Raw genomic sequence first — 57,671 nt, forward strand, 5'->3', positions numbered from 1 at the left:
GCCCTTGAGCACTTCCAGCAGGCCGTTGGGCATGATGCTGTCGAGGCCGACAAGCTGCGAATTATTGCTGCCGCTGCGCAGCAGCTTCAGGCTTTCCACCGCGCAGTTGTTGGACAGGAAGAAGTAGTTGCCGTCGTAGCTCCAGTGCATTTCGGCGGCGTGTTCGACCACGTCTTCGATCTCGCTGCGCGACAGGTTCAGCGGCACCGAGGCGAGGCTGCGCAGCTCGGTCTTGGTGTACTCGTCGATCACCTGAGCCAACGGCAGAACAAACAGGCGCGACGGGTATTTGCCGACCAGTCCGTCCCAGCTCGACAGCTGCACATCGCCGACGAATGCGCGGTAGGACAGCACCAGATGCTGGTCCAGATCCAGTCGGCAGTCCGGCCCGCGTGGCCGGCCCGGTGCGCAGATCACCAGGCGCAACATGCTGTGTCCCCAGCGGCTGACCCAGTTCTGATTCGCTTCGGCCAGCAGGTAGTCGATGGCGTAGACACGTTCCGGATCGACCTGCCCCAGTGGTTGCTTGGCAAAGTCATTGCCGGCATTCAGGAACGCGAAGGATTTGGCGCAGGTGTCTTTTTCCGGCGGCGCCCAGCCGAAGTGTTCCTTGTAATAGCGGTACAGCGCCGGGCGGCGGCAGGCGTAGCTCGGGTCGAGGAGGAAGTACTCCATGTTGACCGCGACGAACTCCTTCGGACTGGAGATTTCGTACAGGTCCGGGCTGCGGGCGATCTGCCGGTTGTGCTGTTCACGTTCACCACGGCGGCCGACGTATTGCTGCCAGCCAGCGAGGTCGAGCAGGCGCGGGTCATCGCTGAGGGTGAAGCGCCGGTCGTTCTGGCCACGGCACTCGTCCGGGAGGCCGATCAGTCCGGCACTGTTGTTGCGGCGGGTGCAGCGCTGGATCAGCGTGCGCTCGGCGGCTGGCCACAGGCGTGCGCGATCATAAATGTGGGTGATTTCGTGCAGCACCGTAGCGAGCAATTCCTGCCGCACAGTGCCGTGGGGGCGACTGGTCTTTTGTTTGGCTGCGCTGCCGTCGGTGAGACTGGCGAGCAGTTTGCGGTTCAGGTCCAGCTCGGAAACAAGAGCCGCCTCACCGTAGGCATTGTCGGGCATCTCGTCGGTCCAGCCGACATCGATACGTCGATCCAGACGTTCGATGAAGCTGGGCGGCAGTTTCTGCATTGCTTCATCGAGCAGCGCCTGACTGGCCTGTTGTTGGGCGGGGCTCAGACCCTCGGTCTTGAGCCGCAGTTGCAGGCTGGCGTGGGCGTTGCTGCCGATCAGCAGCAGCGCCCCGGCCAGCAGCCAGGCGCTGAGAGACTTCACAATGCGAGGATGGCTTCGGCGAGTACCTGGTCGCTGGCGTCGCGGGCTTCCGGCACGCGGGTGCGCAAGGTATTGAGGGCGGCTTCCAGGTGCGCGCCACGGATATCACCGTTGCTGGCAACGAAGCTGGCGGCGTCGTCGTGGGCTTCGCGGATGATTTTCGAATCGCGGATCGACGTGGTGGTGTCGGACGTGAAATCGATGGTGCGCTGGGAGGCACGAACGATGATGTTACTGGTGGCTACCAGGGTGTGCGCCTGGGCCATATCGGCCAACAACAGCAGGCCAAGGGCGGCAGCAATCAGCGGGCTACGCATGGAACGACTCCGGAGGGGGCAAGAATAACTATTGGACGAGAATTGCCTGTGCCAGTTCAAGGTCGCTTACATGAAGTTTTGGCCGGGATTTACGCAGGTAATGCAGTGCGGATTCCAGCTGGGCGCCTCGCAATTGGCCGTCACTGGCAACGAATGCCGCGGCATCGTCGTGGGCGGCGAACAACAGTTTACGGTCGAAAGGCGCGGAAGACACCATGCTGGTGGCGTAACCGCTGACGACGGTGTTTTGCGTCGAGACGTCAAAGGCATCGACCGAGGTCGCCCAGCAGGCAGTGAGCAGAACAGAAGGGATAAGCAGATTTTGATAAAAACGCATGAGTCTCAGGAGCTGTTAGCGAGTCCCAAGGCTAGCGCAATGCCCGATCCAGAGCCAGCGGCGAAACATCGGGACACGGCTGGCGTGTCCCTTCCAGCAACGTCGGATCAGATCGCCAGGATGGCTTGTGCCAGTTGTGCGTCGGTCGCATTCAGCTGCGGGGCCTGATGACGAATGAGGTCCAGGGCACTTTCCAGTTTTACGCCGCGGATCTGGCCTTTGCTGGCTACGAAGCTGGCAGCGTCGTCACGGGCAGCGATCACGACTTTGTTGTCACGCAGCGAAGAGCTGACGTCGGAAGTCGCGTCCGAAGAGGACTTCAGTGCGCCAACAACGGCGTCGGTGGTCACGATGAAGCTGGTAGCGCTGGCATTGGCAGCCACAGCCAGCAGGGCGGCAGCGCTGAGCAGGCGAAGACGGGACATGGTGTAACTCCTCTGGAAATTTCGTATTGAGAGGTGGCTTGGTGTCTGGGGAGTCAGACGCCAGTCGCACGGCATTCGCCACGTTCTGCCCGGATATTAGGCCTGTGTGGGAGGTTTCGCACAGAGGGCAAAATGCTAGCGCCAGAAGGGTTTCTCCAGCTCGTTCAGTCGATCCGCGTGGCTGAGGCCGAGATCGGCGAGATCCCGCCCATCGAGTTGAGCCAGCAGGCGCCGTGTCCTGGTGCGTTCCAGGCCTTGCCAGAAGCTTTTGAATAGCCGCCGTACAAGACCGCAGTGGGGAGAGCGTTCGACTGTAACAGCTGAAACATCCTGTAAGTGATTCATGACGTCTTCCTTAAGTCAGTGGGGGCGGAAGGTCATGTTGAGCTGAATGCAGTGAGCACGGCAGATACACTGCGGCAAAATTGTACTGGTCCAGTTTTGGTTGTGATGGAACTGTACCTGTCTGCGATACGGGCACCTGTATCGCATGTTTTCCGACCCCAAAACGACAAGACCCGTCGCGGTTTCCCGCGACGGGTCTTGTTTGTTCAATTCGGGTTGCTGGCGGTGGGTCTGGCGACCAGAGCCAGCGACGCTACTTAGCGCCAGAACGGCTTGCTGAGCTCTTCGTAGCGTTGTGCTTCGCTGATACCGGCGTCAGCCAGCAGACGCGAATCCAGACGAGCCAGTTGATGGCGGCTGGAGATGCGGCGCTGCCACAACATCAGGTTGGCGATAACGCGCAGAGGCAGGGAAGCCTGGGTTTTTGCAGCTTTGTCTTCGAAGAACAGTTCGGAACTGAGTGTACGTTCCATGGTTGACATCCTTCCGCTTGTGGCGGGATCAGGTAGTGGTTTAACTGGTGCCCATGATCCTCTCGTTTGGCCAGACTCTCTAGATACAGTTCACTTGTATTGTGAGTGACCAGTTAACTGTTTATAGGGGGTGTACGGGTCAAAATCGCGCAAACTGTACCTGTCTGCGCCTATTTGGTGCATTTTTGCTCGATTCGATGAATCGAGTAGGTAAAAGCTGTAGGAAAAGACCAGTACAGCAGTACAGTTTTTGACGGGATTGGAGGTTTTCAAATTTCCGCTGACGAAACTGTGTTTGCGCCAGCGGAATATCTGTGCGGATCAAGCCTTCAGCATGCGTCCGGTTTCTTCCAGATTGATGTGCCAGCTCAGGGCCTCACGCAGGATGTGCGGGGTGTGGCCGCCGATGGTGCAGGCTTTGTCGAAGTAGTCATTCAGCGCCTGGCGGTAGTCCGGGTGCACACAGTTGTCGATGATGACCCGGGCGCGTTCCCGTGGCGCCAGGCCGCGCAGGTCGGCCAGACCCACCTCGGTCACCAGGATGTCGACGTCATGCTCGGTATGGTCGACATGGCTGACCATCGGCACCACGCTGGAAATCGCGCCACCCTTGGCGATCGACTTGGTCACGAACACCGCCAGGTGCGCGTTGCGCGCGAAGTCGCCGGAACCGCCAATGCCGTTCATCATCCGCGTACCGCAGACGTGGGTAGAGTTGACGTTGCCGTAGATGTCGAACTCCAGGGCCGTGTTGATGCCGATGATGCCCAGGCGCCGAACTACTTCCGGATGGTTCGAGATCTCCTGCGGGCGCAGCACCAGTTTGTCCTTGTACTTCTCCAGGTTGCCGAACACGTCGCTGTTGCGCCGTTCCGACAGGGTGATCGAACTGCCCGAGGCGAAGCTCAGCTTGCCGGCGTCGATCAGGTCGAAGGTCGAGTCCTGCAGCACTTCGGAGTACATGGTCAGGTCTTCGAACGGCGAATCGATCAGCCCGCACATCACCGCGTTGGCAATGTTGCCGATCCCGGCCTGCAGCGGGCCGAGTTTGTTGGTCATGCGTCCGGCATCGACTTCCTGCTTGAGGAAGGTGATCAAGTGATCGGCGATGGCTTTGGTGTCGACATCCGGCGACGACACTGTAGACGGCGAATCCGACTGCTGGGTGATGACGATGGCGACGATCTTCTCCGGCGGAATCGGGATCGCGGTGCTGCCGATGCGGTCGTCGACCTTTACCAGCGGGATGGGCGTGCGGGTCGGGCGATAGGTCGGGATATAGATGTCATGCAGACCTTCGAGGTTGGCGTTGTGCGCCAGGTTGATTTCGACGATCACGTGTTTGGCGAAGATCGCGAAGCTCGCCGAGTTGCCCACCGAGGTGGTCGGCACGATGTGGCCTTGCTCGGTGATGGCGACGGCCTCGATCACCGCGATGTCCGGCAGCTTCAATTGCTGGTTGCGCAGTTGTTCGACGGTTTCCGACAGATGCTGGTCGATGAACATCACTTCGCCGGCGTTGATCGCCTTGCGCAAGGTGCTGTCGACCTGGAACGGCATGCGTCGGGACAGGACGCCGGCCTCGGTCAGTTGCTTGTCGAGGTCGTTGCCCAGGCTGGCACCGGTCATCAGGCTGATCTTCAGCGGCGTGACCTTGGCTCGCTCGGCCAGTGCATGGGGAACGGCCTTGGCTTCGCCGGCGCGGGTGAAGCCGCTCATGCCGACGGTCATGCCGTCCTCAATCAGCGCAGCGGCGTCGGCGGCGCTCATCACTTTTTCCAACAACGAAGGCAGGCGAATACGGTCACGGTACATGGATTATTTTCTCGGGCAGCGAGTAGCAGGATGCGCAGTCTAGTGAATTTCGCGGGCGCCTGTCCCGCTACCAAGGTCGCAAACGAGGCGTCTATTTAGCGGGTTTCAAGTAAAACACCGTTACCGGATCTGCAACAACGCGGCAAATTGTCCGACGGTTTTTGCAAACAAAAACGCCCCGACAAGTCGGGGCGTCCGGTACAGCAGCGAGCGATTTACTCGACCGCTTTGACCATGTCTTCGATGACTTTTTTCGCGTCGCCGAACACCATCATTGTCTTGTCCAGGTAGAACAGTTCGTTGTCCAGACCGGCATAGCCGCTGGCCATCGAGCGCTTGTTGACGATGATGGTCTTGGCCTTGAACGCTTCGAGGATCGGCATGCCGGCAATCGGCGATTTCGGATCGTTCTTGGCGGCCGGGTTGACCACGTCGTTGGCGCCGAGCACCAGTACCACGTCGGCCTGACCGAATTCGGAGTTGATGTCTTCCATCTCGAACACCTGGTCGTACGGCACTTCGGCCTCGGCCAGCAGCACGTTCATGTGGCCAGGCATCCGACCGGCCACCGGGTGGATCGCGTACTTCACGGTCACGCCGTGGTGGGTCAGCTTCTCGGTCAGCTCTTTCAAGGCGTGCTGTGCACGGGCTACCGCCAGACCGTAACCCGGAACGATGATCACGGTGTCGGCGTTGGTCAGCAGGAAGGTCGCGTCGTCAGCCGAACCGGATTTCACCGGACGGGCTTCCTTCTCACCGGCAGGACCGGCGTCCGCCGTATTGCCGAAACCGCCGAGCAGTACATTAAAGAAGGAACGGTTCATCGCCTTGCACATGATGTACGAGAGGATCGCACCGGACGAACCCACCAGGGAGCCGGCAATGATCAGCATCGAGTTGTTCAGCGAGAAACCGATACCTGCCGCCGCCCAGCCGGAATAGCTGTTGAGCATCGACACCACCACCGGCATGTCGGCGCCGCCGATCGGGATGATGATCAGCACGCCCATGACGAACGCCAGGGCCAGCATCAGTGCGAACGCGGCGAGGTTGCCGGTGAGCATGAAGGTGATGCCGAGGATCAGCGTCGCCAGACCCAGCACGGCGTTCAGCTTGTGCTGACCACTGAACTGTACCGGTGCACCCTGGAACAGGCGGAACTTGTACTTGCCCGACAGCTTGCCGAATGCGATCACCGAACCGGAGAAGGTAATGGCACCAATGGCCGCGCCGAGGAACAGCTCCAGACGGTTGCCCGCCGGGATCGAGTCGCCCAGTTGCTTGACGATGCCCAGCGACTGAGGCTCAACCACAGCGGCGATAGCGATGAACACTGCTGCCAGGCCGATCATGCTGTGCATGAACGCAACCAGTTCCGGCATCTTGGTCATTTCAACGCGCTTGGCCATGATCGAACCGGCGGTGCCGCCGATCAGCAGACCGACAATCACGTAGCCGATGCCGGCAGTCGCCAATTCAGCCCCGAGCTTATAGATGAGGCCGATGGTGGTCAGGATCGCCAACGCCATGCCGAGCATGCCGAACAGGTTGCCGCGGCGCGACGTGGTCGGGTGCGACAGGCCTTTGAGGGCCTGGATGAAGCAGATCGACGCGATCAGGTAGAGCGTCGTGACGAGGTTCATGCTCATTACTTAGGCGCCTCTTCTTTTGCTTTCGGGGCTTTCTTCTTGAACATCTCAAGCATGCGGCGGGTGACCAGGAAGCCACCGAACACGTTGACCGCGGCCAGCGCCACGGCGAGGGTGCCCATGGTCTTGCCCAGCGGGGTGACGGTCAGGGCGGCCGCGAGCATGGCGCCGACGATCACGATCGCCGAAATGGCGTTGGTCACCGCCATCAGCGGCGTGTGCAGCGCGGGTGTAACGTTCCAGACCACGTGGTAACCGACATAAATCGCCAGCACGAAGATGATCAGGTTGTAGATACCGGGGGAGATAAGCTCTTCCATCGTCTGAATCCCTGCTTAGGCGTTTTTGCGGATGACTTGGCCGTCGCGGCACATCAGGCACGCGGCGACGATGTCGTCTTCGAGGTTCACTTCGAACTGGCCTTCTTTGGTGAAGACCAGCTTCAGGAAGTCCAGCAGGTTGCGTGCGTACAGCGCCGAAGCGTCTGCGGCGACTTCACCGGCGAGGTTGGTCGGGCCGACGATGGTCACGCCGTTCTCGATCACGACCTGATCGGCCACAGTCAGCGGGCAGTTGCCACCCTGGGCAGCAGCGAGGTCGATGACCACCGAACCGGGTTTCATCTGCGCCACAGTGTCCGCGCTCAACAGCACCGGTGCCTTGCGGCCCGGGATCAGTGCGGTGGTGATGACGATGTCAGCCTGCTTGGCGCGCTCGTGCACGGCCTGGGCCTGACGCTGCATCCAGCTCGCCGGCATCGGGCGTGCATAACCGCCGACGCCGACCGCGCATTCGCGTTCTTCATCGGTCTCGTAAGGCACGTCGACGAACTTGGCGCCGAGGGATTCGATCTGTTCCTTCACGGCCGGACGTACGTCGGACGCTTCGATGACGGCACCCAGACGTTTCGCCGTGGCAATCGCCTGCAACCCGGCCACGCCTGCCCCCAGAATCAGCACGCGTGCCGCTTTCACGGTGCCCGCAGCGGTCATCAGCATCGGCATGAAGCGCGGGTAGTAGTGGGCGGCCAGCAACACGGCCTTGTAGCCGGCAATGTTCGCCTGGGACGACAGTACGTCGAGGCTCTGGGCCCGGGACGTACGTGGCGCCGCTTCCAGGGCGAACGCGGTAATCCCGCACTCGGCCATCTTCGCGATTGTGTCGTTGTTGAACGGGTTGAGCATGCCCACCAGCACCGTTCCGCGCTTGATCAGCGTCAGTTCGGCATCGCTTGGCGCGACCACTTTGAGAATCAGCTCGGCGCCAAACGCGTCATTGGCACTGCCAATGGTTGCGCCTGCCGCTTCATAGGCACTGTCCACAACACTGGCTTTTACGCCGGCGCCGGTTTGCACAGTGACCTTATGACCTTGGCTGATCAGCTTTTTAATGGTTTCCGGGGTTGCAGCAACCCGTGTTTCACCGGTCTGGGTTTCGAGAGGAACACCAATGTGCACGTCAAATCTCCTGCGTGATCTTATTGAGTAAACCCATGCACTACGGATGGTGCGACTGGGGCGGCCGATCAGCACGATCCCGCCAAATCAGGGCGGGGCGCGGCATTTTGCAGGCGAAGTTTATGCCCTTCAAGGGATTATGACGGGTGACGGAAAATTAACTACAAGTCATCCCGTGACCGAATGTCGCAGATAGCCAGCTGAATCCCTTACAGGCCGTGCCTTTCAAGGAGTCTGGATGAATTTGAAGAATTTTCTCATCGGTGACGTGAATAGGCCGCAATGAGTCGCGAATGAGGGCTCAAAGCCACGTCGGCAGGCGCTTGTGGGACGTCTGTACGACTTTCGGATACAGTCTGTCGATTTGCGACAAATAGTTATATCTGTAGGGCTTTGAATATCCTGACTACGGGGTTAGCAATCGCTGAAAGCCTTTATCCTTCTAGGTTGTAGCTGTGTGCCTGATTTACCAGCCAGTCGCGAAATGCCTTGAGTGACGCGGATTCGACCTTTCGCTCCGGAATCATCAGGTAATACGCCTTGATGCTGGAGAGTGCGTTCGGGTTGGCTATCACCAAGCGTTTCTCGGCCAATTCGCGCTGGATCAGGAACGGTGGGATCAGCGCGATGCCCATGTCGTGCATGGCTGCCTGGGCCAGCATGGAGAATAGCTCGTAGCGCGGACCTGTCATGTCGCGGGGGATATTCAGGTGTTGCGAGTTGAACCACTGTCGCCAGGCGTAGGGGCGGGTGGTTTGCTGGAGGAGAGGGAGATCGGCGATTTCATCGGGTGTCAGGTGCGCCTTGTTGCCGAGCAGGGCGGGACTGCACACCGGCATCGGATTCTCACCCATCAGCCTGTGGGATTCGGTACCCGACCAATCGGCATCGCCGAAATAGATGGCGGCATCGAAGTCGGTGTCGGCAAACAGGAAGGGGCGGGTTCGGTTGGTCAGGTTGACCGTCACTTCCGGGTGCTTGAGCTGGAAGTCCTTCAGTCTTGGCAGCAGCCATTGCGTGCCGAAGGTGGGCACCACAGCGAGCTCGATCACGTTGGTGCCCTGCTGACCCATCACCGACAGGGTGTCGCGCTCCACGGCATCGAGTTGGGTGGCAACCCGGCGGCTGTAGGAAAGACCCGCTTCGGTCAGCTTCACTCCGCGTCGCGAGCGTCGGAAGAGTTCGACACTGAGGAAGTCCTCAAGGCTGGCGATCTGTCGGCAGATGGCGCCCTGGGTGAGGGAAAGTTCTTCGGCGGCCTTGGTAAAGCTCTCGTGACGAGCGGCTGCCTCGAAGCTGATCAGGGCGGTGGTGCTGGGTATCTTGCGGCGCATGTACGTCAACCTCACTAATACGTCGCATATAAGGCACTTGGCGACGTTTCGGAGTGAGAAATTAGCACAACAGGATGCGAAATCCTCGTTTGCCGGGAGGGCGAAGCGCGCCTAGGATCAATGCCACGTTAATTCACCCGATTTGCGAGGACTCACTCATGGGCGGTAAAGCTAGCTTCAACTGGATCGATCCACTGCTGCTGGATCAACAGCTGACTGAAGAAGAACGCATGATCCGCGACACTGCCGAGCAATTCGCCCAGCAGAGCCTCGCGCCACGCGTTCTTGAAGCCTTCCGCCATGAGAAGACTGACCCGGCGATCTTTCGTGAGATGGGTGAAGTCGGCCTGTTGGGCGCGACCATCCCCGAGCAGTACGGTGGCAGCGGTCTCAACTACGTCAGCTACGGCCTGATTGCCCGTGAAGTCGAGCGCGTGGACTCCGGCTACCGTTCGATGATGAGTGTGCAGTCCTCGCTGGTGATGGTGCCGATCAACGAATTCGGTACTGAAGCACAGAAACAGAAGTATCTGCCGAAACTGGCTTCCGGCGAGTGGATCGGCTGCTTCGGTCTGACCGAGCCGAACCACGGTTCCGACCCGGGCGCGATGATTACGCGTGCACGCAAAGTCGAAGGCGGCTACAGCCTGACCGGCGCCAAGATGTGGATCACCAACAGTCCGATCGCCGATGTGTTCGTGGTCTGGGCCAAGGACGACGCCGGCGATATTCGCGGCTTTGTATTGGAGAAGGGCTGGAAAGGCCTGAGCGCTCCGGCGATTCACGGCAAGGTCGGCCTGCGGGCATCGATCACCGGCGAAATCGTCATGGACAACGTGTTCGTACCGGAAGAAAACATCTTCCCGGACGTGCGTGGTCTGAAAGGTCCGTTCACCTGTCTCAACTCTGCACGTTATGGCATCTCCTGGGGTGCACTGGGTGCGGCTGAATTCTGCTGGCATACCGCTCGTCAGTACACCCTGGATCGCCAACAGTTCGGTCGTCCGCTGGCCGCTACTCAGTTGATCCAGAAGAAGCTGGCTGACATGCAGACCGAAATCACTCTGGCACTGCAAGGCTGCCTGCGTCTGGGTCGCATGAAAGATGAAGGCACTGCTGCGGTTGAAATCACTTCGATCATGAAGCGCAACTCCTGCGGCAAATCGCTGGATATCGCTCGCATGGCCCGTGACATGCTGGGCGGCAACGGGATCTCTGATGAATTTGGGGTGGCACGTCATCTGGTTAACCTGGAAGTGGTGAATACCTATGAAGGTACTCACGACGTTCACGCGCTGATTCTTGGTCGTGCGCAGACCGGCCTGCAGGCGTTCTATTAACAGGAGAGCGACCATGGGCGCGCTGTCGCATCTGCGGGTACTGGATTTATCGCGAGTGCTGGCTGGCCCATGGGCCGGGCAGATTCTTGCCGACCTTGGGGCGGAAGTGATCAAGGTCGAGCGCCCGGGCAATGGTGACGACACTCGCGCCTGGGGGCCGCCCTTCCTGAAAGACGCTTATGGTGAGAACACCAGCGAGGCGGCTTATTACCTGTCGGCCAACCGCAACAAGCAATCGGTGACGATTGATTTCACGCGTCCCGAAGGTCAGAAACTGGTGCGGGAGCTGGCAGCCAAGTCGGACATCCTGATCGAGAACTTCAAGGTCGGTGGGTTGGCGGCTTATGGTCTGGACTATGAGTCGCTGAAGGCGATCAATCCGGATCTGATCTACTGCTCAATCACCGGTTTCGGTCAGACCGGGCCGTATGCCAAACGCGCGGGTTATGACTTCATGATCCAGGGGCTCGGCGGGCTGATGAGCCTTACTGGGCGCCCCGAAGGTGATGAGGGTGCCGGGCCGGTGAAAGTGGGTGTGGCGCTCACAGATATCTTGACGGGGCTTTATTCGACCGTGGCGATCCTGGCAGCGCTGGCTCACCGTGATCACGATGGTGGCGGTCAGCATATTGATATGGCGCTGCTGGATGTGCAGGTGGCGTGCCTGGCTAACCAGGCAATGAACTACCTGACGACGGGCAATGCGCCAAAGCGGCTGGGCAATGCGCATCCTAATATCGTGCCGTACCAGGACTTTCCTACGGCTGATGGTGACTTCATTCTCACAGTGGGTAATGACGGGCAGTTCCGCAAATTTGCCGAGGTGGCGGGGCAGCCGCAGTGGGCGGACGATCCGCGTTTCGCGACCAATAAACTGCGTGTGGCGAACCGGGCGGTGCTGATTCCGTTGATCCGTCAGGCGACAGTCTTCAAGACGACCGCCGAGTGGGTCGCTCAGCTGGAGCAGGCGGGTGTGCCGTGTGGGCCGATCAATGATCTGTCGCAGGTGTTCGAGGATCCGCAGGTGAAGTCTCGCGGGTTGGCGATTGAGTTGCCTCATGCGTTGGCAGGGATGGTGCCGCAGGTGGCCAGCCCGATTCGGTTGTCTCGGACGCCTGTCGAGTATCGTCGTGCGCCTCCTTTGTTGGGCGAGCATACGCTGGAGGTTTTGCAGCGGGTGCTGGGGCTGGGAGCGGGTACGGTGGCTGCGATGAAGGAGGATGGGGTGCTCTGAAGGTTCTCTCTATATAGAAGGGGTATTGAGTCCTTCTTCTATAATAGAGGGTATTGAGCGTTTTTTGGCCTATCTGCAAGTTATTGAAAGAAAACCAAATTAAGGGTTGACGGCAGATTCTGAGTCTCTATAATTCGCCCCACTTCCGGCGCAGTCGAAACGGAAAACTCCTTGAGATTCAATGAGTTAAGTAGGTTTCGATAGCGGATAGCTTCAGATCATCGAAGTCTGGAAGGAGTTGGAAATGCCGGTTTGTCTGGCGCTTTCAACGGTTCGGTCTTCTCGATCGAAAGCGGAGAAAAAGAGGTGTTGACAGCAGCGTGTAACGCTGTAGAATTCGCCTCCCGCCAACGAGAGATCGGAAGCGCAAGTGGTTGAAGTTGTTGAAGAAATCTTCGAAAACTTCTGAAAATAATCACTTGACAGCAAATGAGGCTGCTGTAGAATGCGCGCCTCGGTTGAGATGAAAGATCTTAACCAACCGCTCTTTAACAACTGAATCAAGCAATTCGTGTGGGTGCTTGTGGAGTCAGACTGATAGTCAACAAGATTATCAGCATCACAAGTTACTCCGCGAGAAATCAAAGATGTAACCAACGATTGCTGAGCCAAGTTTAGGGTTTCTTAAAAACCCAAAGATGTTTGAACTGAAGAGTTTGATCATGGCTCAGATTGAACGCTGGCGGCAGGCCTAACACATGCAAGTCGAGCGGATGAAGGGAGCTTGCTCCTGGATTCAGCGGCGGACGGGTGAGTAATGCCTAGGAATCTGCCTGGTAGTGGGGGACAACGTTTCGAAAGGAACGCTAATACCGCATACGTCCTACGGGAGAAAGCAGGGGACCTTCGGGCCTTGCGCTATCAGATGAGCCTAGGTCGGATTAGCTAGTTGGTGAGGTAATGGCTCACCAAGGCGACGATCCGTAACTGGTCTGAGAGGATGATCAGTCACACTGGAACTGAGACACGGTCCAGACTCCTACGGGAGGCAGCAGTGGGGAATATTGGACAATGGGCGAAAGCCTGATCCAGCCATGCCGCGTGTGTGAAGAAGGTCTTCGGATTGTAAAGCACTTTAAGTTGGGAGGAAGGGTTGTAGATTAATACTCTGCAATTTTGACGTTACCGACAGAATAAGCACCGGCTAACTCTGTGCCAGCAGCCGCGGTAATACAGAGGGTGCAAGCGTTAATCGGAATTACTGGGCGTAAAGCGCGCGTAGGTGGTTCGTTAAGTTGGATGTGAAATCCCCGGGCTCAACCTGGGAACTGCATCCAAAACTGGCGAGCTAGAGTATGGTAGAGGGTGGTGGAATTTCCTGTGTAGCGGTGAAATGCGTAGATATAGGAAGGAACACCAGTGGCGAAGGCGACCACCTGGACTGATACTGACACTGAGGTGCGAAAGCGTGGGGAGCAAACAGGATTAGATACCCTGGTAGTCCACGCCGTAAACGATGTCAACTAGCCGTTGGGAGCCTTGAGCTCTTAGTGGCGCAGCTAACGCATTAAGTTGACCGCCTGGGGAGTACGGCCGCAAGGTTAAAACTCAAATGAATTGACGGGGGCCCGCACAAGCGGTGGAGCATGTGGTTTAATTCGAAGCAACGCGAAGAACCTTACCAGGCCTTGACATCCAATGAACTTTCCAGAGATGGATTGGTGCCTTCGGGAACATTGAGACAGGTGCTGCATGGCTGTCGTCAGCTCGTGTCGTGAGATGTTGGGTTAAGTCCCGTAACGAGCGCAACCCTTGTCCTTAGTTACCAGCACGTTATGGTGGGCACTCTAAGGAGACTGCCGGTGACAAACCGGAGGAAGGTGGGGATGACGTCAAGTCATCATGGCCCTTACGGCCTGGGCTACACACGTGCTACAATGGTCGGTACAAAGGGTTGCCAAGCCGCGAGGTGGAGCTAATCCCATAAAACCGATCGTAGTCCGGATCGCAGTCTGCAACTCGACTGCGTGAAGTCGGAATCGCTAGTAATCGCGAATCAGAATGTCGCGGTGAATACGTTCCCGGGCCTTGTACACACCGCCCGTCACACCATGGGAGTGGGTTGCACCAGAAGTAGCTAGTCTAACCTTCGGGAGGACGGTTACCACGGTGTGATTCATGACTGGGGTGAAGTCGTAACAAGGTAGCCGTAGGGGAACCTGCGGCTGGATCACCTCCTTAATCGACGACATCAGCTGCTCCATAAGTTCCCACACGAATTGCTTGATTCATTGAAGAAGACGAAAGAAGCAGCCCGAAATTGGGTCTGTAGCTCAGTTGGTTAGAGCGCACCCCTGATAAGGGTGAGGTCGGCAGTTCGAATCTGCCCAGACCCACCAATTTTGTGTGGGAAACGCCTGTAGAAATACGGGGCCATAGCTCAGCTGGGAGAGCGCCTGCCTTGCACGCAGGAGGTCAGCGGTTCGATCCCGCTTGGCTCCACCACTACTGCTTCTGAAGTAAGAGCTTAGAAATGAGCATTCCATTGTGTTGATGGTGAATGTTGATTTCTAGTCTTTGACTAGTTCGTTCTTTAAAAATTTGGGTATGTGATAGAAAGATAGACTGAACGTTACTTTCACTGGTAACGGATCAGGCTAAGGTAAAATTTGTGAGTTCTCTTAGTTGAGAAATTCGAATTTTCGGCGAATGTCGTCTTCACAGTATAACCAGATTGCTTGGGGTTATATGGTCAAGTGAAGAAGCGCATACGGTGGATGCCTTGGCAGTCAGAGGCGATGAAAGACGTGGTAGCCTGCGAAAAGCTTCGGGGAGTCGGCAAACAGACTTTGATCCGGAGATGTCTGAATGGGGGAACCCAGCCATCACAAGATGGTTATCTTGCACTGAATACATAGGTGCAAGAGGCGAACCAGGGGAACTGAAACATCTAAGTACCCTGAGGAAAAGAAATCAACCGAGATTCCCTTAGTAGTGGCGAGCGAACGGGGACTAGCCCTTAAGTGGCTTTGAGATTAGCGGAACGCTCTGGAAAGTGCGGCCATAGTGGGTGATAGCCCTGTACGCGAAAATCTCTTGGTCATGAAATCGAGTAGGACGGAGCACGAGAAACTTTGTCTGAATATGGGGGGACCATCCTCCAAGGCTAAATACTACTGACTGACCGATAGTGAACTAGTACCGTGAGGGAAAGGCGAAAAGAACCCCGGAGAGGGGAGTGAAATAGATCCTGAAACCGTATGCGTACAAGCAGTGGGAGCAGACTTTGTTCTGTGACTGCGTACCTTTTGTATAATGGGTCAGCGACTTATTTTCAGTGGCGAGCTTAACCGAATAGGGGAGGCGTAGCGAAAGCGAGTCTTAATAGGGCGTCTAGTCGCTGGGAATAGACCCGAAACCGGGCGATCTATCCATGGGCAGGTTGAAGGTTAGGTAACACTGACTGGAGGACCGAACCGACTACCGTTGAAAAGTTAGCGGATGACCTGTGGATCGGAGTGAAAGGCTAATCAAGCTCGGAGATAGCTGGTTCTCCTCGAAAGCTATTTAGGTAGCGCCTCATGTATCACTGTAGGGGGTAGAGCACTGTTTCGGCTAGGGGGTCATCCCGACTTACCAAACCGATGCAAACTCCGAATACCTACAAGTGCCGAGCATGGGAGACACACGGCGGGTGCTAACGTCCGTCGTGAAAAGGGAAACAACCCAGACCGTCAGCTAAGGTCCCAAAGTTATGGTTAAGTGGGAAACGATGTGGGAAGGCTTAGACAGCTAGGAGGTTGGCTTAGAAGCAGCCACCCTTTAAAGAAAGCGTAATAGCTCACTAGTCGAGTCGGCCTGCGCGGAAGATGTAACGGGGCTCAAACCATACACCGAAGCTACGGGTATCACGCAAGTGATGCGGTAGAGGAGCGTTCTGTAAGCCTGTGAAGGTGAGTTGAGAAGCTTGCTGGAGGTATCAGAAGTGCGAATGCTGACATGAGTAACGACAATGGGTGTGAAAAACACCCACGCCGAAAGACCAAGGTTTCCTGCGCAACGTTAATCGACGCAGGGTTAGTCGGTCCCTAAGGCGAGGCTGAAAAGCGTAGTCGATGGAAAACAGGTTAATATTCCTGTACTTCTGGTTATTGCGATGGAGGGACGGAGAAGGCTAGGCCAGCTTGGCGTTGGTTGTCCAAGTTTAAGGTGGTAGGCTGGAATCTTAGGTAAATCCGGGATTCTAAGGCCGAGAGCTGATGACGAGTTGCCTTTAGGCGACGAAGTGGTTGATGCCATGCTTCCAAGAAAAGCTTCTAAGCTTCAGATAACCAGGAACCGTACCCCAAACCGACACAGGTGGTTGGGTAGAGAATACCAAGGCGCTTGAGAGAACTCGGGTGAAGGAACTAGGCAAAATGGCACCGTAACTTCGGGAGAAGGTGCGCCGGTGAGGGTGAAGGACTTGCTCCGTAAGCCCATGCCGGTCGAAGATACCAGGCCGCTGCGACTGTTTATTAAAAACACAGCACTCTGCAAACACGAAAGTGGACGTATAGGGTGTGACGCCTGCCCGGTGCCGGAAGGTTAATTGATGGGGTTAGCTAACGCGAAGCTCTTGATCGAAGCCCCGGTAAACGGCGGCCGTAACTATAACGGTCCTAAGGTAGCGAAATTCCTTGTCGGGTAAGTTCCGACCTGCACGAATGGCGTAACGATGGCGGCGCTGTCTCCACCCGAGACTCAGTGAAATTGAAATCGCTGTGAAGATGCAGTGTATCCGCGGCTAGACGGAAAGACCCCGTGAACCTTTACTATAGCTTTGCACTGGACTTTGAATTTGCTTGTGTAGGATAGGTGGGAGGCTTTGAAGCGTGGACGCCAGTTCGCGTGGAGCCATCCTTGAAATACCACCCTGGCAACTTTGAGGTTCTAACTCAGGTCCGTTATCCGGATCGAGGACAGTGTATGGTGGGTAGTTTGACTGGGGCGGTCTCCTCCTAAAGAGTAACGGAGGAGTACGAAGGTGCGCTCAGACCGGTCGGAAATCGGTCGTAGAGTATAAAGGCAAAAGCGCGCTTGACTGCGAGACAGACACGTCGAGCAGGTACGAAAGTAGGTCTTAGTGATCCGGTGGTTCTGTATGGAAGGGCCATCGCTCAACGGATAAAAGGTACTCCGGGGATAACAGGCTGATACCGCCCAAGAGTTCATATCGACGGCGGTGTTTGGCACCTCGATGTCGGCTCATCACATCCTGGGGCTGAAGCCGGTCCCAAGGGTATGGCTGTTCGCCATTTAAAGTGGTACGCGAGCTGGGTTTAGAACGTCGTGAGACAGTTCGGTCCCTATCTGCCGTGGACGTTTGAGATTTGAGAGGGGCTGCTCCTAGTACGAGAGGACCGGAGTGGACGAACCTCTGGTGTTCCGGTTGTCACGCCAGTGGCATTGCCGGGTAGCTATGTTCGGAAAAGATAACCGCTGAAAGCATCTAAGCGGGAAACTTGCCTCAAGATGAGATCTCACTGGAACCTTGAGTTCCCTGAAGGGCCGTCGAAGACTACGACGTTGATAGGTTGGGTGTGTAAGCGCTGTGAGGCGTTGAGCTAACCAATACTAATTGCCCGTGAGGCTTGACCATATAACACCCAAGCAATTTGCGCTTAAAAGCCAGATTGCGGTGTGTGAAGACGAAAGAACCGAAAGTTCGACGCTCACAAAGCACCGAAAACTATCCATACCCAATTTGCTGAAGCGAGGCCATCCGGCCACGAGTCAGTACCCGAATTTCTTGACGACCATAGAGCGTTGGAACCACCTGATCCCATCCCGAACTCAGAAGTGAAACGATGCATCGCCGATGGTAGTGTGGGGTTTCCCCATGTGAGAGTAGGTCATCGTCAAGATTAAATTCCGAAACCCCAATTGCGAAAGCAGTTGGGGTTTTGTTTTAGTAGAAGTCACCGATTTTTGCCGGTACGTTACTGCGGTAACGGGCTGGTCACAGAATTTCTTGACGACCATAGAGCGTTGGAACCACCTGATCCCATCCCGAACTCAGAAGTGAAACGATGCATCGCCGATGGTAGTGTGGGGTTTCCCCATGTGAGAGTAGGTCATCGTCAAGATTAAATTCCGAAACCCCAACTGCGAAAGCAGTTGGGGTTTTGTCGTTTCAGAGCCTGAAAAAGCCCATCTTCAAACCGCTCTGCGTGCCTTGCTGCTTCGACGAGCCTGCCATTTGCGCCACCAGATGTAGACGCCAGTCCCGGACAACCCCGCAATCAGAATACCCAATACCGCGATCATCACTTGTCCGGTAAAGCCGATGATCCGCCCCCCATGTATCGGCAGCTGCAACCGATAAAACCGCTCTCCCAACGTCCCTTCTCCTGCGATCTCCTGCCCCAGTAATCGTCCGTCGGTACCGTGGAAAAACAACCAGGATTTGCCGTGGGCCTCGGTGTCATGCTGTCCAAACCCTGCGCCGTAGAAGTTGTACTCAAAGCTGTAATACAACTCCCCGATAGCCGCTGTAAGCCCCAATTTTTTTCCCTCCTGCTGTGCCCTTTCGTAGGCCTGTTGATAACTCAAGCGAGTGATCCCCAACTCATCGGCAGGCATTCGACCTCGGGCCTCATATACGCTCGGCTCAATCGGAGAAAACAGCGACACCACCGGTTTGAAGACCTGGCTCGGCAAGTTCATGGCGACGCTGCTGACGGCTATCGGCAGCAATAACAACCACAGCCACAGTCCCCCCGCTCGATGCAGATCGAAGTTGAGCCGATAGGCATGCCCACCCTTGATCTTCCAGGCGCTCGACCACTTCCTCCAAAAGGGTTTACCTCGCGGTAACGTCAACCAGAGAGCGATGAAGCAATCGATCACCCAGGCGATGGCCACCAGCCCCATCAGCAGCAAACCCCAATTCCCGGGCAGCGTCAGGTTGTAGTGGAACTCAAGAATGAAAGGAATGAAGTTCTCTCGCTGAAAACAGCACTCGCCCCAGTAGCGCTGGCCTTTTTGCTCGCTATTGACCGGGTCCAGGTAGAACACCTGATTACGCTCATCGAACGGTTTGCCCGTCGCCGGATCATTACGTGGCACCGCCGCCAGCAAGGCTGTGTGACCTGCCTCATTCGGATACTCCATGTACCAGACCTGCAGCCTCGGATGTGCAGATTGCACCGCATCGACCAGCTCACCTGGCGGTAAACGCTGCCCCTCGGCCGACGCCGCGTAAAACCCAGGGTTCAGCCACTCATCCAGCTCATGGTTGAACGCCAGAATGCTCCCGGTGATTCCCGCCAGCAGCAGAAACACAGCCGTGGCCAACCCGATATACCGGTGCAGTAAAACCAGAAACGAACGCATGAAAATTTCCCCACGAATACGACAAAGCCAGTCCCTGAATCTCAGGAACTGGCTTTTTTATGCACAAGACAAAGGATTAGAACTGGTAGCTGACCGTGGCAGCGACGTTGCGCTCTTCGCCCATGTAGCAGAAGTTCAGACTGGCGCAGGAAGCCACGTAGGATTCATTGGTCAGGTTATTGGCATTCAGGCGTACATCGATGCCCTTCAAGCCAACCTTGCCCAGGTCATAACCGATCGACGCGTCGAACAATGTGTAGGACGGCACCTTCATGGTGTTCTCAGCATCCGCCCAGCTATAACCGACGTAACGCACGCCGCCGCCCACTCGTACGCCATCAAGCGCCGCACTGTCGAACTTGTAGTCCGCCCATAGCGAAGCCATGTGTCGCGGTGCCTGGGTTGGCGAGTTGCCTTTGTTCTCGATCACGTTGGTCGGGGTGCTCAGGGTGCTGACCATCGACTTCGAGTACTCGATGTCAGTGAAGGTGTAGCTCCCGAGCACTTTCAGGTTGTCGGTGAGCTGCATATGCGCTTCCAGTTCCAGACCCTGGGAGCGAACAGCGCCTACAGCGCGATAGAAATTTTCCTGCGGCAGCTTGGTTGCCAGGTTTTCCTGATCGATGCGAAACAGCGAGGCCGTGAACAGATTGTCGGTGCCAGGTGGCTGATACTTCAGACCCGCTTCCCACTGCGTGCCATCCGTTGGGGCCAGCGGATTACCGGCGCTGTCGGCATAGGAGTTCGGGTTGAATGACTCCGAGTAGCTGATGTACGGCGCCAGGCCGTTATCGAACAGATAGAGTGCCCCGACACGGCCAGTCAGTTTGGTGCGCTTGTCGCTGACCTCGGTGCCGACCGGGCGGCCCGCCTCGGCAATCCGGTTCTCCTCGGACGTCTCTACCCAGTCCTGACGCAGACCCAGCGAGAAGCGCCATTTGTCCATTTCAATCAGGTCTTGCAGGTAAACCCCGGTCTGCTCCAGACGACGCAGATAACTGGTCTCGCCGTACATATCGATGGCGGCGTTGCCGTACACCGGATTGAACGCATTGATTGGTGCCAGGCCACCGCTGGTCCAGTCGACCACGGTTTTGCGCCGCTGATAGTCCGCCCCCATCAGCACCGTGTGCTTGGTCGCACCGGTGAAGAATTCGGCCTGGAGCATGTTGTCGACGATGAACGCGTGCAGGCGTTCGTCACCGCCGGTGTAGTAGCGATTCAGCTCATTGCTGGTCGGCGACGTCCAGCCATAGGCGTACACCTGATCCATGTTCACTTTGGAGTCGAGGTAACGGAAATTCTGCCGCGCGGTGAAGACGTCGTTGAAGCGATGTTCGAACTGATAGCCGAACGACTGCTGATCGCGGGAGTAACCATCGACCCCCGGTTCGCCTTCGAAGAAATGCGACGAGATGCGATTGCCGTTGCGCTGATGAATCGTGCCGTCGGCCGGCACGCCACCGTGATAGCCGCCATCCGGGTCATGCTGCAGATACGCCTGCAGGGTCAGCGAAGTGTCTTCGTTGAAATCGATGCTGACCGTCGGCGCGAGAGCGAAGCGCTTTTCCTTGTTGTGGTCGAATTGCGTGTCGGACTGATCCGTCAAACCGATCAGACGATAGGCGATGCGCTTGTCGTCATCGACCGGGCCGCTGAAGTCAAAACCGACACCGCGTTGGCCCTGAGTGCCAACCGTGGCTTGAACCTGGTGATAGGCCTCGTACAACGGTTTCTTGCTGGTCAACGCCACCAGCCCGCCCGGCGAGCTACGACCATAGAGCACAGACGACGGGCCCTTCAGGATATCGACGCGCTCGAGGAAATACGGATCGACCTGCATGGTGCTGTAGGTGCCGCTGTCGCCCATCGACTTGAGGCCGTCGAGGTAGATGTTATCCACCGAGCCATCGTTGAAACCGCGCATCGCCACGTAGTCGTAACGGTGCGTGGCGCCATAGGGGTTGGTCAGCACGCCAGGGGTGTAGCGCATGGCCTGGGACACGGTTTGCGAGCCCTGATCATCCATTTGTTCGCGGGTGACCACCGACACGCTTTGCGACGTTTCCAGCAGCGCGGTACTGGTTTTGGTGGCGATCTGACTGTGCGTCGCGTTGTAGCCGTCCATGCTGCCCAGTGCGTTGCCGAGGGCGAAGCCTTTGATATCGGTGGTTGGCAGGGCCAGTGCTTCGGTTTCCGCAATTGAGCGCAGGACGTAGCTGCTGCCGTCCTGGCTGACCGCCTCCAGACCTGAGCCGCCCAGCAGATGACTCAACGCCTGATCGGTCGAATACTCGCCCTGCACGCCGGGTGATTGTCGGCCCTGAGTTTGCTGCGGGGTCATCGACAAGGTAATGCCGGCCTGGCGCGCAAACTGATTCAGCGCCTCGCCCATTGGCCCGGCGGCGATGTTGTAGCGGTGGCTGCCGACCTCACTGGCGCTCGCCGCGACGCTCAGGTTCGGCAGCAGGCCGACGCCCAGTGCGGTGGAGAACAACGCGGCCCGAATCGCTTGGCGCAGAAGGCCCGTTTCGGCAGTGAAATTCAGAGGGTTCTTACAGGTAACGCGCGCAGTCATTGTAGGTTTCCGTGGCAAGTCGCGAAGGCTGAATTGAAGTGCTTACTGACTAAGCCGGCTGTGCCGCGAAAACCCGCCAAAAAAATTCAGACCGCTCGTTCCAGCGTTACCCACCAGCGGGTGCGATAGCGCAATTGCACCGGCAGCGTCTGCGGCAAAATCGCCAGCAACTTGTCGGTGTCATCGAGACGGAACACGCCGGACAAGCGCAGATCCGCCACTTGCGGAGCGCAATTCAGGAAGCCCTGACGATAGCGGCCAACCTCATTGAGGAAATCGCCCAGGCGCATATTGCGCGTCACGATAAGTCCGTCGATCCAGGCGCCGGCATCCATGTCCAGCGGTGGAGCGGGACGCACTTGATGGTGGTCGATCAAATAACTCTGACCGGCAAGCACCTCGGTGGAAGCGCCAGCACTCGTCCGCGGCGAAAGAATTGCGACCCGGCCACTGGTGACGCTCAGGCGCGTGCAAGCACCTTCCTGACGCAGGATGAAGCGCGCGTCGAACGGCTCATAGGTGCCATGACGACTTTGCACTCGCAGCGGTCGATCGACCACCGAACCTCCGCCGGCGCCGCAGGTTACGATGATCTCGCCCCGAGTCAGTTTGATCAGCCGCTGTTGCGCCGTGTAATCGAGGTCCACGGCGCTGGCCGTGTTCAGTTCGATCCGCGTACCGTCGCGCAACTGGAATCCGCGGCGCTCGCCGGTGGCGGTAGCGTAATCGGCGCTCCACTGCTGCCAGGCTGACGTGTCTTTGGCCAGCCACGCGGCGGAGCCCATCAACAACGCGCCGGACAACAGCTTCAACGCCTGACGGCGACCCAGGCTCTGCGCACTGTTTTCCAGTGTGTTGAATGCTACTTGCGCACCCGGAACGGCGCGCAGATTTCGGGTCAGCTCACTTTGCAACGACTGCACCCGTTGCCAGGCCACTTCGTGATCATGGTGCTCGGCGCGCCATTGTTCACATTGGTGGTTCAGGCGCGGATTGCCGTGGTTATTGCGCAGACGCAGCAGCCAGTGGATCGCCTGTTTGACCACTTTCTGCTGTGGCTCGGCGCTGCGGACGACTGACAAGTTATCCACCGGCATCAGCTTTCGTACCGCAACACGTAGCAGTGATACAGCGCATCGGCGACGTAGCGTTCCACCGAGCGCAAGGACAGGCCCATCTGCTCGGCGATCTGCTTGTGGGTCAAACCTTCGCACTGCGCCAGCAGAAATGCCTGACGCACTTTGGGCTTCAGCCCCTCGAGCATGCGGGCAATGCTTTCCAGCAGTTCGATCACCAGCGCGCGGGCTTCAGCGCTGGGTGTCTCGGCTTCGGGCAAGTGAGCGATGGTTTCCAGGTACGCGCGCTCGATTTCCTCGCGTCGCCAATGGTCGATCACCAGCCCGCGAGCGATGGTGCGCAGAAACGCGCGGGGCGCCTTGAGTTCGAGACGTTCGGTGCGTTGCAGCAGGCGCACGAAAGTGTCCTGGGCCAGATCCGCCGCATCGGCCGCATTGCCCAGTCGCGCGCGCAACCAGCCGTTGAGCCAGCCGTGATGACTACTGTAAAGCGCCTGTACTGCAAACTCAGGTGAGGACATGAACGCGACAGCCCGAACGTCACAAATGATAATTAGTCGCATTGTCATCAAGGGTTACAGAATTTGCAACCGACGCTGCAAAACAGTCATCAAAAAATGACAGGCGAACGCTCTGGCACGCCGTTCGGCGGGAAGCTGGCAGAAATGCCGTCCATTTCCTACAAAACGCTAAGTTTTCTCCGAGTCGTGCCGACAGACTGGTGAGACATGCGTGCACCAAAGTAGAGCAGCCATTAGAACGCTGCCTGCGCTGTACATGGAATGTTGCATCCGGAACGCATCCCCACTTTTGGCATAAGAAGTCCCATGAAATGAATCTCAAGTTCAGCCATAAAATCCTGTTGGCCGCCTCGGGCGTCGTGGTCCTGGCGTTCGCGCTGTTCACTTTGTACAACGACTATCTGCAGCGAAACACCATTCGCCAGAACCTGCAGTCCTCCGTCCAGCAGGCCGGCGACCTGACCGCCAGCAGTGTGCAGAACTGGATGAGCGGGCGGATTCTGGTGCTGGAAAACCTCGCGCAGAACGTTGCCCATCAAGGCAAGAACGCCGACTTCCCGGGGCTGGTCGATCAACCGGCCTTCACCTCGAACTTCCAGTTCACCTACGTCGGCCAGGCCAACGGTGTGTTCACCCAGCGCCCTGACGCGAAGATGCCGGACGGCTACGACCCGCGTCAGCGTCCCTGGTACAAGCAGGCCGTGGCCGCTGACCAGACCATGCTGACCCCGCCATACATGGCCGCCGTTGGCGGTCTGGTGGTGACCATCGCCATGCCGGTGAAAAAGAACGGCGAGCTGCTCGGCGTAGTGGGCGGTGACCTGAGCCTGGAAACCCTGGTGAAGATCATCAACTCGGTGGACTTCGGTGGCCTGGGCCACGCGTTCCTGGTCAGCGGTGACGGTCAGGTGATCGTCAGCCCGGATAAAGATCAGGTGATGAAGAACCTCAAGGACATCTACCCGAACGCCGATGTGCGCATCCAGAAGGGCAACCAGAATGTGGTGCTCAACGGCCAGGAGCGCATCCTGTCGTTCACCCCGGTCACGGGTCTGCCGAATGCCGAGTGGTACATCGGTCTGTCGATCGATCGCGACAAGGCCTACGCAGCACTCAGCCAGTTCCGTACTTCGGCACTGATCGCGATGTTCGTCGCAGTGGGTGCGATTGCAGTCTTCCTGAGTCTGCTGATCACCGTGCTGATGCGTCCGCTGATCACCATGGGCCGCGCGATGCAGGACATTGCCCAGGGTGAAGGTGACCTGACCCGTCGTCTGGTAGTGGAAAGTAAGGATGAGTTTGGCGAGCTGGGCAGTTCATTCAACCAGTTCGTGGAGCGGATTCACGCGTCCATTTCCGAAGTGTCTTCCGCGACTCGTCATGTACACGACCTGTCGCAACGGGTGATGGCATCGTCCAACGCCTCGATCATCGGTTCCGACGAGCAAAGCGCCCGCACCAACAGCGTGGCTGCCGCGATCAATCAACTGGGTGCCGCCACCCAGGAAATCGCCCGTAACGCCGCCGATGCTTCGCAACACGCCAGCGGCGCGAGCGAGCAGGCCGATGACGGCCGTCAGGTGGTCGAGCAGACGATTCAGGCGATGACCGAGCTGTCGCAGAAGATCAGCCTGTCGTGCACCCAGATCGAAACCCTGAATGCGAGCACCGACAACATCGGCCACATTCTCGATGTGATCAAAGGCATCTCCCAGCAGACCAACCTGCTGGCGCTCAACGCGGCCATCGAAGCGGCCCGTGCCGGTGAAGCAGGACGTGGTTTTGCGGTGGTGGCGGACGAGGTGCGCAACCTCGCTCACCGTACCCAAGAGTCGGCGGAAGAAATCCACAAGATGATCACCTCGCTGCAGGTCGGCTCCCGTGAAGCGGTGACCACCATGAACGCCAGTCAGGCGTCCAGCGAAGAGAGCGTGGAAGTGGCGAACCAGGCCGGTCTGCGTCTGGTCAGCGTGACCCAGCGCATCGGCGAAATCGACGGCATGAACCAATCGGTGGCAGCGGCGACCGAAGAGCAGACCGCCGTGGTGGAAACCCTCAATGTCGACGTCAACCAGATCAACCTGCTGAACCAGCAGAGCGTGGCCAACCTCAATGAAACGTTGAAGGATTGCGATGCGTTGTCGCAGCAGGCCAACCGTTTGAAACAACTGGTCGACAGCTTCAAGATCTGATTGCCTGCGGTCAAAAAGCAGCCCGCTGCGGAGTGATCCGCAGCGGGCTTTTTCATGCCTTACACAAACAGCTTCAGCACATTGCCCATCGCATCATCGGCAAACCCCTGGACGAAATCCTTGAACCCCGGCAGCGCTTCCGGCCCACCGCTGGCCGGCTCGGCGATGATCGTCCAGGTCGCCCGCGATTTGCCCGCGCCCAGCGATTCCACATTCATCGCCGCCCACAAATTGGCCACGCCCAAGGTGTTGTAGATCGTGGTCCAGGTCATGCTCAGCGCCTGCTCATCCCGGGAGTTGAGTTGCTCGACCACCACGTTGCCATCCTTGAAGAATTTCTTGCGCAGCGAAGACACGCCTTCGCCGGTCATCTCGATGTGCGACAGGGCCGGAATGAAACGATCAAAGCCGTCGAATTTTCCGACCACCGCCCACGCTTGTCTGGCGTCCACCGGCACTTCCACCGAAGACACGACGTGGCAGCCGTGAGGGTTTTTGATCAGGGTGTCGGGTTGCAGATTGCTCATGGTGTTGCTCCTTGGTGGTTGAGTCAGATGAAGTTGATTTCTTTCAGGTAGTCGCAGCCGCGACGCAGCAGCGCCGGGGATTTTTCCGGGTAGTGCGCGCCCATCTGTTGCACGCCGGCCTGGGCGTTGGCGTGGCCGATCAGGGAGATGTCGCCGATGTCTTCCTCGAAGCCGTTGAGGTAGAAACCGAGTACGCCGAACAGCGCGTTGTCGGCATCGACCCGGCCCAGTTGCTGTTGCCAGTCGGCGACGCTGACCAGCGCAAACTCGCTGCCGGTTTCGCGGAACGACGCGACGTAGGCATCCCAGCTCAGGGGCTCCGGGTTATGCAGGTTGAACACCGCTCGTTCGGGCGAGTAACGGCTGGCGTGGAAGGCGATGAAGCGGGCGAGAAAGTCCACCGGCATCAGGTCGAAGTTCAGCGCGAAGGCCGGCACCTGGCCGAGCTGGATCGAGCCCTTGAGCATCAGCATCAAACGGTTCTTGTGCGGTTGGCAGACGCCGCTGAGGCTGTTGAAACTGATGTTGCCGGGCCGATACAGATTGACCCGTACCCCACGCTCCCGCGCCCGTTCGAGGATTCGTTCGCCGACCCATTTCGACAGGTTGTAGCCGTTGCGGATGTAGATCGGCGGCGTCGGTGCAGCGGGCAATTCCAGCACCCGGCCCGCGTCGTCGACAGTGCTGGAGGCCGACAGCGTCGAGATGAAATTGAACACCTTCTTGCTGCGGCCTTCGCACAACCTGAGCAGTTCGAAAACCGGCTCGACGTTGTCCGCCGCCAGCGACTCGTAATCGAGGACGTGATTGACGTTCGCCGCGTTGTGCACCAGCGCGCCGAACTCGCGATCCAGTCGCTCGAAGTCCGCATCAGCCAGGCCCAGTTGCGGCCGGGTGATGTCTGCCGAATAGACCCGCACCCGACTCAGGTCCAGATGCTCCAGCCGGTTCTCTCGCAACGATTGGGCAAATCGCTGCGCCGCCGTTTGCCCGCCGCCGTCGCGCACCAGGCACGCCACCTCGCTGGCGCCCCATCCCAGCAGCGCCTCGACGATGTGCACGCCGACAAAACTGTTGGCGCCGGTGACGATTACCTTGTGCAAATCGCCCATGCGGCTGATCGGCAATGGCTCGATATCCAGCGGTCGCTCGGCGTCGGCCATGGCCTGGGCGCTGAGCACTGCGCTGTCATCGGTGCCGCGCACCAGCGTGGCGAGCTTGGCGATGGTCGGCAGTTCGATGAAGCGGTTGATCGAGATGCTGCGACCGAATTCCTCCCGCAGACGCAGGAGCATGCGCGACAGCAGAATCGAGTGACCGCCGAGATTGAAGAAGCTTTCATCGGTGGAAATGTCGCTGGTCGGCAGCTCCAGCAGTTCGCCCCAGATCTCCAGCAGCAACGCTTCATCGGCGTTGGCGGGCAGGCATTTGGGGCCGCTGTCCTGCACGCTGACCGGCAGCTCCAGCAACGCCTTGCGATCGACTTTGCCGTTGGCGGCGAACGGCATGTTCGGCAGTTCCGTCCATGCCACCGGTTGCATGTAGTCGGGCAAGAACTGCTGGGCATGTGTCTTCAACGCATCGCGGGCGGCGTCCGATTGCGGCTGGGCGAGAAACGCCAGAATCCGCCGCTGACTGTCGATCACCACGGCGATCTGCCGATACAGCTGACTCTCGCGCAGGCACCGTTCGATCTCTTCCGGCTCGACCCGGAAGCCGCGGATCTTCACCTGATTGTCGCGGCGCCCGCACAGCTCGATGCCGTCTTCGCCCCACTTGGCCATGTCACCGCTGCGGTAGGCGCGCAGACGCTGGCCGTCCGGCAACGCCAGGTCCAGATAGCGTTCGGCGGTCTGCAGTGGATTGTTCAGGTAACCCAGGCACACACCGGGGCCGACGATGAACAGTTCGCCGACGGTCTGCTCCGGCACCGGTTGCAGATCGTCATCGAGAATCAGCACCTGACTGTTGGCAATCGGCCCGCCGAGGGTGCGGTTACTGTCGCCCGGTTGCAGCTGCCGCGCGGTTATCAGCACCGTGGCTTCGGTAGGGCCGTAGAGGTTGTGCAGTTTGCCCTGGCGCGTCAGTTGCTCGATCACGAACGGCTCGCAGACATCGCCGCCGGTCATGATTTGCCCGACGCTTTGCAGTTGCTCCAGCGGCAGGATGCTCAGCAGTGCTGGCGGCAGGAACGCGTGAGTCAACTGTCGGCGGCGGATCAACGCCACCAGTTGCAGCGGATCGCGGCGCTGGTTGTCATCGGGCACCACCAGTTCCGCGCCTTCGAGCAGAGTCGGGAAGATGTCGATCAGCGACGAGTCAAAACTCAGCGACGAGAACTGCAGCACCCGGCTCTCGGCGTGCAACTGTACGTAGTCGGCGTACCACGCGGTGAAGTGCGCGAGATTCGCCTGACTGAGCAGCACACCCTTCGGATGGCCGGTGGTGCCGGAGGTGTAGAGCGCCATGCAGGGTGAGTCAAGCTCGGGGCGGCGCAGCATCAGCGGTAGCGCCGGATCGACTTCAGTGCGGTCAATGCGGCAGACATCCAGCCCCGGCATCGAATCGCTCAGCGGATGTTCGCCATCGTGCAGCAACAACACCGCGCCGGCGTTTTCGAGGATGTACTGCTGGCGCTGAAGCGGATGGCTTGGCTCCAGCGGCAGATACACAGCGCCACTGCCGAGAACCGCCAGAATCGAAGCAAACAGCGGATCGCATTTCGGCAGGCAAATCCCGACTACCCACGGTTGCGGCTGTGTCTCCAGCATTGCCAGCAACCGCTGCTGGATCGCACGGCTGTGATCATGCAACTGGCGATAGCTGATCGACTGCTCGGCGAGGTGCAGCGCCGGGCGGTCGGCATGCTCGATCAGGCTTTCTTGAAGGCGCTCGATCACCGGGATCTGCGCCCGTTGCAACAAGGCCGGATTGGCCGTGGCGTTGAAGCGATGCACATAGGCCAGGCTGTCGAGAAACAGCAGGTTTTCCACCTGCTCGAAGTCCGGTGCGCGGGCCGTCGTCGCGTGCTGGAAATATTCGGCATCGCGGGAGAATCGGCTGACCAGCAGTGCCACTTCGTCCACCACGAGTGCGAGTGTTCGCTGGCGCAGGGCCTGACCGTTGCCGGACGGTTCGTCGGCGATGGGTACGCGGCTCAGCAGTGTCGAGTTGCAGAGGCACAGCAGATCGAGCACCGGCAAACCGCCGACGCCCGTTGCACCGATGCCCAGACGCAAGGTCAGGTGCGGTGTCGTGCCGTGGTCCTGCGGCGCAAGACTGCCGTCGTCGATCACCAGATCCATCGACAGAGCCGCTTCCGACAGCAATGAATGACCGTGTTGTTCGAGCTCCAGCGCCAGGTCGGTCAAGGCCTGGCTGCGGCCCTTCAGCAAAATGTCGAGACGTCTCATGTCAGCCTCCGTGTCAAACCAGGTAGTCGCGCAGGGCGTGCTGTACGCACGGTGTATCGAGCAGTGAGCTGTTGTGGAAAAACCGCACGATGTTGCCCACCAGCGGGTGGTGGCGATTGATCGGGAAGGCCAGCCCGGCCATCTCGTCCTTCAGTGCGCGGCGGGTGGCATCGTTGACCGGCAAGGCATCGATCAGGCGCAGGTCGAAGGCTTTCTGAATGTCATTGGTCAGGTAGTGGCCGATGAACACCGGCAGGATCTGCGCGATGCATTCGCGATCCGCATCGCTCGCGGTGTGCCAGTAGATGCGCACCATCCGTGCCCAGAAACTCGAGTGCCGACCTTCGTCGAGCAAGTGGTCGGCCATCAGGCCCTTGATCGACGGCTTGACCGTGTCGTCCCGGGCGAACGCCGCGACATCGCCGGTCACGGTGTTCTCGGCGATGGCCACGCAGATCAGCTCCACGGCGCTGCGCAGGTGTTCCGGGGCCAGTTCGACGGCAGCCGGGATCGCCCGGCTCAGTTCGATTTCATTTGGCAGCTCGATGGGCTCGATGCCGGTCATGGCTACGGTCTGCTGCATGAAATCCATTGCCACCAGCGCGTGGTAATCCTCGTCCACCACCACGGTCATGGCGTCGTAGCGACATGCGAACGGGAACGCCACGGCGAAGCGGTTCTTGGCGATGCTGCGGGCGGTCTTGTCGACGATCTCGGTCTCGAAAATCACCACGTCGTTGATGAACTTGTACAGCGTCTGCACCAGGGCAAAATCACGCTGTTCCGGGCATTCGCGCAGGAAGGTTTCACTGAGCACCAAGGGCTGACGACTGAGCGGATAGATCAGCCGCGCGTCGTCCTCCAGCACACGGCGCGGCCGGGTGCGGATGGTGGCGCGGCTTTCCCAGGCGTCGGCGAAAGATTGGTAGTCGGCGGCGTTCATTCGGCCACCTCCGCCAGCGGCTCGCGCATGCTCAGGCGCAGGCCGTCCCACAAAGCGATGCGGCTTTCCACGGCGGCAATGGCGCTCGCATAGACCTCGGCCTCACGCTGCGGATCGCCATCGACCAGACGCTCCAGCAGTTGCTCGGCAGCCGGGCCGTGGTCTTCGGAGTCGACCTCAATGTGTCGCTCCAGGTAGTAACGGAAGGTCGGCGCCTGTTTGACACCGATGCCCCAGGCATCGAGCATGCGCTGGAACATGGTCGGGATCACGCTCTCGCGGCCATGCAGGAAAGCGGCGGCGACACTGTGCCCCGGTGCATGCAGCGCGGTGTGCAAGGTGTCGCGGACGAACTGCGCGGCAGCCGGGTCGACATCGACACTTTGCAGCGCCACGTCATAGCTCACGCCCTCCTGTTGCAGCGCGACAAAGCGCTCCACCGCCGAGGTGCTCGCACCGACTTCGCGCATCGCATCCAGGTACAACTCGAAATGACTGTAATGCCCGTGAGACAGCCGATCGTCCGACTCTTCGCCGAGCACGATTTCATTGATCAATCGTGCGGCATGGGGATCGCGCGGTGGCAGCCACGGCAGGCGGGTGCAGGTCAGTTCCTGTTGCAGGCGTTTGGTCAGCGACATGAAATCCCATACGGCAAATACATGGGATTCCATGAAGCGGCGCAACACCGACAGCGAATCGATTTCGGAGAAGATCGGGTGAACGCTGAGTTCGGCTTTCTTTTGGGCGAGTTGTTCTTTAGTTGGCATGATGCGAGCCTCTGGCTTATAGGGATATAGGGACTGCTCAATCAATGGCTAACAACGTTGGATATAGTTTCCAGGCGAGCGATAGCCTCATTCGTTTCGATGAAAGTTGAAATTGTATGGAGAGGCCTGCTACATCGGAACGTCAGTAAAGACTGACGTGCAGCGGGCCATGTTGTTGGAGCTTGCCGGCTTTTCGGTTCGGTACAAAACCCGGCGTAGAAAAACTAATACATCGCAAAACAACTTAACAAGTATATTTTTAATTAATTTAAGTTTGCTGTTTTTCAAGTATGAGCGAGACTGATAAAACTTTTAAGTTAAGTTTTATTTGGGCGTAGTTGCTCCTTTCGGCCTTTAAAGGCCAAAATTGAATAACAAGAGTGAATGCCTCACTCAAAGCAACTTTTGAAGTAAGTAATTGAAATGATCTGAGGGGATGAAGTTGGCCTGATACGGCGGCGAATCTTCCTTTTCCCGTGACAAGGCTCCTTCCGTAGGTTCCTGTTGCGGAGACTGCTGCCGGGGCGGCGCGTCCCCGTTCTATTTGGGTTGGCGATTCAAGGGTGCGCGTAAATCGGCGCCGCGGCTATCGTCGAAAATGACTTCCTTGCGGTGCAATTTCCGGGCTGTCCAAAGCAGGGGGGAGGTTAGAGCGAAGGCGCCGAAGTGCCACGGCAATTGAGCGTGACCGGCGTGGGGATTTGTAAGCGGGTTATTCGCCGGGTGAGCGGGAGCTCACCCGGAAGGGGGAGTCAGCGAGCTGTCTTGCGGTTTTGTGCGGCGGGGCTGGCGAGGTAACGGGTGATGACCTCGACACCGCGGTTGAGGTGCTGCTCCAGCAATGCCACTGCGAGCGGGGTGTCACGTTGCTGCACGGCTTGCAGCAGAGCGCGGTGATCGTCCTGGGAGATCTTGCCCAGGCCCATGGCCTCAAGGTTGAAGCGCAGGAAGCGTTCCTCTTCGTTCAAACCGTCCTCGACCAGCCGCAGCAGACGGCCGTTCGGGGATTTGCTGTAAAGCGTCATGTGGAACAGGCGGTTGAGCCGGCCGATCTCCGTGTAGTCGTGCTCGGTTTCCAGCTCTTCGATGTAACCGGCGGCGCGTTCGTGGTCGGCGCTGGTCAGCAGCGGGATCGACTGACGCAGGGCTTCGGATTCCAGCAGGATGCGCAGTTCGTAGGTTTCGGTCGCGTCGCCCTGGATCAGCGGCGCTACCACGGCGCCTTTGTGGGCAACCACGCTCAGCAGGCCTTGGGCTTCGAGCTGACGCAACGCTTCGCGTACCGGCATGCGGCTGACGCCGAACAGGTCCGCCAGATCCTGCTGGCGGACCGCGGTGCCGCACGGCAAGCGCCCGTCGAGAATCGCCGAGCGCAGGGTTTCTTCGATGACCGAGCGCGCCAGATGCGCGGGAATCGGGCCTTCGACTTTGATGCTGTGGAGTGGCTTGGGCTTCTGGGTCACAACTGCACACCCTGTTGACTGCGGAATTTGGATCCAAAGGACACTAGTGATTGCTCTACAGGTTGTCAAACCGTGTAGAAGAACCCTGTCACATCTGAAGTTTAGCGCGCACGCGATGATCTCAGGGTGCCATTGTTTTTTGCTCGGCTAACCTTCACCATCAAACGCCTTTCCTCCTGCCCTGGATGCCTTGCATTGGCGGTACGTTTCGCGATTCCCCGGATTGCGCGCTGGTTTGCCTGCGCGCTGCTGCTGGCCGGCGTCATGCTGGGCGGCCTGCATGCCGATTGGGATTTTTCCGCGATCAGCCGCAAGGCCACGGCATTGTACGGACCGCTGGGCGCCGGGCAACAACGGATCGATGCCTGGCAGAATCTGCTGGCCACCCAGAAACAGGTCAGCGAGATGGAAAAGCTCAAAGTGGTGAACCTGTTTTTCAACAAACAGATGCGCTACGTCGAGGACATCGACCTGTGGGGCCAGGTCGATTATTGGGAGACCCCCATCGAAGCCTTGTGGAAAGGCGCCGGCGACTGTGAAGACTACGCGATCGCCAAGTATTTCAGCCTGCGCCACCTCGGCGTGGCCAGTGACAAGTTGCGCATCACCTACGTCAAGGCCCTGCGCCAGAACCGCGCGCACATGGTGTTGACCTACTATTCCAGTCCCGACGCCATGCCGCTGGTGCTCGACAGCCTGATCGACCCGATCAGGCCGGCGTCCGAGCGAACCGATTTGCTGCCGGTCTACTCTTTCAATGCCGAAGGTCTGTACCTGCCGGGGGCCAAGGGCAACAAAAAGGTCGGCGACACCAAACGCCTGTCACGCTGGCAGGATGTGTTGAAGAAAATGCAGGCCGAAGGATTCCCGGTCGAGACGACTAACTAGGAGCACGCGCTCAGATGTCCTTGTTCAAACAGCTGTTGATCGCAATCTGTCTGTTCCTCGTGGTCGCCTTCACCGGCAGCTTCATGGTCAGCCTGGAGAGCTCGCGTACCCAGTACGTCAACCAGTTGCGTTCCCACGCCCAGGACGCCGCCACGGCGCTGGCGTTGTCGCTGACTCCGAACATCGACGACCCGGCGATGGTCGAGCTGCTGGTCAGTTCGATCTTCGACAGCGGTTATTACGCGAGCATCCGCGTGGTCGATCTGAAGACCGACCAGACCATCGTCGAGCGCAGTGGCATTCCCGCCGTCACCAACGTGCCGGACTGGTTCGTCAAACTGATCGGCCTGGAGCCGGCCGGCGGCGATGCGCTGGTCAGCCGTGGCTGGGAACAGGCGGCGCGGGTCGAGGTGGTCAGCCACCCGATGTTCGCCCTGGCCAAACTCTGGCAGAGCGCACTCGGCAGCCTGGGCTGGTTGCTGGTCTGCGGTGCAGTGAGCGCGGTGCTGGGCGCGCTGTTGCTGCGCCGGCAATTACGGCCGCTGGACTACATGGTCAAGCAATCCCACGCCATCGCCCGTCGCGAATTCCTCAGCCTGCCGGACCTGCCGCGCACGCCTGAGCTGCGTCGCGTGGTGCTGGCGATGAACCAGATGGTCGAGAAGCTCAAGGCGTTGTTCCAGGAGCAGGCCGAGCGCAGTGAAAAACTGCGCACCGAGTCCTATCAGGACAACCTCACCGGGCTGGCCAACCGGCGCTATTTCGAGATGCAACTCAACGCCCGGGTGAGCAACCCGGAGCAGGCCAGTTCCGGCTATCTGTTGCTGCTGCGGGTCAAGGATCTGGCGGGTTTGAACCAGCGTCTCGGCGGTCAGCGCACCGATGAATTGTTGAAAGCGGTCGGTCAGCAACTCTCTCGCGAATGCGCCAAATACCCGGAAACCCAAAACCTCGTGACCCGTATCCGTGGCGGTGAATTCGCCGTGCTGGCGCCGGGGCTGACCCGCGAAGAGGCGCTGCAACTGGCGCAGAATCTCGACAGCGCCCTGGGCAGCCTGCATGCGACGGGCGCCACCGACGTGGCCGCCGTGGCCTCCATCGGCGTGGCACCGTTCGCCCACGGCGACTCCCCACAAGCGGTGCTCAGCCTCGGCGATCAGGCCCTGGCTCAGGCCGAAGGTCAGGGCGAACAAAATTGGGCGTGCCTTGACCAGAGCCTGGTGGCGGACGTCGGCGACGATCACCACGCCTGGCATCGCCTGCTCGATCAGGCGCTGAACCAGCGGCGTTTCGAGCTGTTCTTCCAGCCGGTGGTGGCGGCGCAGGACACGCAACTGGTGCTGCATTACAAAGTGCTGTCGCGCCTGCTCGACGAACAGGGCCAGACCATTCCCGCCGGGCGTTTCCTGCCGTGGCTGGAGCGCTTTGGCTGGACCGCACGCTTGGACCGGCTGATGCTCGAGCGAGTGCTGGAGCAAATGGCCGGGCATGAAGAATCCCTGGCGCTGAACCTGTCTTCGGCGACCCTGGCGGATCCGCAGGCATTGAACAAAGTCTTCGAGATTCTGCGCTCGCATTCCAATCTGGGGCCGCGTCTGACCCTGGAAATCGGCGAGGAGCAACTGCCGGAACAAGCGGTGCTGGAGCAGTTGACCCGACGTTTGCGCGAACTCGGTTTCTCCCTGAGCCTGCAACGCTTCGGCGGGCGCTTCAGCATGATCGGCAACCTGGCGCGGCTGGGGCTGGCGTACCTGAAGATCGATGGCAGCTACATCCGCGCGATCGACCAGGAGAGCGACAAGCGCCTGTTCATCGAGGCCATCCAGCGGGCGGCGCACAGCATCGATCTGCCGCTGATTGCCGAGCGGGTCGAGACGGAAGGGGAGTTGTCGGTGATTCGCGAGATGGGCTTGTACGGGGTTCAGGGGCAGCTCTTCGGTGAGCCGAAACCCTGGTGATGAATTGCCCGCTCCCACGCGCAACGCGGGAACGGGCAAGACAAAAGAGATCAGATCAACCCGGTCTCTTCATCATCAATCAACTGACTCAACCCGCCCAACGCTTCTCGGGCCTGGGTACGGTCCATCAGCTTGGCCTGGGCTGCCGGCGGCAGGTCGGTGACGCGGATCACGCCTTTCTGGGTCAGGACCTGAATCAGGTCGTCGAGTACCCGGATCATCTCCAGGTCGCTCTGCTTGAGCTGCTTGAGGCTGTTTTCCACGGCCGCGTTGGCAAACCAGGCCTGGATTTCATGGTGGTCGGCGGGCAGCGTTTCCGTGGCCTCGGCCCAGGCCGCAGCTTCCACGCGAACCAACTGACCCTGTGCATCGCGTTGCACGTAAAACATTGAGCATCCCTCGGAAATGGACCGGCGTCATGCTGTCAGCAGCATAGCCAACTGCACGGGAGTATGCGGTGCGGCGACGCAATCGTCACCGGGAAGAAAGACGCAAACGTGACGGCCGCCCCATTGGGGCGGCCGTTTTGTTCACGCATCAGCTGTTGTTGTGGTCGACCTTGATGGTCGGATCGCTGCCGGCAATCAGGTTGTGAATGTTGGCAGTGGACCAGTTGTTGCCTTCCAGCTTGATCGTCACGTCCGGTGTCGCGGCAGCCGCATCGGCGGAGTTGAACTTGCCCGCCGAGCTGACCTGCAGCGACGACACGCCGTCGACCGTGGTGATCTTCAGGAAGTTGTCGATGGTGCTGCCGGACTCACCCTGCAGCAGGTCGCGCAGGTCGATGCGGTCACCTTCGCTGGCGTTGAAGTCCTTGATCACATCGTTGCCGGTGTCGCCTGCTTTCCAGACGAAGGTGTCGGCACCGGAACCGCCGATCAGGATGTCGTTGCCCTGGCCGCCGATCAGCGTGTCGTTGCCGGAGCCGCCGAGCAGGATGTCATTGCCCTTGCCGCCGTCGAGCACGTCATTGCCGCCGCCGCCGAACAGGATGTCATTGCCCGCGCCACCCAGCAGCGTGTCGTTGCCGTCGTGGGCACCGGACACATCGAACGCCTGATAGTGCTCGGTGATGTACTGGTGCACGTTGCTGGTGGTGACTTTGCTGACATCGACGCCGGTCTGCTGCGCAACGAACGCCTGCATCGCCTGGTAACCCTCGCCGGCAATGCCGTTGAAGCTCACCAGATCGCCGAACAGGATGTCGTTGCCGTCGCCGCCGTTGACGGTGTCGTTGCCCGGCATCGTCGCTTCGGTGTGGCCGATGATCGAGTTGGCCAGGTCCTTCGGATCGATGTTGGTCTGCGGGTTGTGATCGGTGTCGTACGGTTTCAGGTCATTGAGGCTGACACCGCTGTTGATCCCGATGGCTTCCACATTGGACAGGTTGCCCAGCAGTGCGAAGGCGCTGTTGGCGTTGTCAGTGGTGGCCTGGCTGGTGCTGCTGCCGGAGCCTGCCAGGCTCGACAGCTCGTAGGTGCCGTCGCCCTGGGCGTGGATGGTGCCCACGTTGCTCCAGTTCCAGCTGCCGTTCTTGTACGTCTGCAGGACCACGGCACCCGCCGTGCTGATGGTCAGGTAGTGCGTGCTGTCGATGTAGGTGCTGAAGCTGTCGCCCAGCTTGTAATTGCTGGTCTTCACCACGTCGTCGAGCTTCACGTTGCCGTACAGCGTCGGGTTGGTCTGCTCGCCGCTCTGGTAGTAGGTCGGCTGGCCGTCGGTGATGAAGTACGTGAGGTTCTTCGCCCCGGTGTTGGCCACGGCTTCGGCGCTCTGGAAGAAGTTGGCCGTAGCCTTGAACACGTCTTCGTAGTTGGTGCCACCGCCGGAGGTCATCGAGTCCAGCACTGCCTTGAGCTTGGTCAGCGCGTTCGGGTCGTTGAGGTTCACCGACACCGACTTGTTGACCTGGGTATCGAAGTCCACCAGGAAGATGTTCACCGTACCCGAGTTGTTGCCCATGCTCTGCTTGAGGGTGTTGAACACCGAGGTCAGCGAGTCTTTGGCGGCGTTGATCGACGAGGTGCTCATGCTGCCCGAGCTGTCGACCATGAACGCGATGTTGTAGTTGGTGCCCGGCACCACGGTCAGGCCGCCGATGTCGGCGACGATGATGTCGTTGCCGTCGGTGCCGGTGACGGTGTCGTCAGCCGAAGTGGCGACAATCGAGTTGTAGACCGCCGGCACCACGGAGACCGGAATGGTCGCGGTGGTGCTGGCCGAGCCGCCCAGAGCTTCGGTCGAAGTCGAGGTCACGGTCAGGTTGAACTGGCCGTTGTAGTAGGCCGGCGGGGTCACGGTCAGGCTGCCGAGGTTCCAGCCGGTGACGTTGGCGTCGCCGCTGGTGGCGGTCACGGTGAAGCTGTGGCCCGCGCCATCGCTGAGCACCGAACCGACCGGTGCGCCGCTGATCTTGATGCTCAGGGTTTCCGAACCGTCGGTGTCGGTCAGCGCGGTGCTGATCGACGACAGTTTCACGGTGGTGCCTTCGGCGCCGGTGTTGAGCTTGTAGCCGTCGTAATAGCCTTCGCCATTGGTGCCGTGCAGGTCGGAGACGGTTACACCGGAGTTCACCAGGTCCTGTACGCCGGTGTAGATCGGCACACCGGCACTGCTCAGGTCGATCGCCGTGCCGCCGTTGACCGACAGGTTGACGTCGTAGCTGCCCGGGCCGCTCTGGTTGTGGTGGTAGATCTCCAGGGTGTAGTAGCCGCTGGTGGTCGGGGTGAACGAACCGTTGAGGTTGCCGCCCGCGCCCCAGGTCGTGGAGGCTACGTTCTTGCCACCGATGTTCACCAGCAGGCTGTCATCGCCGGTGCCGGTGAAGGTGTAGGTCTTGCCGGCTTCGAGGTAGATCAGGCCGGACGTCTTCGACGCAGTACCGGCGGCTACGCTGCCGTCGGACTGCACATTGGTCACGGTGCCGCTGGTGTTCGGTTTGCCTGCGCCGTCGATCACGTTTTTCAGGGTGGTCGAGTTGGCGCCGCTGCCATCGGTACCCAGGCCCGACAGACCGGTCCAGACGTCCTTGACCAGCCCGGTGGACTTCACGCTGTTGTCGGCCACCGACAGGGTCGGCGCATCCGCCACTGGCGTGATGTCGATCTTGATGGTGCCGGTGTTGCCCAGCAGTTGACCGTCGGTTGGCTGGAACTTGATCTGTGCGTAGTCAGCCTGGTTGTTGCCCAGACCGGTGCCGCCATAACCGTTCACACCCGATTCGTTGGCATCCGGCAGGAAGCGCAGCTTGCCGGCATCGATGTCGGCCTTGCTGAAGGTCTGGTTGGTGGCGACGTCTTTCCAGGTCGAGCCGTCCAGATACTGCAGTTTGCCTTCGCCCGGCAGCTGGGTGATTTTCACGCCCAGGCTCGAGGCCGGGCTGTCCACGTCGGTGACGCCGAAGGTCGACCAGCCGAGGATCAGCGGGGTGTCTTCGGTGCCGGTGACGTTGACCGGTGCTGCGACCGGTGCGTCGTTGACCGCCACCACGTTGACCGTGGTGGTGGCGACGTTGGAGTAGTTGCCGCCATCGGTCACTGTCACGGTGATGATCCGTGGCACGGTGCTCGGGTCTTCACTGCTGTTGGTGAAGCTGATGTTCTTGATCGCCTGCATGTAGTCGGCGAGCGTCGCGTTGCCCGACAGCGTCAGCGTGATCGTGCCATTGGTGCTGTTGGCATTGATGGTGATGCCGTTGACGCTGTTGCCCAGGTTCAGCGCATCGCCGTCCTGACGGTTGGTCAGCACGATGGTGGCGCCGGTCAGCATGGTGCTGTCCGGGTCGGTGATGCTGATGTCGGTGTCGGCAATCGACACGCCCGCGCCCGGAGTGTTCTCGGTGAAGGTCACCTTGTAGTCGGCCCCGGTGGCGCCGCTGGAGTTGTTGGCGTCGAGGTCGATGACCGGAGGCGCATCGTTGTCGATGATCGAGGTGCTGACGCTGCCGTTGGTGCTGCTGACCGCCAGGTTCTCGAAGTTGCCGCCGGTGGCCGAGTCGATCTTGACCACGAAGTTCTCGGTGCCCTCGGTGATCTTGTCGTCAATGGTCGCGACGTTGAACTGCGCACTGCTGGCGCCTGCCGGGATCTTCACGGTGTACACGCCGGTGAAGTCCGAACCGTCGGCGGCGGTGCCGCTGTAGACGATTTTCAGGGTCACTTCGGTTTGCGCCGGGTGGGTCAGGCTCACGGTATAGGTTGCGGTCTGGCCTTCGGTCACCGAGGTGCTGCCGGTGATGCTGACGGTGGTGGTGTCGATGGTGTCGGTGACATTGGTCACCGCTGGCGTGTTGCTGGTCACCAGGTTTTCGAAGTTGCCACCGGTGGCGTTGGTGATGGTTGCCTGCACGGTGCCGGCGTCTTTGTAGACGTCGTCAGCCGGTGCCGGAACGGTCACGGTGCCGGTGGTTTTACCGGCCTCGATGGTGATCACCGAGCCGTTGCTCAGGGTCACGGTCACCGGCGTGCCTGCCGCGTTGGTGAGGGTCGCGGTGTAGGTGATCTGGCCACCTTCGGCCACGGTGCCGGTCGCGGTCAGCGACAGGTTGGTGGTGTCGATGGTGTCGGTCACGGTGGTGCTGACCGGCGTCTTGTCGGCCACGAGGTTTTCGTAGTTGCCGCCGCTGACGTTGGTGATCGAGTTGGTCAGTGGTGCGTGACCGTTCAACACGTCGTTCGGTGCCGTCGTGGTGACGGTGCCGGTGGTCTTGCCGATGTCGATGGTGATGGTCTGGCCGTTGGACAGGGTCACGGTCACAGGCGAACCGGTCACTGGCGCGCCGACAGTCGCGGTGTAGACGACGTTGCCGCCCTCGGCCGCGGTTGCGGTCGCGGTCAGCTTCACGGTGGTGGTGTCGATAGTGTCGGTGACGTTGGTCACCGCTGGTGTATTGCTGGTCACCAGGTTTTCGAAATTGCCACCGGTGGCCGACTTGATTGTTGCCTGAACGGTGCCGGCGTCTTTGTAAACGTCATCGGCTGGCGCCGGAACGGTCACGGTGCCGGTGGTTTTGCCGGCGTCGATGGTGATCACGGCGCCGTTGCTCAGGGTTACGGTCACCGGAGTGCCGGCGGCGTTGGTCAACGTTGCGGTGTAGACGATCGAACCACCTTCGGCCACGGTGCCGGTCGCGGTCAGCGACAGGTTGGTGGTGTCGATGGTGTCGGTGACGGTGGTCGAAACCGGGGTCTTGTCGGCTACAAGGTTTTCGTAGTTGCCGCCGCTGACATTGGTGATGGCGTTGGTCAACGGCGCGTGACCGTTCAACGCATCGTTCGGTGCGGTGGTGGTCACGGTGCCGGTGGTTTTACCCACTTCGATGGTGATGGTCTGGCCGTTGGACAGGGTCACGGTCACTGGCGAACCAGTCACCGGCGCGCCGACAGTCGCGGTGTAGACGACGTTGCCACCCTCGGCCGCTGTTGCGGTCGCCGTCAGCTTCACGGTGGTGGTGTCGATGGTGTCGGTGACGTTGGTTACGGCTGGCGTGTTGCTGGTCACCAGGTTTTCGAAGTTGCCACCGGTGGCGTTGGTGATGGTTGCCTGAACAGTACCGGCGTCCTTGTAAACGTCGTCGGCTGGAGCCGGAACAGTCACGGTGCCGGTGGTTTTACCAGCGTCGATGGTGATCACGGCGCCGTTGCTCAGGGTCACGGTTACCGGAGTGCCCGCAGCGTTGGTCAGTGTGGCGGTGTAGATGATCGAACCGCCCTCGGCGACCGAGTTGGTGGCGCTCAAGGACAGGTTGGTGGTGTCGATGGTGTCGGTCACGGTGGTGCTGACCGGAGTCTTGTCGGCGACCAGATTCTCGTAGTTGCCGCCGCTTACACCGGTGATTGCGTTAGTCAGTGGCGCATGACCATTCAACACGTCGTTCGGCGCGGTGGTGGTGACGGTGCCGGTGGTCTTGCCGACTTCGATGGTGATCGACTGACCGTTCGACAGGGTCACGGTCACTGGCGAGCCGGTGACAGGTGCACCCACGGTGGCGGTGTAGGTGACGGTGCCACCTTCGGCCGCCGTCGTGGTCGCCGTCAGCTTCACGGTGGTGGTGTCGATGGTGTCGGTGACGCTGGTCACCGCTGGCGTGGTGCTGGTCACCAGGTTTTCGAAGTTGCCACCGGTAGCCGACTTGATCGTGGCCTGTACGTTGCCGGCGTCCTTGTAGACGTCATCGGCCGGTGCCGGAACGGTCACGGTGCCGGTGGTTTTGCCGGCGTCGATGGTGATGACAGCACCGTTCGACAAGGTCACGGTGACTGGCGAGCCAGCGGCGTTGGTCAGGGTCGCGGTGTAGGTGATCTGGCCACCTTCGGCCACGGTGCCGGTCGCGGTCAGCGACAGGTTGGTGGTGTCGATGGTGTCGGTCACAGTGGTGCTGACCGGGGTTTTGTCGGCGACCAGATTTTCGTAGTTGCCGCCGGAAACGTTGGTGATGGCGTTGGTCAACGGCGCGTGGCCGGTCAGCACATCGTTTGGCGCCGTCGTGGTGACGGTGCCAGTGGTTTTGCCGACTTCGATGGTGATGGTCTGGCCGTTCGACAGGGTCACGGTCACTGGCGAGCCGGTGACCGGTGCACCCACGGTAGCGGTGTAGGTGACGGTGCCACCTTCAGCAGCGGTTTCGGTCGCGGTCAGTTTGACCGTGGTGGTGTCGATGGTATCGGTGACGTTGGTCACGGCTGGCGTGGTGCTGGTCACCAGGTTTTCGAAGTTGCCACCGGTGGCGGATTTGATCGTGGCCTGTACGGTGCCGGCGTCTTTATAGACGTCATCGGCTGGTGCAGGAACGGTTACGGTGCCGGTGGTTTTGCCCGCTTCGATGGTGATGACGGCGCCGTTGCTCAACGTCACGGTCACTGGCGAGCCAGCGGCGTTGGTCAGGGTCGCGGTGTAGGTGATCTGGCCACCTTCGGCCACGGTGCCGGTCGCGGTCAGCGACAGGTTGGTGGTGTCGATGGTGTCGGTCACGGTGGTGCTGACCGGAGTTTTGTCGGCGACCAGGTTTTCGTAGTTGCCACCGGAAACATTGGTGATGGCGTTGGTCAGCGGCGCGTGGCCGGTCAGCGCATCGTTAGGCGCGGTAGTGGTTACGGTGCCGGTGGTTTTGCCCACTTCGATGGTGATGGTCTGACCGTTGGACAGGGTCACGGTCACTGGCGAGCCGGTGACAGGTGCACCCACGGTCGCGGTGTACGTAACGGTGCCGCCTTCAGCTGCCGACTCGGTCGCGGTGAGTTTGACCGTGGTGGTGTCGATGGTGTCAGTGACCTGGGTCACCGCAGGAACCGTGCTGGTCACCAGATTTTCGAAGTTGCCACCCGTGGCGGACTTGATCGTCGCTTCCACGGTGCCGGCGTCCTTGTAGACGTCATCGGCCGGTGCCGGAACCGTCACGGTGCCAGTGGTTTTACCGGCCTCGATGGTGATCACGGCGCCGTTGCTCAATGTTACGGTCACCGGAGTGCCCGCAGCGTTGGTCAGTGTGGCGGTGTAGATGATCGAACCGCCCTCGGCGACCGAATTGGTGGCGCTCAAGGACAGGTTGGTGGTGTCGATGGTGTCGGTGACGGTGGTCGAAACCGGGGTCTTGTCGGCGACCAGATTCTCGTAGTTGCCACCGGAAACGTTGGTGATCGCGTTGGTCAGCGGCGCGTGGCCGTTCAACGCATCGTTCGGCGCGGTGGTGGTCACGGTGCCAGTGGTTTTACCCACTTCGATGGTGATCGACTGACCGTTGGACAGGGTTACGGTGACTGGCGAACCGGTTACTGGAGCGCCAACAGTCGCGGTGTAAGTAACGGTGCCGCCTTCAGCTGCCGACTCGGTCGTGGTCAGTTTGACCGTGGTGGTGTCGATGGTGTCGGTGACATTGGTCACGGCTGGCGTGTTGCTGGTCACCAGGTTTTCGAAGTTGCCACCGGTGGCGGACTTGATCGTCGCTTCCACGGTGCCGGCGTCCTTGTAGACGTCATCGGCAGGGGCTGGAACGGTCACGGTGCCAGTGGTTTTGCCGGCTTCGATGGTGATCACCGCGCCGTTCGACAGTGTCACGGTCACCGGCGTGCCGGCCGGATTGGTCAGGGTCGCGGTGTAGACGATCGAGCCGCCTTCGGCCACGGTGCCGGTCGCGGTCAGCGACAGGTTGGTGGTGTCGATGGTGTCGGTCACAGTGGTGCTGACCGGAGTCTTGTCCGCTACGAGGTTTTCGTAGTTGCCGCCGGAAATGTTGGTGATCGCGTTGGTCAGTGGCGCATGGCCGTTCAGCACGTCGTTCGGTGCCGTGGTGGTCACGGTGCCGGTGGTTTTACCGACTTCGATGGTGATTTGCTGACCATTAGCCAGGGTCACGACCACCGGCGAGCCAGTCACCGGAGCGCCCACAGTCGCGGTGTAAGTAACGGTGCCACCTTCGGCGGCAGTTTCGGAAGCAGTGAGCTTCACGGTCGTCGTGTCGATGGTGTCGGTGACTTCGGTGACGGCCGGAACGGTGCTAGGCACCAGGTTCTCGAAGTTGCCACCGGTTGCATCCTTGATGGTGACTTCGACTTTGCCGGCATCTTTGTAGACGTCATCGGCCGGGGCCGGAACGGTCACGGTGCCGGTGGTTTTACCCGCTTCGATGGTGATGACGGCGCCGTTGCTCAACGTCACGGTCAGCGGAGTGCCGGCCGGGTTGGTCACGGTCGCGGTGTAAATGATCGAGCCGCCTTCGGCCACGGTGCCGGTCGCGGTCAGCGACAGGTTGGTGGTGTCGATGGTATCGGTGACGGTGGTGCTGACCGGCGTCTTGTCCGCTACGAGGTTCTCGTAGTTGCCGCCGCTGACGTCGGTAATCGCGTTGGTCAGCGGTGCATGGCCGTTCAACGCATCGTTCGGTGCGGTGGTGGTCACGGTGCCGGTGGTCTTGCCCACTTCGATGGTGATTTGCTGACCGTTGGACAGAGTCACGGTCACTGGGGAACCGGTCACCGGTGCGCCAACAGTCGCGGTGTAGGTGACGGTGCCGCCTTCAGCCGCCGACTCGGTCGCGGTCAGTTTGACCGTGGTGGTGTCGATGGTGTCAGTGACCTGAGTCACGGCCGGAACGGTGCTTGGCACCAGGTTCTCGAAGTTGCCACCGGTGGCCGTCGAAATGGTGGCTTCGACTTTGCCCGCGTCCTTGTAAACGTCATCGGCCGGAGCCGGAACGGTTACGGTGCCGGTGGTCTTGCCGGCCTCGATGGTGATCACAGCGCCGTTGGACAAGGTCACGGTCACCGGAGTACCCGCCGGGTTGGTCAGGGTCGCGGTGTAGACGATCGAACCACCCTCGGCCACGGAGCCAGTGGCGCTCAGGGTCAGGTTGGTGGTGTCGACGGTGTCGGTCACGGTGGTGCTGACCGGAGTCTTGTCGGCGACGAGGTTCTCGTAGTTGCCACCGGTCACGCCGGTGATCGAGTTGGTCAGCGGCTCGTGACCGTTCAGCGCGTCATTTGGCGCAGTGGTGGTCACGGTGCCGGTGGTTTTTCCGACTTCGATGGTGATCTGCTGACCATTGGCCAGGGTCACGGTCACAGGCGAACCGGTGACAGGCGCGCCGACGGTAGCGGTATAGGTGACGGTGCCACCTTCAGCAGCGGTTTCGGTCGCGGTGAGTTTCACCGTGGTGGTGTCGATGGTATCGGTGACGTTGGTCACGGCCGGAACGGTGCTCGGCACCAGGTTCTCGAAGTTGCCGCCAGTGGCGCTCGAAATGGTCGCCTCGACCTTGCCCGCATCCTTGTAGACGTCATCGGCCGGAGCCGGAACGGTCACGGTGCCAGTGGTTTTGCCGGCTTCGATGGTGATGACGGCGCCGTTCGACAGGGTCACGGTCACCGGGGTGCCGGCCGGGTTGGTCAGGGTCGCGGTGTAAACAATCGAACCACCCTCGGCCACCGAATCGGTGGCGGTCAGGTTCAGGTTGGTGGTGTCGACCGTGTCCGAAACCGAAGTGTTGGCCGGTTTGCTGTCGACCGCCAGGTTTTCGTAGTTGCCACCGGTGGCCTTGTCGATGGTAACGCTCAGCGAGCTGCCGCCCGCCAGCGGGCTGTTCGGCGCGACGAAGTTCACGGTGCCAGTGGTCTCGCCCACGGCGATGGTGATGGTCTGGCCGTTGGACAGGGTCACCACGACCGGCGAGCCGGTCACTGGCGCCGTCACGGTCGCGGTGTAGACCACGGTTTCGCCTTCGGCGACGTTGGCGGTAGCGGTCAGCGACACGGTGGACGTGTCGATGGTGTCGTGAACGGTGGTGACCGCCGGGGCAGTGCTGGTGACCAGGTTTTCAAAGTTGCCGCCGGTGGCGCCCTTGATGGTCGTTTCCACGGTGCCGGCGTCCTTGTAGACGTCGTCCTTCGGTGCGTCGACGGTCACGGTGCCGGTGGTTTTGCCGGCCTCGATGGTGATCACTGCGCCATTGCTCAGGGTCACGGTTACCGGAGTGCCGGCGGCGTTGGTCAGGGTCGCGGTATAGGTGATCTGGCCACCTTCGTTGACTTCCGGCGTCGCGCTCAGCGTCAGGTTGGTGGTGTCGACGGTGTCGGTCACGGTGGTGCTGACCGGCGTCTTGTCAGCCACGAGGTTTTCGTAGTTGCCGCCACTCACGCCGGTGATCGAGTTGGTCAGCGGTTCGTGACCGTTGAGTGCGTCGTTCGGTGCCGTGGTGGTCACGGTACCGGTGGTCTTGCCGACTTCGATGGTGATCGACTGACCGTTGGCCAGGGTCACGGTCACCGGGGAACCGGTCACCGGTGCGCCCACAGTCGCGGTGTAGGTGACGGTGCCACCTTCAGCTGCGGATTCGGTCGCGGTCAGTTTGACCGTGGTGGTGTCGATGGTGTCAGTGACTTCAGTCACGGCCGGAACGGTGCTAGGCACCAGGTTCTCGAAGTTACCGCCGGACGCGTCCTTGATCGTGACTTCAACCTTGCCGGCGTCCTTGTAGACGTCATCGGCTGGAGCCGGAACGCTTACGGTGCCAGTGGTTTTACCGGCTTCGATGGTGATCACCGCGCCGTTCGACAGGGTCACGGTCACCGGCGTGCCCGCCGGGTTGGTCAGGGTCGCGGTGTAAACGATCGAACCGCCCTCGGCCACGGAGCCGGTAGCGCTCAGGGTCAGGTTGGTGGTGTCGACGGTGTCGGTCACGGTGGTGCTGACCGGAGTCTTGTCGGCCACCAGATTCTCGTAGTTGCCACCGCTCACGCCGGTGATCGAGTTGGTCAGCGGCTCGTGACCGTTCAACGCATCGTTCGGTGCGGTGGTGGTGACGGTACCGGTGGTCTTGCCGACTTCGATGGTGATCTGCTGACCATTGGCCAGGGTCACGGTCACTGGCGAACCAGTCACCGGTGCGCCAACAGTGGCGGTGTAGGTGACGGTGCCACCTTCAGCAGCGGTTTCGGTCGCAGTCAGTTTGACCGTGGTGGTGTCGATGGTGTCGGTGACTTCGGTGACCGCCGGAACAGTGCTTGGCACCAGGTTCTCGAAGTTGCCACCGGTTGCATCCTTGATGGTCACTTCGACTTTGCCCGCGTCCTTGTAAACGTCGTCCGCAGGTGCTGGAACGGTCACGGTGCCTGTGGTTTTGCCCGCTTCAATGGTGATGACGGAGCCGTTGCTCAACGTCACGGTCACCGGCGTGCCCGCAGGGTTGGTCAGAGTCGCGGTATAGACAATCGAACCGCCCTCGGCCACGGAGCCAGTCGCGGTCAGCGACAGGTTGGTGGTGTCGACGGTGTCGGTGACCGTGGTCGAAACCGGGGTTTTGTCGGCAACCAGATTCTCGTAATTACCGCCGCTCACGCCGGTGATCGAGTTGCTCAACGGTTCATGACCGTTCAACGCATCGTTCGGTGCGGTGGTGGTGACGGTACCGGTGGTCTTGCCGACTTCGATGGTGATCTGCTGACCATTGGCCAGGGTCACGGTCACTGGCGAACCAGTCACCGGTGCGCCAACAGTGGCGGTGTAAGTGACGGTGCCACCTTCAGCTGCGGATTCGGTCGCAGTCAGTTTGACCGTGGTGGTGTCGATGGTGTCGGTGACTTCGGTGACCGCCGGAACAGTGCTTGGCACCAGGTTCTCGAAGTTGCCACCGGTTGCATCCTTGATGGTCACTTCGACTTTGCCCGCGTCCTTGTAAACGTCGTCCGCAGGTGCTGGAACGGTCACGGTGCCTGTGGTTTTGCCCGCTTCAATGGTGATGACGGAGCCGTTGCTCAACGTCACGGTCACCGGCGTGCCGGCCGGATTGGTCAGAGTCGCGGTGTAAACAATCGAACCGCCCTCGGCCACGGTGCCGGTCGCGCTCAGCGTCAGGTTGGTGGTGTCGACGGTGTCGGTGACCGTGGTCGAAACCGGAGTCTTGTCGGCTACCAGGTTTTCGTAGTTGCCGCCGCTTACGCCGGTGATCGAGTTGCTCAACGGTTCATGACCGTTCAACGCATCGTTCGGCGCGGTGGTGGTCACGCTGCCGGTGGTCTTGCCGACTTCGATGGTGATGGTCTGGCCGTTGGCTAAAGTGACAGTCACTGGCGAACCGGTCACAGGCGCACTGACCGTCGCGGTGTAGGTGACAGTTCCGCCCTCGGCCACCGATGTATCGGCGCTCAGCTTCACAGTCGAGGTATCGATGGTGTCAGTCACTTCAGTGACTGCCGGGACTGTGCTCGGCACCAGGGCCTCGAAGTTGCCGCCAGAGGCGTCCTTGATGGTGACTTCGACTTTGCCGGCGTCTTTGTAGACGTCATCGGCCGGCGCAGGAACAGTTACGGTGCCGGTGGTTTTGCCCGCTTCGATGGTGATGACGGAGCCGTTACTCAACGTCACGGTCACCGGAGTGCCTGCCGGGTTGGTCAGCGTGGCGGTGTAAACAATTGAACCACCCTCGGCCACGGAGCCAGTGGCGCTCAGGGTCAGGTTGGTGGTGTCGACGGTATCGGTCACGGTGGTGCTGACCGGGGTCTTGTCCGCTACGAGGTTTTCGTAGTTACCGCCAGTGACGCCAGTGATCGAGTTGGTCAGCGGTTCGTGACCGTTCAACGCGTCGTTCGGCGCAGTGGTGGTGACGGTGCCGGTGGTTTTACCGACTTCGATGGTGATCTGCTGACCATTGGCCAGGGTCACGGTCACCGGCGAACCGGTCACTGGCGCGCCAACGGTAGCGGTATAAGTGACAGTGCCACCTTCGGCAGCCGACTCGGTCGCAGTCAGTTTGACCGTGGTGGTGTCGATGGTGTCGGTGACTTCGGTGACGGCCGGAACGGTGCTTGGAACCAGGTTCTCGAAGTTGCCACCGGACGCATCCTTGATGGTCACTTCGACCTTGCCGGCGTCTTTGTAGACGTCATCAGCCGGAGCCGGAACAGTCACGGTACCGGTTATTTTGCCAGCCTCGATGGTGATGACCGAGCCGTTGCTCAAAGTCACGGTCACCGGCGTACCGGCCGGGTTGGTCAGAGTCGCGGTGTAAACGATCGAACCGCCTTCGGCCACGGAGCCAGTGGCGCTCAGGGTCAGGTTGGTCGTGTCGACGGTGTCGGTCACGGTGGTGCTGACCGGCGTCCTGTCGGCCACGAGGTTTTCGTAGTTACCGCCGCTCACGTCAGAGATCGAGTTGGTCAGTGGTTCGTGACCGTTCAACGCGTCATTCGGCGCGGTGGTGGTCACGGTGCCGGTGGTTTTGCCCACTTCGATGGTGATTTGCTGACCATTGGCCAGGGTCACGGTCACTGGCGAGCCGGTCACTGGCGCGCCAACAGTGGCGGTATAAGTGACAGTGCCACCTTCAGCTGCCGACTCGGTCGCGGTGAGTTTGACCGCGGTGGTGTCGATGGTGTCAGTCACTTCAGTGACGGCCGGAACAGTGCTTGGCACCAGGTTCTCGAAGTTGCCGCCAGCGGTATTGGTGATAGTGACTTCAACCTTGCCGGCGTCTTTGTAGACGTCATCGGCAGGAGCCGGAACAGTCACGGTACCAGTGGTTTTGCCAGCCTCGATGGTGATGACCGAGCCGTTGCTCAAGGTCACGGTCACCGGAGTGCCCGCGGGATTGGTCAGCGTGGCGGTGTAGACGATCGAGCCGCCTTCAGCCACGGAGCCGGTCGCACTCAGCGTCAGATTGGTGGTGTCGACGGTATCGGTAACCGTGGTCGAAACCGGGGTCTTGTCGGCCACGAGGTTTTCGTAATTGCCGCCGCTCACGTCAGTGATCGAGTTGGTCAGCGGCGCGTGGCCGTTGAGCACATCGTTCGGTGCGGTGGTGGTCACGCTGCCGGTGGTCTTGCCGACTTCGATGGTGATCTGCTGACCATTGGCCAGCGTCACGGTCACCGGTGAACCGGTCACCGGTGCGCCAACGGTGGCGGTGTAAGTAACGGTGCCGCCTTCAGCAACCGAGGTGTCAGCGGTCAGTTTCACGGTCGAAGTGTCGATGGTATCGGTCACTTCGGTAACCGCCGGGACAGTGCTCGGAACGAGGTTCTCGAAATTGCCGCCGGACGCATCCTTGATGGTGACTTCGACTTTGCCGGCGTCCTTGTAGACGTCATCGGCAGGAGCCGGAACGGTCACGGTGCCGGTGGTTTTACCGGCTTCGATGGTGATCACCGCGCCATTGGACAGGGTCACGGTGACTGGCGAGCCGGCGGCATTGGTCAGGGTCGCGGTGTAGACGATCGAACCGCCCTCGGCCACGGAGCCAGTGGCGCTCAGAGTCAGGTTGGTGGTGTCGACGGTGTCGGTGACCGTGGTCGAAACCGGGGTCTTGTCGGCCACGAGGTTTTCGTAATTGCCGCCGCTCACGCCAGTGATCGAGTTGGTCAGGGGCGGATTGCCGGTCAGCGCGTCATTCGGCGCGGTGGTGGTGACGGTGCCGGTGGTCTTGCCGACTTCGATGGTGATCTGCTGACCATTGGCCAGGGTCACGGTCACGGGCGAACCGGTTACCGGCGCACCAACAGTGGCGGTGTAGGTGACAGTGCCACCTTCGGCTGCGGTTTCGCTCGCGGTCAGTTTGACCGTGGTGGTGTCGATGGTGTCAGTGACTTCGGTCACGGCGGGAACGGTGCTCGGCACCAGGTTCTCGAAGTTGCCGCCGGTGGTGCCGGTAATGCTGACTTCGACTTTGCCGGCATCCTTGTAGACGTCATCGGCCGGTGCCGGAACGGTCACGGTGCCGGTGGTCTTGCCCGCTTCAATGGTGATGACGGAGCCGTTGCTCAACGTCACGGTCACCGGGGTGCCGGCCGGGTTGGTCAGGGTCGCGGTGTAAACGATCGAGCCGCCTTCGGCCACGGAACCGGTGGCGCTCAGCGACAGATTGGTGGTGTCGATGGAGTCGGTGACCGTTGTGGTCGCCGGCGTGGTGTTCGGCACCAGGTTCTCGAAGTTGCCGCCGGTAGCACCGGTGATGGTGGTGCTGACGGTGCCGCCGTTGTTGTAGACGTCATTCGGCGCGGTCGGCACGTTGACGCTGCCGCTGGTCTTGCCGGCTTCGATGGTGATGGTCGAGCCGTTCGACAACGTGACGGTGACCGGCGTCTGCGCCGGGTTGTTCAATGTCGCGGTGTAGGTGATCTGGCCACCCTCGACCACGGTGCCGGTCGCGGTCAGGGTCAGGTTAGTGGTGTCGACTGAATCGACGATATTGGTGACGGCTGGCGTCGGGTTCGGCACCAGATTCTCGAAGTTACCGCCCGTGGCACCGGTGATGGTGGTGGTGACGGTGCTGCCATTGTTGTAGACGTCATTCGGTGCGGTCGGCACGTTGACGGTGCCGGTGGTCTGGCCGGCGCCGATGGTGATGGTCGCGCCGTTGGACAGGGTGACGGTGACCGGCGTCTGCGCCGGGTTGGTCAGGGTCGCGGTGTAGGTGATCTGGTCACCTTCGGTGACGCTGCTGCCCGCCGTCAGGGTGACGGTGGTGGTGTCGATGGTGTCGGTGACCTGGGTCACGGCCGGAGTGGTCGGCACGGTAACGGTAATGCCATTGCCGCCGGTTGTACCGGTGACGGTCACGTTGATCTGGGTCGGGTCGTTGTAGACCGTATCATTCGGGGCCAGCGGCACGTTGACGGTACCGGTGGTGGAACCGGCCGGAATCACGATCACCGCGCCATTGGACAGGGTGACGGTCAGGTCGGTCAGCGGCGCCTGGGTCAGGGTCGCGGTGTACACCAGCACGCCGCCCGCTTCGGTGATGGTCGGCGTGGCGCTGAGGCTCAGGGTCGAGTCGCGCAGGGCGTTGGTGGTGGTGTCGGTGGTCTGGCCACCGGTGATGTTCTGGGCGGCCTGGCCGCCGGAGTTGATGCCCGCGGTCGGGAAGCCGATGGTCGGATCGACGCGGCCAGCGGTCGCATCGAGCATCACGAAGCTGTGGCCGCCACCGGCGGCGCCGCCTGTACCAGCGGCGGTCGGGCCGGCTGCTGCTGCCTCAAGGGCGGTAGTCGGGTCGACACCGGCGGCAATGGCTTGCTGCAGTTCTTCAACGGACGGTGCAGCTTGTGCAGTGGCCTCGGCCAGGTCGGTGACGGAGTCCGGAGTGTCGGCGCTCCATTGAGTGTCACGACCCAGATCGAGGGTGCGGCCATCAGCCAGTTCCAGGGACACCGCGCCGGAGACGCCGGTATCGACCTGATCGCCGGCGAACAAGCGGTCGCCTTCAACGAGTACGCGACGGACGCCCTCTGGGGACACCACGAAAACCTGACCGACAATGCTTTTGACGATGGCCACAACACTGCTCATTGAAGACTCTCCGGGTGTCACGTTCAGTTGACTTCCATAGACCTGATGGCTTTTCTGCGCCGATTCAGTCTGGACGTACTTTTAAAAAAATGTGAATCAAGTTTGACGCTGATCTTCGTCAATATTTTGGCTAGAATCTTTCGCTATTAACTTTATGCCAAACTATTGACCTTATGGATGCCATCCTAAACAATCGCCCCACTAATGTCACATTGATATTTACGCGGCGACTTGCCCTTGAGCATGTGATCCAGTTCCGGTTTTAAACTTTCCGACATACGGTCATTCCGGTTGCCATCATCCGACGCAGCACCCTTATTTGCTGTGATTCACGACAAGAAGTTTTGGGAATTCCTTACCATGCGTTCGCCCCTGTTCAAGGCTCTACCTTTCGCTCTCGCCGCGTCTTTTGCTCAAGCACAATCCTTACCGGAAGCCATGCAACAGGCACTGGATGTCCATCCGGAAATCCAGGCAGGGGTCAACAGTCGATTGGCTGCGGATTATCAGTTAAAGGCTGCCAAAGGTGGATACCTGCCCAAGGTCGACCTGCTCGGCGGTTATGGCCGTGAAGGCACCGACAGCGTCACCACCCGTGCCAACGGCGGCGGCAATCACTGGGAAACCCTGAACCGTGGCGAGTCGAGTGTGCGACTGTCGCAAATGGTTTTTGACGGTTTTGCGACGTCCAGCGAAGTCGGGCGTCAACAAGCCACCGTCAACTCCCGCGCCTATGCCTTGCTTGGCACTTCCGAGCGCACCGCGCTGACCGTGGCCCAGGTTTATCTGGATGTGCTGACCCGTCGCGAATTCGTGCGCCTGGCCGAGGAAAACCTCAAGAGCCACCAGCGCATCTACGATCAGATCCAGTTGCGCACCCAGCGCGGCGTCGGCAGCGGTGCCGACCTTGACCAGGCCGAAGCGCGGATGGCCCAGGCCCGCAACAACCTGATCACCGAGCAGACCAACCTGGCCGACTCGGAAACCAACTTCCTCAGCGCCGTCGGCCAGATGCCCGATCAACTGGAGCGTCCGGCGCCGTTCATGGCGATGATGCCGGCCAACCTCAATGAGGCCCGCGCGCAGATGCTGGAAAACAGCCCGATCCTGCGTTCGGCCGAGTCCGACATCGCCGCTGCCGAAAAGCAGTACGAAACCGCCAAGTCGACCTTCTACCCGCGTTTCGACGCCGAGCTGGGCCGCACCGCCGACAACGACCTCGATGGCCAGAACGGTCACAACAATGAATGGCAGGCCATGCTGCGCATGCGCTTCAACCTGTATTCCGGCGGCAGCAACAAGGCTGACCTGGAATCCAAGTCGTACCTGTCGAACCAGGCGCTGGACATCCGCAACAACGCCCTGCGCCAGTTGAACGAAGAACTGGGCCTGGCCTGGAACGCCTTGAACAACGCCAACGCCCAGGTGCCGATTGCTCAGCAGTACGTTGATCACAGCACCGCAGTGCGTACCGCTTACCAGCGTCAGTTCAGCCTCGGCGAACGAACCCTGCTGGATTTGCTCGACAGTGAAAACGAACTGTTCACCGCTTCGCGCCGTCTGGCCGAGATCAAGAACATTCAGTTATTTACTCAATACCGAATCAAGGCGACCATGGGCGAGTTGCTCAAGAGCCAGGGAGTGGTCGCACCGATGGCATCCGTTGTGCAGAACGACGTGAAGCCCAAGGTTCAACTGCCCGGGATGAATTGAGTTGTCCCTTTTCAACTGTTAAAGAGTGTCGAGCGTGGAATCAGAAGTCAGTCGAGTTCATCTCAGTCATGATCCACGCGCGTTGCACGACGATCCGTTACTGGATGGTCTGCTCGCCCTTTGCATGCTGCACCAGAAACCCGCCAGCGCGGCGATGCTGACCACCGGCCTGCCGCTGCCCAAGCAACGCCTGAGCGTCGAGCTGCTGCCCCGTGCAGCGGCACGCGCCGGGCTGCAGGGGCGGGTGCTGCAACGCAAGCTGGAAGAGATTCCGGCCATCGCCATGCCGGCGCTGTTGCTGCTCAAGGATGGCCGCAGTGCCGTCCTGCTCGGCTGGCAGGGAGAGAACGAAGCCCGGGTGCTGCTCAGCGAAAGCGATGGCGGCGAGTCCCTGGTCAATCGTGAGCTGCTGGCCGACGACTACCTCGGCAAAGTGTTCTTCGCCCAGCCCCAGCACAAATTCGACGTCAACCACGGCACGCTGATCCCGCGCGCCCGCTCGTGGTTCCGCGACACCCTCAAGCGTTCGCGCTGGCTGTATGCCGACGCCATCGCCGCCAGTTTCCTGATCAACATCATCGCCATGGCAGCCCCGCTGTTCGTGATGAACGTCTATGACCGCGTGGTGCCGAACCAGGCCGAAGCGACCCTGTGGGTACTTGCACTGGGCATCACCGGTGCCTATCTGTTCGACCTGATCCTCAAGAGCCTGCGCAGTCTGTGCCTGGATCTGGCCGGCAAGAAAACCGACCTGATCATCTCCGCCACGCTGTTCGAACGCATCGTCGGCATGGCCATGAAGTACCGCCCGGCGCGGGTCGGCAGCTTTGCCCAGAACATCCATGAGTTCCAGAGCCTGCGCGACTTCCTCGCCTCGCTGACCCTGACCAGCCTGATCGACCTGCCGTTCACCATCCTGATCTTCATCGTCATCGCCATTCTTGGCGGGCATCTGGTGTGGATTCCGGTGCTGGCCTTCCCGATTGCCCTGCTGATCGGCTACGCCTTGCAGAAGCCGCTGGTGGCCACCATGGAGCGCACCATGGCGCTGGGCGCCGAGCGTCAGTCGAGCCTGATCGAAACCCTCGCCGGCCTCGACGCGGTGAAGGTCAACAACGCCGAAAGTGAACGTCAGTACCAGTGGGAGCAGACCATCGGCACCCTCAGCCGCCTCGAACTGCGGGTGAAAATGCTCTCGGGTCTGGCGATGAACATCACCCTGCTGATCCAGCAACTGGCCGGGGTGATCATGATCGTTTTCGGCGTGTACCAGATCATCGCCGGCAACCTGAGCATGGGCGGCCTGATTGCCTGCTACATGCTCAGTGGCCGCGCCCTCAGCCCGCTGGCGTCGCTGTCCGGTCTGCTGACCCGATACCAGCAGGCGCGGGTGACCATGACCTCGGTCGACCAGATGATGGAGCTGCCGCAGGAGCGCAATTTCGAAGAACGCCCGCTGAGCCGCAAGGTCCTGCAAGGTGCGATCGAATGCCGTCAGCTCAACTTCACCTACCCCGATCAACAGAACCCGGCGCTGAAAAACATCAACCTGGTGATCCGTCCCGGCGAGAAGATCGGCATCATCGGCCGCAGCGGCTCGGGCAAAAGCTCGCTGGCGAAATTGCTGGTGGGCCTGTATCAGCCGGACGATGGCGCGTTGCTGGTGGACGGCGTCGACATCCGCCAGATCGACGTCAGCGAGCTGCGCTACAACATCGGCTACGTGCCGCAGGACATCCAGCTGCTGGCCGGCACCCTGCGCGACAACCTGATTTCCGGCGCCCGTTACGTCGAGGATGAGCTGGTGCTGCAAGCCGCCGAACTGGCCGGCGTGCATGAATTCGCTCGCCTGCACCCGCAGGGTTATGAACTGCAAGTCGGCGAGCGCGGGCAGAACCTGTCCGGCGGCCAGCGGCAGAACGTCGCCCTGGCCCGGGCGCTGCTGCTCAATCCGCCGATCCTGCTGCTCGACGAACCGACCAGCGCCATGGACAACACCGGCGAAGAACGCCTCAAGCAACGCCTCGCTGCAGTCGTTGAAAACAAGACCGTGGTGCTGGTGACGCACCGGGCATCACTGCTGTCGCTGGTGGATCGCCTGCTGGTGGTCGACCGTGGACAGATTCTCGCCGATGGCCCGAAAGCCGCCGTGATGGAAGCGTTGAAGAAGGGGCAGATCAGTGTTGCTTAAGTCGGGTTTCAAGGATTCGATCCGTCGCTACTTCAAGGGCTCTGCCTCGTTGCAGGGCCAGCCGCTGCCGGAGGTCAACAAGGCCTTGATCGAGGATGCGCCGCGTGTGGTGCGCCTGACGATCTGGGCGATCATCGGTTTCTTCGTGTTCCTGATGCTGTGGGCCAACTTCGCCGTGATCGACGAAGTGACCAAGGGCGACGGCAAAGCGATTCCCTCGTCGAAGATCCAGAAAATCCAGAACCTCGAGGGCGGTATCGTCTCCGAGCTGTTCGTCAAGGAAGGTCAGATCGTCGAGGCCGGCGCACCGCTGGTTCGCCTGGACGACACGCGGTTCGCCTCCAACGTCGGCGAAACCGAGGCCGATCGCCTGTCGATGCTGCTGCGGGTCGAGCGTCTGAGCGCCGAGGTCGATGACCGGCCGCTGAATTTCCCCGAGGACGTGCTCAAAGCCGTGCCGGGTCAGGCCAAGAGTGAAGAGTCGCTGTACGTCAGCCGTCGCCAGCAACTGCACGATGAAGTCGGCGGCTTGCAGGAGCAGTTGATTCAGCGTCAGCAAGAACTGCGCGAATTCACCTCGAAGCAGGCGCAGTACCGCCAGCAACTGGGCCTGCAACGCCAGGAAATCAACATGTCCGAGCCGCTGGTGGCCCAGGGCGCGGTGTCGCCGGTGGAAGTGCTGCGACTCAAGCGTGCCGAAGTGGAAACCCGTGGCCAGCTCGACGCCACCACCCTGGCGATCCCGCGTGCCGAATCGGCGATCAAGGAAGTCCAGCGCAAGATCGACGAGACTCGCGGCAAATTCCGCAGCGACGCCCTGACCCAGCTCAACGAAGCTCGCACCGACCTGAACAAGGCCCAGGCCACCGGCAAGGCGCTGGAAGACCGGGTCAGCCGTACGCTCGTTACCTCGCCGGTACGGGGCATCGTCAACAAGATGCTGGTCAACACCATCGGCGGCGTGATCCAGCCGGGCAGCGACCTGCTGGAAATCGTGCCACTGGACGACACCCTGCTGGTCGAAGCGAAGATCCGCCCGCAGGACATCGCGTTCCTGCATCCGGGGCAGGACGCGACGGTGAAATTCACTGCCTATGACTACACCATCTATGGCGGCCTGAAGGCCAAACTCGAGCAGATCGGCGCCGACACCATCACCGACGAAGACAAGAAAACCACTTACTACATCATCAAGCTGCGCACCGAGCGCAGCCACCTCGGCACTGACGAGAAGCCGCTGCTGATCATCCCGGGGATGGTGGCATCGGTGGACATCATCACCGGCAAGAA

30 protein-coding genes, 2 tRNA genes and 4 rRNA genes (2 of these 36 running past the window's edge) are annotated in these 57,671 nt (G+C 60.2%); 14 read left to right on the forward strand and 22 right to left on the reverse strand.

All coding sequences use genetic code 11. The features are described 5' to 3' along the window. The 11 genes from IF189_RS00545 to IF189_RS00595 form a co-directional block, all read right to left on the reverse strand. Nucleotides 1-1,335 carry the 5' portion of a DUF4105 domain-containing protein gene (locus IF189_RS00545; protein WP_134828659.1) on the reverse strand. 627 nt of this gene lie to the left of the window's left edge, so 1,335 of the gene's 1,962 nt are visible here — the first part of the coding sequence; the start codon lies at nucleotides 1,333-1,335; the stop codon falls past the left edge of the window. Beyond that, nucleotides 1,332-1,652: a DUF2388 domain-containing protein gene (locus tag IF189_RS00550; protein ID WP_065260625.1), complete on the reverse strand. Its 321-nt coding sequence runs from the start codon at nucleotides 1,650-1,652 to the stop codon at nucleotides 1,332-1,334. The genes IF189_RS00545 and IF189_RS00550 overlap by 4 nt, the downstream gene beginning before the upstream one ends. A 28-nt stretch (nucleotides 1,653-1,680) precedes the next feature. Next, a complete protein-coding gene (locus IF189_RS00555; protein WP_134828660.1) occupies nucleotides 1,681-1,989 on the reverse strand; it encodes a DUF2388 domain-containing protein in 309 nt (102 codons plus the stop codon). Between the two features lie 107 nt (nucleotides 1,990-2,096). Beyond that, complete coding sequence (locus IF189_RS00560) at nucleotides 2,097-2,414, reverse strand: DUF2388 domain-containing protein (protein ID WP_134828661.1); 318 nt, start codon at nucleotides 2,412-2,414, stop codon at nucleotides 2,097-2,099. A gap of 135 nt (nucleotides 2,415-2,549) precedes the next feature. Continuing rightward, nucleotides 2,550-2,759: a DUF1127 domain-containing protein gene (locus tag IF189_RS00565; protein WP_134828662.1), complete on the reverse strand. Its 210-nt coding sequence runs from the start codon at nucleotides 2,757-2,759 to the stop codon at nucleotides 2,550-2,552. A 257-nt stretch (nucleotides 2,760-3,016) separates the two neighbouring features. Then, on the reverse strand, nucleotides 3,017-3,232 hold the full coding sequence (locus IF189_RS00570; RefSeq protein ID WP_003220409.1) for a DUF1127 domain-containing protein: 216 nt from the start codon (nucleotides 3,230-3,232) through the stop codon (nucleotides 3,017-3,019). Between the two features lie 321 nt (nucleotides 3,233-3,553). Beyond that, the gene (locus tag IF189_RS00575; protein WP_134828663.1) at nucleotides 3,554-5,047 is read right to left on the reverse strand and encodes an acetyl-CoA hydrolase/transferase family protein; all 1,494 of its coding nucleotides are present in this window, start codon (nucleotides 5,045-5,047) and stop codon (nucleotides 3,554-3,556) included. 215 nt (nucleotides 5,048-5,262) lie between these two features. Continuing rightward, the gene (locus IF189_RS00580) at nucleotides 5,263-6,696 is read right to left on the reverse strand and encodes an NAD(P)(+) transhydrogenase (Re/Si-specific) subunit beta (protein ID WP_134828664.1); all 1,434 of its coding nucleotides are present in this window, start codon (nucleotides 6,694-6,696) and stop codon (nucleotides 5,263-5,265) included. Beyond that, nucleotides 6,696-7,016 carry an NAD(P) transhydrogenase subunit alpha gene (locus IF189_RS00585; protein WP_003220416.1) on the reverse strand — a complete coding sequence of 107 codons (321 nt, stop codon included), beginning with the start codon at nucleotides 7,014-7,016 and terminating at the stop codon, nucleotides 6,696-6,698. Before IF189_RS00585 ends, IF189_RS00580 begins: the two co-directional genes overlap by 1 nt. A gap of 15 nt (nucleotides 7,017-7,031) precedes the next feature. Continuing rightward, the gene (locus IF189_RS00590) at nucleotides 7,032-8,153 is read right to left on the reverse strand and encodes a Re/Si-specific NAD(P)(+) transhydrogenase subunit alpha (RefSeq protein WP_114880919.1); all 1,122 of its coding nucleotides are present in this window, start codon (nucleotides 8,151-8,153) and stop codon (nucleotides 7,032-7,034) included. A gap of 434 nt (nucleotides 8,154-8,587) precedes the next feature. Then, entirely contained in the window at nucleotides 8,588-9,487 is a 900-nt protein-coding gene (locus IF189_RS00595) for a LysR family transcriptional regulator (RefSeq protein WP_134828665.1), read from the reverse strand. A gap of 158 nt (nucleotides 9,488-9,645) precedes the next feature. Here IF189_RS00595 and IF189_RS00600 point away from each other — a divergent pair, with 158 nt between their 5' ends. The 8 genes from IF189_RS00600 (at nucleotide 9,646) to rrf (IF189_RS00635) (ending at nucleotide 18,129) form a co-directional block, all read left to right on the forward strand. Then, on the forward strand, nucleotides 9,646-10,827 hold the full coding sequence (locus tag IF189_RS00600; RefSeq protein ID WP_085712999.1) for an acyl-CoA dehydrogenase: 1,182 nt from the start codon (nucleotides 9,646-9,648) through the stop codon (nucleotides 10,825-10,827). Nucleotides 10,828-10,840: 13 nt separating this feature from the next. Beyond that, entirely contained in the window at nucleotides 10,841-12,061 is a 1,221-nt protein-coding gene (locus IF189_RS00605) for a CaiB/BaiF CoA transferase family protein (protein ID WP_134828666.1), read from the forward strand. Between the two features lie 644 nt (nucleotides 12,062-12,705). After that, a 16S ribosomal RNA gene (locus tag IF189_RS00610) occupies nucleotides 12,706-14,242 on the forward strand. Between the two features lie 81 nt (nucleotides 14,243-14,323). Further along, a tRNA-Ile gene (locus tag IF189_RS00615) sits at nucleotides 14,324-14,400 on the forward strand. A 30-nt stretch (nucleotides 14,401-14,430) separates the two neighbouring features. After that, a tRNA-Ala gene (locus tag IF189_RS00620) sits at nucleotides 14,431-14,506 on the forward strand. A 245-nt stretch (nucleotides 14,507-14,751) separates the two neighbouring features. Next, nucleotides 14,752-17,642, forward strand: a 23S ribosomal RNA gene (locus IF189_RS00625). A gap of 149 nt (nucleotides 17,643-17,791) precedes the next feature. Further along, nucleotides 17,792-17,907 (forward strand): 5S ribosomal RNA (rrf, locus tag IF189_RS00630). A 106-nt stretch (nucleotides 17,908-18,013) separates the two neighbouring features. Further along, nucleotides 18,014-18,129: ribosomal RNA gene (gene rrf / locus IF189_RS00635) — 5S ribosomal RNA — on the forward strand. Together the 16S, 23S and 5S rRNA genes with 2 tRNA genes alongside form the textbook arrangement of a ribosomal RNA operon. A gap of 70 nt (nucleotides 18,130-18,199) precedes the next feature. Here rrf (IF189_RS00635) and IF189_RS00640 read toward each other — a convergent pair. The 4 genes from IF189_RS00640 to IF189_RS00655 form a co-directional block, all read right to left on the reverse strand. Then, a complete protein-coding gene (locus IF189_RS00640) occupies nucleotides 18,200-19,378 on the reverse strand; it encodes a PepSY-associated TM helix domain-containing protein (protein WP_192552663.1) in 1,179 nt (392 codons plus the stop codon). Nucleotides 19,379-19,454: 76 nt separating this feature from the next. Next, complete coding sequence (locus IF189_RS00645) at nucleotides 19,455-21,956, reverse strand: TonB-dependent siderophore receptor (RefSeq protein ID WP_192552664.1); 2,502 nt, start codon at nucleotides 21,954-21,956, stop codon at nucleotides 19,455-19,457. An 86-nt stretch (nucleotides 21,957-22,042) separates the two neighbouring features. After that, nucleotides 22,043-23,053, reverse strand: coding sequence for a FecR domain-containing protein (locus tag IF189_RS00650; RefSeq protein WP_134828686.1), 1,011 nt, complete (start codon nucleotides 23,051-23,053; stop codon nucleotides 22,043-22,045). Continuing rightward, entirely contained in the window at nucleotides 23,053-23,553 is a 501-nt protein-coding gene (locus tag IF189_RS00655) for a sigma-70 family RNA polymerase sigma factor (RefSeq protein WP_134828687.1), read from the reverse strand. The genes IF189_RS00650 and IF189_RS00655 overlap by 1 nt, the downstream gene beginning before the upstream one ends. A 311-nt stretch (nucleotides 23,554-23,864) precedes the next feature. Between IF189_RS00655 and IF189_RS00660 the strand changes: the two genes are divergently transcribed. Continuing rightward, nucleotides 23,865-25,745: a methyl-accepting chemotaxis protein gene (locus IF189_RS00660; protein WP_085712595.1), complete on the forward strand. Its 1,881-nt coding sequence runs from the start codon at nucleotides 23,865-23,867 to the stop codon at nucleotides 25,743-25,745. 59 nt (nucleotides 25,746-25,804) lie between these two features. On the opposite strand, the gene IF189_RS00665 is transcribed toward IF189_RS00660, so the two are convergent. The 5 genes from IF189_RS00665 to IF189_RS00685 all read right to left on the reverse strand — a co-directional run bounded on the left by IF189_RS00665 (nucleotide 25,805) and on the right by IF189_RS00685 (nucleotide 32,861). After that, nucleotides 25,805-26,272, reverse strand: a complete 468-nt coding sequence (locus tag IF189_RS00665) for an SRPBCC family protein (RefSeq protein WP_134828688.1) — start codon at nucleotides 26,270-26,272, stop codon at nucleotides 25,805-25,807. A gap of 23 nt (nucleotides 26,273-26,295) precedes the next feature. Beyond that, nucleotides 26,296-29,685, reverse strand: a complete 3,390-nt coding sequence (locus IF189_RS00670) for a non-ribosomal peptide synthetase (RefSeq protein ID WP_134828689.1) — start codon at nucleotides 29,683-29,685, stop codon at nucleotides 26,296-26,298. A gap of 13 nt (nucleotides 29,686-29,698) precedes the next feature. Beyond that, nucleotides 29,699-30,628, reverse strand: a complete 930-nt coding sequence (locus IF189_RS00675; RefSeq protein ID WP_102620530.1) for a diiron oxygenase — start codon at nucleotides 30,626-30,628, stop codon at nucleotides 29,699-29,701. Continuing rightward, a complete protein-coding gene (locus tag IF189_RS00680; RefSeq protein WP_413038510.1) occupies nucleotides 30,625-31,398 on the reverse strand; it encodes a DUF3050 domain-containing protein in 774 nt (257 codons plus the stop codon). Before IF189_RS00680 ends, IF189_RS00675 begins: the two co-directional genes overlap by 4 nt. A gap of 752 nt (nucleotides 31,399-32,150) precedes the next feature. Then, complete coding sequence (locus IF189_RS00685; RefSeq protein WP_134828692.1) at nucleotides 32,151-32,861, reverse strand: GntR family transcriptional regulator; 711 nt, start codon at nucleotides 32,859-32,861, stop codon at nucleotides 32,151-32,153. Between the two features lie 195 nt (nucleotides 32,862-33,056). Here IF189_RS00685 and lapG point away from each other — a divergent pair, with 195 nt between their 5' ends. Both lapG and lapD read left to right on the forward strand, forming a co-directional pair. Beyond that, nucleotides 33,057-33,749, forward strand: coding sequence for a cysteine protease LapG (gene lapG / locus IF189_RS00690; protein WP_192552665.1), 693 nt, complete (start codon nucleotides 33,057-33,059; stop codon nucleotides 33,747-33,749). Between the two features lie 14 nt (nucleotides 33,750-33,763). Beyond that, complete coding sequence (gene lapD / locus IF189_RS00695; RefSeq protein WP_134828693.1) at nucleotides 33,764-35,707, forward strand: cyclic di-GMP receptor LapD; 1,944 nt, start codon at nucleotides 33,764-33,766, stop codon at nucleotides 35,705-35,707. A gap of 50 nt (nucleotides 35,708-35,757) precedes the next feature. Here lapD and IF189_RS00700 read toward each other — a convergent pair whose 3' ends face one another. Both IF189_RS00700 and IF189_RS00705 read right to left on the reverse strand, forming a co-directional pair. Then, entirely contained in the window at nucleotides 35,758-36,096 is a 339-nt protein-coding gene (locus IF189_RS00700) for a tryptophan synthase subunit beta (protein WP_085712603.1), read from the reverse strand. A gap of 148 nt (nucleotides 36,097-36,244) precedes the next feature. Next, the gene (locus IF189_RS00705; protein WP_192552666.1) at nucleotides 36,245-52,477 is read right to left on the reverse strand and encodes an immunoglobulin-like domain-containing protein; all 16,233 of its coding nucleotides are present in this window, start codon (nucleotides 52,475-52,477) and stop codon (nucleotides 36,245-36,247) included. 360 nt (nucleotides 52,478-52,837) lie between these two features. Between IF189_RS00705 and IF189_RS00710 the strand changes: the two genes are divergently transcribed. The 3 genes in view from IF189_RS00710 to IF189_RS00720 are tightly spaced (at most 34 nt apart) and all read left to right on the forward strand, a layout consistent with a single transcriptional unit that may run on beyond the window. Continuing rightward, a complete protein-coding gene (locus IF189_RS00710; protein ID WP_085712605.1) occupies nucleotides 52,838-54,190 on the forward strand; it encodes a TolC family outer membrane protein in 1,353 nt (450 codons plus the stop codon). A 34-nt stretch (nucleotides 54,191-54,224) separates the two neighbouring features. Beyond that, nucleotides 54,225-56,381, forward strand: a complete 2,157-nt coding sequence (locus IF189_RS00715; protein WP_114880934.1) for a type I secretion system permease/ATPase — start codon at nucleotides 54,225-54,227, stop codon at nucleotides 56,379-56,381. Then, nucleotides 56,371-57,671 carry the 5' portion of an HlyD family type I secretion periplasmic adaptor subunit gene (locus IF189_RS00720; RefSeq protein WP_085712607.1) on the forward strand. Its footprint extends 67 nt past the window's final position, so 1,301 of the gene's 1,368 nt are visible here — the first part of the coding sequence; the start codon lies at nucleotides 56,371-56,373; its stop codon lies off the right edge, out of view. Before IF189_RS00715 ends, IF189_RS00720 begins: the two co-directional genes overlap by 11 nt.

The organism is Pseudomonas sp. IzPS59 (assembly GCF_014863505.1).
In the GTDB taxonomy this organism is placed as follows: Bacteria; Pseudomonadota; Gammaproteobacteria; order Pseudomonadales; family Pseudomonadaceae; genus Aquipseudomonas; species Aquipseudomonas kribbensis.

What these genes read in the sequence shown, in the direction of transcription:
- IF189_RS00570 (WP_003220409.1), bottom strand. Translation starts at nt 3,232, where the DNA reads ATGGAACGTACACTCAGTTCCGAACTGTTCTTCGAAGACAAAGCTGCA.
- IF189_RS00550 (WP_065260625.1), bottom strand. Translation starts at nt 1,652, where the DNA reads ATGCGTAGCCCGCTGATTGCTGCCGCCCTTGGCCTGCTGTTGTTGGCC.
- IF189_RS00710 (WP_085712605.1), top strand. Translation starts at nt 52,838, where the DNA reads ATGCGTTCGCCCCTGTTCAAGGCTCTACCTTTCGCTCTCGCCGCGTCT.
- IF189_RS00675 (WP_102620530.1), bottom strand. Translation starts at nt 30,628, where the DNA reads ATGAACGCCGCCGACTACCAATCTTTCGCCGACGCCTGGGAAAGCCGC.
- IF189_RS00660 (WP_085712595.1), top strand. Translation starts at nt 23,865, where the DNA reads ATGAATCTCAAGTTCAGCCATAAAATCCTGTTGGCCGCCTCGGGCGTC.
- IF189_RS00565 (WP_134828662.1), bottom strand. Translation starts at nt 2,759, where the DNA reads ATGAATCACTTACAGGATGTTTCAGCTGTTACAGTCGAACGCTCTCCC.
- IF189_RS00595 (WP_134828665.1), bottom strand. Translation starts at nt 9,487, where the DNA reads ATGCGCCGCAAGATACCCAGCACCACCGCCCTGATCAGCTTCGAGGCA.
- IF189_RS00640 (WP_192552663.1), bottom strand. Translation starts at nt 19,378, where the DNA reads ATGCGTTCGTTTCTGGTTTTACTGCACCGGTATATCGGGTTGGCCACG.
- IF189_RS00705 (WP_192552666.1), bottom strand. Translation starts at nt 52,477, where the DNA reads ATGAGCAGTGTTGTGGCCATCGTCAAAAGCATTGTCGGTCAGGTTTTC.
- IF189_RS00555 (WP_134828660.1), bottom strand. Translation starts at nt 1,989, where the DNA reads ATGCGTTTTTATCAAAATCTGCTTATCCCTTCTGTTCTGCTCACTGCC.
- IF189_RS00645 (WP_192552664.1), bottom strand. Translation starts at nt 21,956, where the DNA reads ATGACTGCGCGCGTTACCTGTAAGAACCCTCTGAATTTCACTGCCGAA.
- IF189_RS00600 (WP_085712999.1), top strand. Translation starts at nt 9,646, where the DNA reads ATGGGCGGTAAAGCTAGCTTCAACTGGATCGATCCACTGCTGCTGGAT.
- IF189_RS00580 (WP_134828664.1), bottom strand. Translation starts at nt 6,696, where the DNA reads ATGAGCATGAACCTCGTCACGACGCTCTACCTGATCGCGTCGATCTGC.
- IF189_RS00575 (WP_134828663.1), bottom strand. Translation starts at nt 5,047, where the DNA reads ATGTACCGTGACCGTATTCGCCTGCCTTCGTTGTTGGAAAAAGTGATG.
- IF189_RS00665 (WP_134828688.1), bottom strand. Translation starts at nt 26,272, where the DNA reads ATGAGCAATCTGCAACCCGACACCCTGATCAAAAACCCTCACGGCTGC.
- IF189_RS00560 (WP_134828661.1), bottom strand. Translation starts at nt 2,414, where the DNA reads ATGTCCCGTCTTCGCCTGCTCAGCGCTGCCGCCCTGCTGGCTGTGGCT.
- IF189_RS00655 (WP_134828687.1), bottom strand. Translation starts at nt 23,553, where the DNA reads ATGTCCTCACCTGAGTTTGCAGTACAGGCGCTTTACAGTAGTCATCAC.
- IF189_RS00605 (WP_134828666.1), top strand. Translation starts at nt 10,841, where the DNA reads ATGGGCGCGCTGTCGCATCTGCGGGTACTGGATTTATCGCGAGTGCTG.
- IF189_RS00700 (WP_085712603.1), bottom strand. Translation starts at nt 36,096, where the DNA reads ATGTTTTACGTGCAACGCGATGCACAGGGTCAGTTGGTTCGCGTGGAA.
- IF189_RS00650 (WP_134828686.1), bottom strand. Translation starts at nt 23,053, where the DNA reads ATGCCGGTGGATAACTTGTCAGTCGTCCGCAGCGCCGAGCCACAGCAG.
- lapD (WP_134828693.1), top strand. Translation starts at nt 33,764, where the DNA reads ATGTCCTTGTTCAAACAGCTGTTGATCGCAATCTGTCTGTTCCTCGTG.
- IF189_RS00670 (WP_134828689.1), bottom strand. Translation starts at nt 29,685, where the DNA reads ATGAGACGTCTCGACATTTTGCTGAAGGGCCGCAGCCAGGCCTTGACC.
- IF189_RS00585 (WP_003220416.1), bottom strand. Translation starts at nt 7,016, where the DNA reads ATGGAAGAGCTTATCTCCCCCGGTATCTACAACCTGATCATCTTCGTG.
- IF189_RS00680 (WP_413038510.1), bottom strand. Translation starts at nt 31,398, where the DNA reads ATGCCAACTAAAGAACAACTCGCCCAAAAGAAAGCCGAACTCAGCGTT.